The sequence below is a fragment of the Streptomyces sp. NPDC056169 genome (assembly GCF_042268445.1).
Lineage (GTDB): Bacteria > Actinomycetota > Actinomycetes > Streptomycetales > Streptomycetaceae > Streptomyces.
The window spans coordinates 57,672-115,342 of record NZ_JBHJUO010000020.1; the positions used below are offsets into that span (position 1 = coordinate 57,672).

The following is a 57,671-nucleotide window of genomic DNA, read 5'->3' on the forward strand; positions in this document are numbered from 1 at the left end:
CTTCCCGCACGTGCGGCGCGAGTTGACCGACGCGTACGTCCGGCTCGTCGGCATGAAGCTGTTCAGCGACCGCGCCGTCGACTACTTCCGCACCGCGGGTCCCGACGACCGCCGCTACCTCCTCTTCAACCCGATGACGAAGATGAAGGTGACCACGGAGGGCGAGAAGGTCATCGACCTGATGTGGGACGTCATCGCGGCCAAGGGCTTCGAGAAGGACAACTACTTCGCCCAGGCGGCCGTGGAGATCCGCGGTCTGCCGAAGCTGGAGGGCACGGTCCACGTCAACCTGGCGCTGATCCTGAAGTTCATGCGCAACCACCTCCTCGACCCGGTCGCGTACGAGCCCGTGCCGAGCCGTCTGGACGCGGCCGACGACACGTTCCTCTTCCGCCAGGGGCCGGCCCGCGGCCTCGGCTCGGTACGGTTCCACGACTGGCGCGCGGCCTACGACGCGTACGCCCACCTGTCCAACGTGGCTCGCTTCCGCGAACAGGCCGACGCCCTCTGCGAGTTCGTGCTCAAGGCCGCACCCGACGAGAAGCAGAGCCGCGACCTCGACCTCCTCCTCGCCGTCGGCCAGCTCTTCGCCCTCGTCGTCCACGGGCAGCTGGTCCTGGAGCAGGCCGCCCTGACCGGTCTCGACGAGGACGTGCTGGACGAGTTGTTCGCCGTCCTCGTCCGCGACTTCTCCGCGCACGCGGTCGAGCTGCACGGCAAGGACTCGGCGACCGAGCCGCAGCAGCTCTGGGCGCTCGGCGCCGTCCGGCGCCCCGTCGTCGACGAGACGCGCTCGGAGCGCGTCTGGCAGCGCGTCGAGGCGCTGTCGGGTGCGTACGAGATGACGCCCTGATCTCGGTGTCGTGAGGGCTGTCTCCCGGGGCCTGCGCCCAGGCCCCGGAGGCGGCCTGGGCCCGGGGTCGTTCGGGCGGCGAAGCCGGTGGACATCCGGACATCGCACCCGGTCACGGATCAGCGGGCGGAGGCGTCCGTCGCGATCTCCGCTCCGGTGAGACCGGCGCGTTCCGCGAGGGCGCCGCCCTGGAATCGGCTCTCCGCCCCCAACTCCTCCAGGAGATCGGCGATGTGACGGCGGCAGGTGCGGAGCGACATCCCCATGCGCCTGGCGATCACCTCGTCCTTGGCGCCCTCCGCGAGCAGCCCCACCAGCGCCCGCCGCAAGCTGTGGCCGACCTCCTTGTAGGCGGCCTCGCTGGTGCCCCGGAACGGGGCCGCCCCGGACCAGTGCTGCTCGAAGACCCTGCAGAGGTACGCCACCACGTCAGGGTCCCGGACGAGCACCGCCCCCTCGCCCGTACCGCCGTCGGCGCGCCGGGGCAGAAAGGCCACGGACCGGTCGAAGACCACGGCCCGGTCGGGCAGTTCGGCGGCGGTGCGGTACTCGGCGCCGGCCTCGGTGAGCCTCTCCACGTACCCCTGGGTGGACAGGCTGGCCCGTGCCGAGTGCTGGTACAGGGTGCGCATGCGCACACCCCGGCCGAGCATCGCCACATCCCGCTCGACGGCGTCCCCGAGGCGGTGCGGTGCCCGGCCGCCACCGGGCTGGATGCTGAACACCTCCTCCCGGCAGCGGGCCGATTCCTCGGTGAGCATCGCGGAGGCGGAGGCCATGTCGGGCAGCACGTCGAAGCCCTCCCGGCGGCCCTGCTCGCGCCGCGCGGCGCGGTAGTGCGGCATCAGGGAGTGCAGTTCGTCGCGGAGCGACTGGGCCCGCACGGCGGCCCGCGCGAGCTCCGCCTCCAGCGGGCCGACCACCTCCGCCGCCGCGGCGTCCGGGCTGACCGGAATCAGTTCCTCGGGCCTGCCGGGAGCCGGTCTGAGGAGGCGTAGCCGTTGCAGGGTGCCGCAGGCCGCCTCCACCTCCTCCTGGCTCAGACCGAGAGCCGGAAGCACGTCCGGTGTCCGGCGCGCGAGGCTGCCGCGCTCCAGTACGTACGCGAAGACGGCGACGGCTCTCGCGTCCAGCCGAGGCATTCCGTCCACATCCATCCCAGTAGTCACGTGTTTCCCCCGTGATGCGGCCCTGCTACTTCCGTGCCATGCAGGGTATTGCCAGGTCATGGCGCTGGACCAAGCGGGCCCGCCGGGATGAACTGGAGGTGTCCGGCCGAGGGAAACCCCATCAGGCCGACATTCGACGTGAACCCGCCAGACGCGGATGTTCCCGCCTGCCAGCTCACCTCCCGAACCAGGAGTCGCACCATGTCCGTTGCCGTCCGCTGCCTCCTTCTCCTCACGGTCCTGCTCGCCGGCGGTGCCACCGCCGCCACGGCGGACGGCGGACCGGGGACGGCGCGGACGGTCGCCGGGAGCCCCCTGGACACCAGTTGGGGCGACGACTACGTCCGGCCCGTCCTCTAAGGCCTGTCGACCCTGATCCGCGGACAGGCCCCAGGGGCTCGTCGAGTGCTCGTTCCCATGCGAAAGGCGAGGACGAAGAGCGTGTCGTCACCCACTGTGAGCCCTTCCCCGTCCGGCCCCGGGCCCCGGCGGTCGCGCGCGGAGAGCCCGTCGGACCTCGCGCTGCTTCCCGACATCGTGCGTGCCGTGATCGCCCGGAGCGCACCGGGGACGGAGAGCGGTGGGCGCGGAAGGGCGGCAGCCGGGCCGGTGGACTGGAGCGTCGAGCAGGGTGAGTTCTGGTGCCATGTCGTACCCGGCGAGTCGGTCGGGCGTGCCCAGGGCTGGAAGATCCACGTCCCGGCCACCCCGCTCTCGGCAGCTCTGGTCCTGGCCCGTTCCGCCGAGGTGCTCGTCGCCCACGGCGCGGCCTTCAAGTTCGCGGGGAGTCCCGCCAGGGTCGCCGCGCTGGTGTCCGGGCGCTTCGCGCGGGGCGGCGGCGGCAAGTTCCTGACCGTGTACCCGGCCGACGACGACCGGTTCAGGCTGCTCGCCGAGGAACTGCACCGGGCCACCGAGGGGCTGCCCGGCCCCGCGGTCCTCTCCGACCGGCGCTACCGGCCCGACAGCCAGGTCTTCTACCGGTACGGCGTGTTCAGGGGAGTCCGTGAGCTGACGGCCGACGGTGCCTTCGCCGCCCGCCTCACCGACCCCGAGGGCCGGCCGGTCGCCGACGAGCGCAACGCCTGGTTCACCCCGCCGGCCTGGGCCGGAGACCCGTTCCCCGACCGTCCGGCCGCCCCGGCCCGCAGCACGGCCACGGCCAAGCCCGTCCTCCTGAACGACCGCTTCCTGGTACGGGGCGCGATCCAGCACTCCAACAAGGGCGGGGTGTTCCGCGCCGAGGACACCCGGACCGGCGAGCAGGTCGTCGTCAAGCAGGCACGGCCCCACGTGGGAGCCGGCCTCGAAGGGCTCGACGTCCGGGACCTGCTGCGCCGCGAGGCCGCGCTGCTCGAACGGTTCGGCGGCGCGCGCCCCGACCGTGTCCCCGGGCTCGTCGAGGTGTTCGAGCAGCAGGGCAGCGTGTTCCTGGCCACCGCGTCGGTACCGGGGGCGACGCTGCGGCGCACCGTCGCCGAGCGACTGGCCAGGGACGGCAGTGGATGCCCCGACGACCGTACCGCCGACTCCCTGGTCCGGCAGCTCGTCGAGCTCGTCGCCACCGCCCACGAACTGGGCGTCACCCTGCACGACTTCAACCCCAACAACGTCATGGTCACCCCGGACGGACGACTCGTCCTGATCGACCTGGAGATGGCGGCCCGGGAGGGGGAGCGATGGGTTCTCGGCGCCACCCCCGGCTACACCGCCCCCGAGCTGCGCACCGTCGACCAGGTGGCACCCGCGTTGCCGCCGACCGCCGACCTGTACGCCCTCGGCGCGACCGTCCTGCACGCCGTCAGCGGCGCCGATCCCCTCTTCGCCGAGGACCTGCCGCGGGACACGGCCCGGCCGGACGAGCGGCGCCTGGCGTGCCTCGTGGAACTGCTGGCCCGCGACCACGCGCTCGTACGCCGCTTCTCGCCGCTGATCCGGGGGTTGATGCGGGACGAACCCGACGACCGCTGGACCCTGGAGCGGGCGCGGGAGTTCCTCACGGGCGGCCAGGGGGCGTCGACGTCGCCGGAGCGGGTGGACGATCAGGCGAGGTCGGTCGATCAGGCGAGGTCGGTTGATCAGGCGAGGTCGGTCGCTCAGGCCAACGAGGTCGAGCCGAACCGGACCCCTGGTCCGGCGACGCGGGAGAAGCACCCGGACGACGCCGCGACCACACGCGCACGGCTCCTGCACGACGGCATCGCCCACCTTCTGGCCACGATGCGTCCGAACGACCCCGAACGGCTGTGGGCCTCGGACACCTTCGGCGAGACCTGCGATCCGGTGGCCGTGCAGCACGGCTCGGCGGGCGGCGTCGCCCTGCTTGCCCGGGCCCTGGACCAATGGGCCGCCGGCACGACCGGGCCGTTCAACACCCCGGCGACCGGGGCGACACCGCCCGTGACCCGCGAGGCGCTCGCCGAGGGCCTCCGCTCCGCAGCCCGCTGGACGGCGGGACGGCATGACGCTCTGCCGGGCAACCTGCCGGGTCTGCACTTCGGCCGCTCAGGTACGGCCTGGGCCCTGCTCGACGCCGCGCGGGCGCTGGACGACACCGCTCTGGCGGACCGCGCCGTCGCACTGGCGCTCGCCCTCCCCGTCGACTGGCCCAACCCGGACGTCTGCCACGGAGCGGCCGGCTCCGGTCTGACTCAGCTCCACTTCTGGCGCACCACCGGGGATCCGCGGTTCCTGGACCGTGCCGCACAGGTCGCGGACGGGCTCCTGGACGCCGCTCGGCGTACCCCCGAGGGGCTGTTCTGGCCGGTGCCGGAGGACTTCGGGTCGGCTCTCGCGGGTGCCTGGCACTACGGCTTCGCGCACGGCGTGGCCGGGGTCGGCACCTTCCTCCTGCTCGCGGCGGAGGCCACCGGGAACGCACGCCTCCTCGACGCGGCCACCGAAGCGGGAGCCACCCTCGTGGCCGCCGCCCGCAGCGGACCAGCCGGTGCGCTCTGGCCCGTCGACCGCGCCCGCCACCTCTCCGACTCCCCGGAGCTCGCCCGCCACTGGTGCAGCGGCTCGTCCGGCGTCGGGACCTTCCTGGTCCGGCTCTGGGCGGCCACCGGCGCGTCCGACAAGGTCCTGCGCGACCTGGTGGACGGCGCGGCCCTCGCGGTACGGGCCGGCCGGGTGACCGACTCGCCGGCCACCTGCCACGGGCTCGCGGGCAACGCCGAGTTCCTGCTCGACGCCGCCGTACGGACGGGCGACGAGAGCCACGCTGCCGCCGCCGAACTGCTGGTCGAGCACCTCGCCGCCCAGGCCGTGCTGCGCGACGGGCGCCTCCTGGTGCCCGACGAGAACCGCAGGACCGTCCTCGCCGAGTACGCCACCGGCCTCGCAGGAAGCCTCTCCCTGCTGCTGCGCATGCGGTGCGGAGGCCCCCGAGCCTGGCTGCCCGAGGGCGGTCCGGCCCACCCCTGAGTGTCCGGTGGCCGCCGGCCACCGGCATCCCGTCGAAGCAACCGAAGAAGGAGACCGTCATGACGGAGTTCGACATCGATGCCCTGCAGGTTCTGCCCGAGGAGGTCCGCACCGAGGACGCCCGCGGTGAGGAGCACGCCGCCGCGCTGATCACGGCCTGCCGCTGGCTCACCAGCGGCTGCTGACCCACCCCGTGACCGGGCGGCGCACCTCCATGGCCGCCCGGGTGGGGACCGGCGTGCGGCCGGTCCCCACCCGCCGGGGAGGACCCGACACGCCACCGGCCGCCATGATCTCCCCGTGATCCGTCCTACGGTTCGGGCAGTGCTCCAGGACTCCGTGGATCTGGACTTTCGGGCCAGTTCATGGATCTTCGTGGCTTCTCCTTGAGAGAGCCCGCCCAGGTCGTCAGGGTGGGCGTCATGACCTTGGAAGCCACTCTGGCGAACGCTCGGTACTGGGCAGAGCCCCCGGCCGCCCTCGAACTCGACGACGACGTGCTGACCGTGGAGGCGGGTGCCAGGACGGACGTCTTCACCAACCCGCTGACCGGTGAGGTCAGGAACGACGCGGCACGTGCCCTCCTGGTCCCACCCTCCGGCGACTGGCAGTTCTCGGCCCGTCTCCGTGTGGACTTCCGAGCGCCGTGGGACGCCGGCGCCGTGGTCGTCTGGTCGGCACCGGACGTCTGGGCCAAGCTCAACTTCGAGCAGTCGCCCGACGGCCCGCCCACGGTGTACTCGGTCGTCACACGGGGGCTCTCGGACGACGCCGTGGGATGGCCCCTCCACCACGGTCCGGTCTGGCTGAGGATCAGCCGCGTCGACGGCGGCTTCGCCTTCCACACATCGCTCGACGGCGAATCCTGGCGCCTGGCGCGCCAGTTCGGTCTGGACAGCGCGCCCGACGTGCGGGTCGGGATCGAAGTCCAGTCCCCGGTCGGAGACGGCTGTGTCGTCCGATTCGACCGCATGACGCTGACGCCGTCGCGGCTGCCCCACCTCTTCGACGGGCGCTGACCGGTACCGCTACCCGAGGGGCGGGGGCGGGGCATTCTCAACCTGTCGGGCGGTGGTCCGGGCGGTGGTCCGGGCGGTGAGGTCGATGCTGACGACTGACCTCACCGCCCGGACCGGATCCCGATGGTGTCCCGGTCCGCCGGTGGGCGGACTACCGGGACGTCGGGCTCAGGCGAGGTCGAACCGGTCGAGGTTCATCACCTTGTCCCACGCCGCCGCGAAATCACGCACGAACTTCCCTCCCGCGTCCCCGGCGGCGTAGACCTCCGCGAGCGCTCGGAGCTGGGAGTGCGAACCGAAGACGAGGTCGACGGCCGTCGCCGTCCACTTGGTCTCGCCCGTGGCGCGGTCCCGGCCCTCGTACACGTTCTCCTGCGAGGTCGAGGGCTTCCACTCCGTTCCCATGTCCAGCAGGTTGACGAAGAAGTCGTTGGTCAGCGCCTCCGGCCTGTCGGTGAGGACACCGTGCGGGGACCGCCCGAAGCCCGTGTTCAGCGCCCGCATGCCGCCGGTCAGCACGGTCATCTCGGGAGCGGTCAGTGTCAACATGCCGGCGCGGTCCAGCAGGAGGGTCTCCGGCGACAACTTCTCGCCCGCCCGGAGGTAGTTGCGGAACCCGTCCGCCCGGGGTTCGAGCACCGAGAACGACTCCACGTCCGTCTGCTCCTGCGAAGCGTCCGTGCGCCCCGGTGCGAACGGGACCGTGATGTCGTGCCCGGCGTTCTTCGCGGCTTGCTCGACGGCCGCGCAGCCGCCCAGGACGATCAGGTCGGCGAGCGAGATCTTCGTACCGCCGGAGGGCGAGTCGTTGAAGTCCTGCTGGAGCCGCTCAAGGGTCTGCAACACCTCGGCCACTTGCGGCAGGTCGTTGACCTCCCAGTCCCGCTGCGGTGCGAGCCGGATCCGCGCCCCGTTGGCCCCGCCGCGCTTGTCGGTGCCGCGGAAGCTCGCCGCCGATGCCCAGGCGGTGGTGACCAGCTGGGAGACGGACAGCCCCGAGGCGAGGATCCTCGCCTTGAGGGCAGCGATGTCCTCGTCCCCGACCAGCTGGTGATCGACCTGGGGCACGGGGTCCTGCCACAGCTGAGGCTCGGGAATCCACGGGCCGAGGTAGCGCGAGAGGGGTCCCATGTCGCGGTGCAGCAGCTTGTACCACGCCTTGGCGAACGCGTCCGCGAGCTTCTCCGGGTTCTCGTGGAAGCTCTTCGCGATCGGTGCGTAGACCGGATCCAGCTTCAACGAGAGGTCCGTCGTCAGCATCATGGGAGCGTGCCGCTTCGACGGGTCATGAGCGTCGGGCACCGTGCCCTTCGCCGCGGGATCCGTGGGAGTCCACTGCTGAGCACCGGCCGGGCTGGTCGTCAGCTCCCACTCGTACCGGAACAGGTTGTCCAGGTACCCGTTGTCCCACGTCGTCGGCTTGGAGGTCCATGCGCCCTCGAGCCCGCTGGTGACTGTGTCCGCGCCGTTGCCGCTGCCGTACGTGTTCCGCCAGCCGAGGCCCTGCTGTTCGACGGGACAGGCCTCGGGTTCCGGACCGATGTACGCGGGATCGACCGCGCCATGGCATTTTCCGAACGTGTGGCCGCCGATGATGAGCGCGGCCGTCTCCTCGTCGTTCATCGCCATGCGCGCGAACGTCTCGCGGATGTCCTTCGCGGCCGCGATCGGATCGGGGGTGCCGTTGGGCCCCTCCGGATTGACGTAGATCAGTCCCATCTGTACGGCGCCGAAAGGCCCGGTGAGTTCCCTGTCGCCGCTGTAGCGTTCGTCTCCCAGCCAGGTGTCCTCGGGCCCCCAGAAGATCTCCTCGGGTTCCCAGATGTCCTCTCGGCCGAAGCCGAATCCGAACGTCTTGAATCCCATCGATTCCATGGCGCAGTTGCCGGCGAAGACGAGAAGATCGGCCCAGGAGATTTTCCGGCCGTATTTCTGCTTGACCGGCCAGAGGAGACGGCGCGCCTTGTCGAGGCTCGCGTTGTCCGGCCAACTGTTGAGAGGGGCGAAGCGTTGGGCGCCGGAGCCGCCACCACCTCGTCCGTCGGCGATGCGGTACGTGCCCGCGGCGTGCCAGCTCATCCGGATGAAGAGCGGCCCGTAGTGTCCGTAGTCGGCCGGCCACCAGTCCTGCGACGCCGTCATCACCTCGATGACGTCGCGCTTCAGCGCGTCGACGTCGAGGGTCGCGAACTCTTCCGCGTAGTCGAAGTCCTCGTCCATCGGATTCGACTGGGGCGAATGCTGGTGGAGAACCTGAAGGTCCAGTTGCTCGGGCCACCAGTCCCGGTTCGTCCTCGGCCGGGTCGGCGTGGGAGTGGGGGTGGGGATTACCGGATTCTCGCTTTCGCTGCCGGACACGTCCGTCCTTCTTCCTGTCTTGGTGTTCCGTCCGCTGTCTGTTTGCTCCGGACGGCGTACGCATTTCTCTGCTGCCGAGCGTCGTGCCCCGCGCCCGTCCGTGTCATGACGCCGGGACCGCGTCGGCGTCCGTATGGTCGCGCACCGTGGACCGCACCGGCACGGAAACACGCAGAGCGCCCCCGCATAACAACGTCGAATTCCGAGGAGAGGTGGCATTTTCTGATCATCGTGATCGCGTCGCCGGAATCCGCTCGGATCCGGGAAGTCGCCCCATCCGCTTCCTGCCGGAACCTGGACCTCTGCCGGTAAACTCCCGTCACCCCACTGAGCCTGAACAAGGTGAACCCACATGAGCGACCTGCTGGAGCGCATGCGAGGGCGTGGCTGGCGGATGACGCCCCAGCGACGTGTCGTCACCGAGGTCCTCGACGGCGAACACGTCCATCTCACGGCCGACGAGGTGCACGCGCGCGCCGTACAGCGGCTGCCCGAGATCTCCCGAGCGACCGTCTACAACACCCTGGGCGAACTGGTCTTGCTCGGTGAGGTGGTGGAAGTCTCCGCCCAGGGCCGCGCGAAACGCTACGACCCCAACGCGCACCACCCGCACCAGCACCTGGTGTGCTCCCGCTGCGGCACCATCCGCGACGTCCACCCGACCGGCGATCCCCTGGCCGCTCTCCCGGAGCAGGAGCGCTTCGGCTTCACGGTGTCCGAGGTCGAGGTCACCTACCACGGACTGTGCCCCCGGTGCGCGTCCGATCCGCCGCACGTGTGATCCGCTCCGGTCCGCTACGCCGCGCCCGCGTCGCTAGGCCGTCCGCGTCGAGACCAGCATGCCGATCTTGTCTATGCGGTGCTCGGGGTTGTTCTGGGCGTCTCGCCAGAAGTTGCCTGCCGCGTCGTCCTCCGGCGTCGCGCAGGTGGAAAGCGTGAGCATGGCCCGGGTGGGCTTCCCGTCCGGCTCACCCGGCACCGCGGCCCGCTGTTCGGCGAGTGAGCGGGCGGAGCGGAAGGACGTGGTCCGGGTCTCGACGATCTCGTAGGTGTAGACGGTGCCCTCAGCGGTGATGTGCACCAGGTCCCCGACCTCGACCGAGGGCAGGTCGCGCAGGGGTCCGCCGGCCGAGAGCCGGTGGGCGGTCACCAGGTAGTTGCCGATCTCGCCCGGCCCCACACCTCCGCGCTCCCCGTACGGGCTCGCCGCCACGCCACGATCCTGGATGCGGGTGCCCTCGCGGTCGTCGGTCGTACCCTCGTACGGCGTGACGTGCAGGTTCTCGATGCCGATCGACGGTATGGACATCTCGGCGGTGACAGGCTCCTGCGGCGAGGGAGCCGGCGGCGTGGCCGGAGCGGCCGAGGCCGTGAGGGGAGGGGCCGTGGCCGTGGAGTCCGGTGACGAGGTCGAGAGGACCACCGACGTCGGGCCGTGCACGCCTGTGCCCGTACCGCTACCGCCGCTTCCGCCCGCGCAGCCGGCCGGCGCGGCGACGACCGCCACCACTGTGGCGACCCCGGCGACGGCGGCGAGCAGAGCCCAGCGGGGGCCGCGGCCTCCGTGCCGGCCCTGACGCGGGGACCCACCACACTCGGCACCCATACCCCCAGGATGGCCCACACCCCACTCCCCACGCCAGGGCACCCGCGCCGGCCGCGACAAGCCGCGCTGCCCGGGCGTGGCAGGCCGCAGCGCCCCGACGGGCATCGCCCCGCCGGTACCTCTCAGGCCGGGCCAGGCGGTGTCTGGGCCGGACGGAGCATCGGGCAGGCGAGTCCCGGCGGTGCGTCCGATGCTGGGACGGACCCTCTTCAACCGGGTGCGCGTCCGCCCGGCGTCATCGTGAAGGAGCTCCTGTGGCGGCACGTACTCACCACCGTTCCCGCTCGCGCGCACGGCTGCGGCTGTCCGTCGCCGGCCTGGCCGCGTCCGCGGTGCTCGGCGCCCTGGTCCAGCCCGTACAGGCCACAGGCACACCGGCCCCCCACGACAAGGACCTGCAGAAGCAACTGAACGACCTCGTCCGTACGTCGGGAGGACCGCCCGGAGTGATCGCGCTGCTGCGGCAGGGCGACCGGACGGCCGTCTACCGGGCGGGCGTCGCCGACACGGGGACCGGCCGTCCGCCCCGAACGACCGACCACATGCGGATCGCGAGCGTTGCCAAGGCCTTCAGCGGTGCGGTCGCCCTGCGCCTGGTGGACCGGAAGGCGCTGGACCTCGACGACACGATCGGCGAGCGCCTGCCGTCACTGCCCGCCGCATGGCACAAGGTGTCGCTCGGCCAGTTGCTCGACCACACCAGCGGGCTGCCCGACTTCTCGGCGGCGCCGGCGTTCCTCGCGATCCTGCGGGAAGACCCCAGGCATCACTTCGACTCGCGCCGGCTGCTCGACTTCGTCGCCGAAAAGGACCTGCTGTTCCCGGCGGGATCGAAGTACTCGTACTCGAACTCCGACAACATCGCCGTCGCGCTGATGGCCGAAGCGGCCACGGGACAGCGGTACGAGCGGCTGCTCGAGCAGCTCGTGTACCGGCCCCTGGGCCTGCGTCAGACCAGCCTGCCCCAGGGCTACCGGATGCCGAGGCCGTACCTGCACGGCTACGACGTGACGCCACCCGCCCCGCCGGAGGACATCAGCGAGGTCCTCAGCGCGTCGGGCGTCTGGGCCTCCGGCGGTATCGTCTCGACGCCGAAGGACCTCAACGCCTTCGTCCGCGCCTGGGCCGGTGGACGCGGCTTCCTGACGGAGGAGACGCGCCGCCGGCAGCGGACCTTCATCCCCGGTGCCGCCTCGGAGCCCGCGGGCCCCGGCGTCAACGCGGGCGGACTGGCGATCTTCCGCTACACGACGCGGTGCGGCACCGTCTACGGCCATACCGGCAACTTCCCGGGCTACACCCAGCTGGCGGTCGGCACGGCGGACGGCAAGCGGTCCCTCACGTTCTCGATCACCACCCAGACCAGCAAGAGCGTCAAGCCGGAACTGCTGGCCAAGGTCCGCGCCGTCCAGGAGGACTTCGTCTGCGCCCTGCTGAGGCGCTGACGGTCGGTCAGGCCCGCGGGGTGCGTGGCTCCAGCCGGAACTCGAAGCCGAGGGTGCCCGGGTCGAGTGCGGTCGCGCCGCCGTCGACGGTGAGCGTCGCACCGTTCACGAACGAGGCGGCGGGCGACAGCAGCCAGGCGATGGCCTCCGCGACCTCGTGCGGCTCACCGGGACGCCCGGCGGGCAGGACCCGGGTCACCTCCTCGTACGCCGCTTCCAGGCCGTTCCCGTCCAGGCCCGCCTCTTCGGCGAACCGGTTCATTCGGCGGTCGGCCATGTCGGTGCGCACCCAGCTCGGGCACACGGTGTTGGCGCGCAGCCCCACGCCCCCGTAGTCGACCGCGAGCGAGCGGCACAGCTGGAGCAGCGCCGCTTTGGAGGTGGCGTAGGCGGCGTTGCCGACGCCGTTGCGCAGGGCGGACACCGAGGCCACGGCGACCACCGCGCCGCGGGCGGCGAGCAGGTGGGGGAGCGCGGCGCGCAGCAGCAGGAACGGACCGGTGAGGTTGGTCCGCATGACCTCGTCCCAGTCCTCCAGGGTCACCTCGCCCACCCCGCCGCCCCGCCCGATGCCGGCGTTGAGCACCAGTCCGTCGAGCCGCCCGTACGTGCCGACCACTGTCTCGACCAGCGAAACCACCGCGGCGGGGTCCCCGATGTCCGACGGTACGGGCAGGGCGCCGGTCTCCTCGGCGACCAGCCGCAGCGGCTCGGGGCGGCGCCCGGACACCGCCACCTTGTGCCCCGCCCGGGCCAACGACTGCGCGGTCGCCGCCCCGATCCCCGTTCCGCCCCCGGTCACCAGGTACACGCGCTCGTCCGCCATGTCCGCCACCTCAACCGTGCTCGTCCGCCGTCCCCGTCCCGGCGATCTTAGGCGCGCGCCGCCCCGGGGCCGGGCCGGCCGGCGAACCGGCGCCGGAGGCGGTGTGCGTTTCCCGGCCCGTCCAACGTGGGGGCCACACCTCTAGGCGTCGTGCGTCATGGGGTAGGTGTCCCCGTCGATCCACAGCTTGTTGCTGTCGGTGACGAAAAGGAAAAGCCCTACTGAGGGCGGGGGGTTACGCAGGTAGGCAACGGCGGACTCGGTGAGTCGGACCCTGCCGGCTCCGAGGTGAGTGATCCCCGCCGGTTCCGTACGGTCGGCGAGCCACTCCGCCCGCGCCACGCCCATGACCACGGTGTACCCCCGCGTTCGGCCCGACGGTTCCGAAAGGCGTACGAGGTCGTCGTACCGGGCGAAGGTCAGGACGGTGTCCAGAGCCTCCTCGAAGGTCTGTGGCCCCAGGAACTCCTTGTTCCTGAAGGTGCCGCCGTGCGGGACCCGGGCATAGGAGACCCACGTCGAACCCGAAGACACGACGTGGCCGACCGGGAACCCGTCCGGACTGCCGTGATTCAGGCGAACGGACACGGCCTGCTCACCGGGCCCTCCCATGGAGGGCTCCCGGTAGAGGAAGAGATTGCGCACCTCCAGCCGCTCCCTGAGGGCCGGCGTGATGCGGTTGATGTCCACCGGCTTCGCCTTCACGGCTGCCTGCGGCCTCGCAGATCGAACGAAGTCGATTTCCACGGATGCGAGGAACGGGGCGACCCTCGCGCAGTCCCAGCCGATGGGCTCTATTCGAGCGACGATCAGGTCGATCTCCTTGCGGATCTTCCGCATGGACAACCTGGCGCGGGTGTCGATGTCGAAGACGGCGCTGAAGGTCTCGTCACCCCGGTCGAACGCCGCCTTGGCGTCCGAGACCAGTTTGTTCATCCGTAACGCGTGCATCAAACCCATGTTTCCCCCTGATCCGCTTCCGACGGCTCGGAGCCGCCCGACCACCGGGTGGAACTGCATGATTCGCGAGAGCAGGGGACCATGGTCTCGCACGGATCCCGGGGGCGGTAGACCGGCCATGAGGGCCGGTGTGCGGTTCGGATCTTGCTTGGTACGGCGAGCGGACGCCCGAGGACCGGAGGTCCCGTTCCCGTAGGCGCGCCTGCCTCCCGAGCACCGCTTCCTCCCCCTCCGCGCCGTACCGGCCCGGTTCCCGGCCGGAAGTCGGCCGATCGGCCGAAAAAGGGTGCATGCTGAGCACCAACAGTGGTCGAGTTCCTGTTCCGGAGGTCGAAAGAATGAACGGCGGCGAGGGAAGACGGCGCCTGGCCGCCCGGGCTTCGGCCGGAAAGGGTGCCGCGGCGCACCGCTCGGCCGGAGCCCGCAGACGACTCGCCCGGGGTGGCGGCGAGGTCCCGCTCGACCGGCTCACCACGCGAGGTCGGCTCGCCTGGCTGAACTCCGCCGCTTCCAGGATCGGCACCACCCTCGACCTGGAACGCACGGCCCAAGAGCTGGCCGAGTTCACCGTGCCCCGCTTCGCCGACGGTGCCGCCGTCGACATCCTGGAGCGTGTCCTGCGGGGCGACGAGGGCGCACAGTGGACGGGTACGGGTGTCCCGCTCATGCGGGCCACCGCCCTGTGCGCCGTCGAGGAGCTGTCCTCTCTGGAGCCCACTCCGGTGGGCGAGACCACCGCCCGCGTCGAGGAGACGCACGAGACGCTGCTGCACCGCTACTGTCTGCGACAGGGCAAGCCCGTGCTGGTCAGCCGCATGAGGAACGACGACTTCATCAAGGTCGCGCCGACGGAGAGCGCCGCGGCGAAGATGCGAGCCGCCGGAGTGCACAGCTATCTCGCCGTGCCGCTGATCGCCCGCGGGCTGCTGCTCGGCAGCGCGGACTTCGTCCGCGGCCCCGGAACACCACCGTTCTCCACCACCGACCTCGCACTGGTGCAACAGCTGGCCTCGCAGGCCGCCGTCTACATCGACAACGCACGGTTGTACGGGCGCGAGCACGAGCACGTCGTCTCGTTGCAACGCGCACTGCTGCCGCGCGCGACCCCGGTGACGCCCGGGCTCCGCGTGCACTCCGAGTACGCGCCCTCGACGGCCCACCACGGCGTGGGTGGCGACTGGTACGACATCATGGCCCTGCCCGGCGGACGTACGGCCCTCATGGTGGGCGACGTCATGGGCCACGGGCTGCCCGCGGCCGCCACGATGGGGCGGCTGCGGACGGTGGCCCGCACCCTGATGACGCTGGACATGGCTCCGGAGCGCGTCCTGGCCCGGCTGGACCTCGCCACGCGTGACCTGGAGGACGAGCAGGTCGCCACCTTCCTCTGCGCCGTTTTCGACCCGGCCGACTCCACCTACACGCTGGCCAGCGCCGGGCACCTGCCGCCGCTGTTCCTCGACGGACACGGCTCCGCCGAGTTCGTGGACGTACCCGTCGGCGCGCCGCTCGGGGCCGGAGTGATCCCGTACGACCCGATCCGTGTCAAAGTGCCGAGGGGCGGCAACCTGGTCATGTACACGGACGGGCTCGTCAAGTCCCGGCGCGCGGACATCGACCACCAGCTGGAGTCCCTGCGCTCCACGGCGTGCGGCCTGGCATCCGAGGCTCTCGAAGCCGGCGGCTTGATCGAGCGCGCCCCGGCCGACCCCACCCGTTTCGACGAGGCCGTACTCATCGTCGCGACGGCCGTCTCGGAGGCCCCGGCCGACCTGCGCGAGTGGCAGTTGCCGCAGGAAGGGCGAGCGGCGTCCGTGGCCCGGGGCCTGGTCACGGACCAGCTCGCCGAGTGGGATCTGACGGAGCTCACCGACGTCTTCGAACTCGTCGTCTCCGAACTCGTCGGCAACGCCCTGCGCTATGGCAACGGGCCCGGCAGACTCCGGCTGCTGCGCGGCGACCGACTTGTCGTGGAGGTCTCGGACACGGGCCCCGACCTGCCCCAGATCCAGCACGCGGATCTCAGTGACGAGGGCGGCCGAGGTCTCCAGCTCATCAACATGCTGTGCCGCCGATGGGGCTCCTGCCGCACCGTGACCGGCAAGGTGGTGTGGGCGGAACAGAACCTGCCCTCCTGAGGACGGCCGGAACGCCGGCACACCTCACTGAGTCTGCGACACCGCCGCCGGACCGCTCCCCGAGGCCTTCGAACCCCCGGGGAGCCCCCCGGGAGCCGCCTCGCTCCCGGAGGTCGCCGCGTGCAACACGCGCAGGGCGATCAGGAGGACGCCGATGTCATCCAGATAGACCGGGTCCGGGATCAGGTCGATCGGCGAGATCGTGTAGGCCACCGCTGCCCAGAACAGGGCCTTGGACCGCAACGGGACACCGGCGGCCAGCAGCAGCCTCCGAGCCTGGAAGACGCGGACGAGCAGAACAGCCGCGAATCCCGCCACCACGAGCACGAGAACCACGGCCACGATGAGCCAGAGGGAGCTGTCCATGCTGCTCTCCTGCCCCGTAGTGGTCCAGGCCGTGCGGTCGTGCGCGGCTGCTACAAGGCTACGACGTCGGGACCGCCGATCGGCGTGACTCTGCGTTGCGGCGCCGGTCGGGTGTGAGGAGGTAGGCGATGCCATGTCGCTGAGCTCGTCGGCGTACCGGCGTCCGGCCGCCTCGCCGGTGGCGGCATCGGGGCGTACGGAGTTGTGGAAGCAGGCGCCGAGGAGGGCGCGGGCCGCGGTGTCGACCGTTGCGGCCGGACCCGCCGGCGCCGGGAGCATCGACGACTTCGAGCTCTTCTACGCCCGCCGCGCAGTCGACCGCTTCCGGACACTGCTGGGCCGCCAAGGGCTCCTCGACCTCCTGGCCGCGGACATCGAGGAGGGCAACGCCTTTCTGCGCGAGAGCGCCCGCACCTCCGACGGCGCCTTCAAGGGGGGCACCACCGTGCTCGCGGCGAAGGGGCTGACCTCGGGCGAGTTCCTGGCCTGGATGGACAAGGCCTTCGCCGGCGACGAGAAGCCGCTCCTCGCGGCGCACCCCGAGCACTACGTGATGGGCACCGATGAGATCGGCGCGCGCGTGGTGGAGAACATCGGCCCGCACGTCGCCGACTTCTCCATGGGCGGCTGGGGCACCGACGCGCTGGACTGGGCCAAGGACGCGGCCGAGCTCCTCCCGGAGTCGGAGTTCCCGCGCAATATGTCCTCGAACCTCTTCCTGGCCGATGGCACCGTCGTCGGGCGGGCCTTGATCCAGTTCGGCGACACCGCCGACGGCTTCACCGCGAATCTGACGGTCTACTTCCCCGTCACCTGCCCGGACGAGGTCCTGGAGCACCACCTGCGGCACTACGCCGTCGAGTTCAGGAACTGGATCGTCGCCGCGGCGGCCGCCCGCGCCTGAGACCCCTGCCGGACGGCCGCGCGAGCCTGCTGAGTGCCGCCACCGCCAGGGCGGTGACGGCGGGCTGCAAGGCCGTGCGCGGGTCGGGGGCGAAGAGAGGGGAGTGGTTGGGCGGGAGCCGGCCCGCCGAGGCCGTCCACTGACGGGGGCTCGCGGTGCCGACCATCCAGTAGACGAGGGGGACGTCCTTCTCGCCGTGGAGCGCGGCGCCCGCGCCGCCGTACAGCGGGAAGTCCTCCGAGGCCAGCGACGGCGGCCAGTCGGCGACCCGGGCGGAACCGAAGAGCCCCGTGTGGGCGGCGCGGACCGCCCGGGTCGCGGCGGGATCGCCCCACAGCGCCGGGGCGCGCGAGACGGCCGTCACCTCGGGCTCGCGCGGGCAGGCGGAGGCGGCGCACTCGGCCCGGACGATGCGCTCGACCGCCGCGAGCGCGCGGTCCAGGGACGAGTCCGTGAGCGCCCGCAGGCCGATCCCCAACTCCGCCGTGTCCGGCACCACGTTCACCGCCGTGCCCGCACGCAGGGTGCCGACCGTGAGCGTGACCTGGTCGGCGGGGGCGCTCTCGCGGGAGACGATCGTCTGCAGCCGGGTGATCACGGCCGCTGCCGTCACCACCGGGTCCACGGCCAGGTGGGGCGTCCCGGCGTGTCCTCCGAGCCCGTGCAGCACGACGTCGAGCGCGATGCTCGCCGCGGTCACCGGAGCGTGCGGGGTGCCGTGCGCGACCATACCCGCGGGCAGCGGCGCCGCGTGCTGGGCGAGGACGGCGTCCGGTCTGCCGAACCGCTCGTACAGACCGTCCTCCAGCATCGCGCGCGCACCCGTCAGCGTCTCCTCGGCCGGCTGGCCGAGGACCACGAGGGTCCCCCGCCAGTGCGCGGCCGCGCGGACCAGGACGTCCGCCGCCCCGGCCGCGGCGGCGAGGTGCAGGTCGTGGCCGCAGGCGTGCATGGCGCCGTTCCCGCTCGCGTACGGCAGCCCGGTCCGCTCCTCCAGGGGAAGGGCGTCGAGTTCGGCCCGCAGGTACACCCGTGGGCCCTCGCCGTTGCGCAGGACGCCGACCACACCGTGACCGCCGATGCCCCGGGTGACGTCGAGGCCCAGGGCGTCAAGGCGGTCCGCGAAGAGCCCGGCCGTGCGGCGCTCCTCGCCGGACAGCTCCGGGACCCGGTGAACGTCCAGGTACAGAGTGAGAGCGGGACGCAGTGCCTCCCCGGCCGAGGCGAGGACGGGGCCGAGGGGTTCGGGCTGGTTCACGAGGCTCCAGAGGGGAGGAGGCACGCCGCTGGCGTCACGTGCCAGCGATGTGCGTGCGGGAGACATGCCGAACGGTGAGCGGGTGGCGGTGGAATGAGAGACGTACACACCCCCCGGACGGTCCCGTTCGGACCGTGGTCAAGAGGAGGCGCCATGAACAAGGACCTGGGCACGCTCGCCGACGAGATCCTCGAACTCGAGGCCGAGACGTTCGAGATCTCCGACTACTCGGACGCCAGCGAGGTCGTGCTGGCCGGTTCCACCAGCACCAGCTCGACCTCGACCTGCAGCTCCACCACCAGCACCACCTCCTGCTCGGCCTGATCGACGTCCCACCGGCCGGATCACGGCCGGAGGCGCGCCCGGTGTCCGTTCCTCGGACACCGGGCGCCTTCCGTTCCGCCGATTCCGGGGCTCTTCGGCTACGGGAACGGGTGCGGGACCCTGCGGATCTCGGCTTCGGTCAGGTCCGTCGCACGATGGCCGCCCCGGCGCAGGGCCGTCCGCAGCCGGGGCAGCAGCGGCGCCCGCTGCCGGTTCCAGCCGAAGTCGAGCGGCAGCAGACCCGGTACGAGGGTGCTCACCGTGCACAGCCCCATCCGCTCCTGTTCGGGGGTGGTCTGGTCGACGACGACCACGTCGTGTCCGGCCTCCGCGAGCATGTCGGTCACGGCCCGGACGTCGTCCTGGAGATCGTCCGTCCGGGGCCGGCCGGTCGACTCCCAGTCCCGGTAGACCTCGTCGAAGCGACGTACCGCCAGGGGCTCCAGATATCCCCGGGCATGCATCGCCATCCGCGGCAGCCCATACAGCTGCGCGTGGTCCTTCAGATGGCGGACGAGGCCGAAGTCATCGGCCATGGCCTCCAGTTCGCCCCTCCGCTCCTGCGTCTGGCGGGAGAGGTGCGGGATGTAGGTGAGCACCTCCGACAGCGCGCCCTCCACCGCGGACCGGGGGTCGAGCGAGGCCGCCGCCGCGAACGAGAGGGTGCCGGGGCCGCCGTCGCGGCGTACGGCCACCGCGGTGACCACGGGGACCGGCAGGTCGATGCGGTTGTCCAGGACGTGGACGTCGTACCCCTGGAGCGCCGCACGTTCCGCCATGGCCGCGGACGACCCGCCGCCGACGGTGACCAGGTCGATCTCGGCGAGCCGGGCGTCGCCGTACCAGGCGTTCAGGAAGGCGTCCCGCTCGACGAGTTCGAGCAGCCCGCCGAGGACCGCCTCTTCGAGGCTGCCGCCGATGGCGCAGCCGTTGGAGCACTCGAAGACGAAGTTGTCGGCGGCGAGACCCGCGCTGTAGTACACGAGCCGGGAGGGGACCAGGACCGGACGCTCGTCGCGGAGCGACCAGCCCCACTCCCAGGGGATCGCACGGTCCGGGTCGAACGGGTCGACCAGCGGATCGTCGCGATAGGTGCGCGGATCGTAGAAGCCGCACGTGGCGGGGTCGACGGCGTCGTCCCGGAGTTCGTTCCAGGAGCCGGTGACGGGGGTGTGCCGGCCGCGCCGGTGGGTTCCCGCGTACCGTTCGAGGCCCTCAAGGAAGGCCAGGGTGCGGCTGGTGGAGAAGGTGTTCTCCTGGCCGCTCCATGTGACGTCGTTGAGACCGGCGTAACCGCGGACGAAGACGCTCCCGGCGACCGGCGCCGTCGTCGGCGAGGTGACGCTGATCCACGTGCCGCCGCCCAGCGCGCCGCAGACCGGGTTGGCGAGCGCCTCGCGCGGCAGGGGGTACGAGGACGCGGCACGCAGCCGGTACGTGCCCGGGTCCGGCTTCCGCCGCTCGGCGAAGGCCATCGGACGCGGCCCTGCCGGGGCGCGGTCCGGAGCGCAGTCGGGGCAGAGCGGGTCGGCGAGGAGCGGGTACGTGCGGACGGCGAGCGTCGGCAGGTCGATGCGGGACACCTGCGGCAGCGCCCGGTCGGCGGCATCCGGCGAGGCGGGCTCGGCCCCGGGTCGGCCGTCGAGCACCGCCTGATGGAGGGCCGCGACCGCGTCGTACACATGGTCGGTGAGCAGCGGCCACACCCCGGCCGGGCGCGGTCCGTCCGGACCGCCGGTCTCCAGCGCGTCGCGCTCGCTGCGGCTGCGCAACCGCTGCCAGCGCAGGGCGAGGCAGCGTCCGCAGGCGGGCGCGGTGCCGTCGCCGCCCCAGGGGCCGACGAGCACCGCGGAGGCGGTGAGGTGGACGCGGGCGTCGGCGCGCTCGGCCGCCCAGGGGTCGGGGGCTCTTCGGCCGCCGAGCGGTGTGCCGGCGTCCGTGACCCCGACCGGGACGACGGGTACGTCGCGTCCGAGACGCACGGCGAGCGCGGCCCGTAGACCGGCCCGCGCCTCGTCGAGGGGCAGGGGCAGGGGCGGCGCGGTCCCGCCCAGGGTCTTCCCGGCGGCGCTCACGACGACTTGGTCCAGCGGAAGGTCCTCACCGCGACCGCGCCGAAGACCAGGGCGAACACGAGCAGTCCGACGCATCCCACCCATACGTCGGAGGAGTCGCCGCGGCCGGCGAGCGCGTGGGACACGGCGTCGTTGAGATAGCGCAGCGGCATGGCAAGCGAGACGTTCTGCAGCCAGGACGGCATCGAGTCGAGCGGGAAGAAGGACCCGGACAGGAACGCCATGGGCAGCATCAGGAAGTTGGCGACGGCCGCGACCGACTCGGGCGTGTCGGCCAACGACCCGATGATCACCCCGAGCAGCAGGAAGGTGGTGATGCCCAGGATCAGGACCGGGATCAACAGAGGCCAGCCGGAGGCCGGTTCGAGGCCGAACACCGGCAGCATCGCGACCCCGACGAAGAGCAGCGACTGGACGGCGCCGACGACCAGCGCGATCGCGTAGCGGGAGCCGATGACGGCGGAGAGCGGGGCCGGGGACATCCGGATCAGCCGCAGGATGTCGTCGGTCCGCCACTGCATGAGGGTGAAGGCGATGCCGAACACGGCGGCGTTCGCCACGCCCCAGGACAGCACCCCGGACGCGGTGTACGAGAGGTAGGACAGGCCGCTCTCCTCCACGGCCTGGCCGCGGAAGATCAGCCCGAAGACGACGAGGAAGAGGAGGGGGAAGGCGAACGTGAAGAAGAGGGTGGTCTTGTCGCGGACCTGGGCCCGGTAGCCCGCCCCGGTCAGTGCGGCGTAGGCGCTCATGGTCAGGACTCCGTGGTCTCGGCGTGCGGGTGGCCGGACCGTCCGGCACCGGTGAGGCGGGCGGTCAGGTCGAGGTAGACGTCCTCCAGGCTGGCGGAGCGGGTCTGGACGCCGTCGAGTCCGACGAGCTTGTCGACGGCGGAGAGGACACGACCGGACGCGTGGGTCTCCAGGACGAGCGAGCCGCCTTCGACGCTGACCCGTTCGACGCCCTCGATCGCCGCGGCCCGTCCCTCGTCGAGGCGGCCCAGGGGAAGCAGCAGACGGCTCGGGGCCCGCGAGGCGCCGACCAGGTTGTGCGGGGAGTCGGTCACGGCGATCCGGCCGTCCACCAGGATGGCGATCCGGTCGCAGAGGGCCTCCGCCTCGTCGAGGTGGTGGGTGGTGTGCACGATGGTGCGTCCCTCCGCCTTCAGCCCGCGGAGCACCTCCCACAGGGCGCGGCGCGCCTGCGGGTCGAGGGCGGCGGTCGGCTCGTCGAGGAAGATCAGCTCGGGACCGTGGACGAGCGCGGAGGCGATCGCCAGCCGCTGCCGCTGACCACCCGAGAGGTTCTCGACCTGGACGCCCCGCTGCTCGGTGAGGCCCACGGAGTCGAGGGTGGCGTCGACGGCGCTCCGGGGCGCCCCGTAGAGAGCGGCGACGGTCCGCAGGTGCTCGTGGGCGGTCTGCCGGACGAAGAACGCCGAGCTCTGGGTCTGCACGCCGAGCCGGGGGAGCAGCGCGGTGTTGCGGGGCCAGGGGGACTCGCCGAAGACGGAGACCGTGCCGGTGTCGGCCCGGCGCAGTCCCTCCATGATCTCGATCAGGGTGGACTTGCCCGCACCGTTGGGGCCGAGGAGCCCGAAGAACTCGCCCCGGTGGATCTGCAGGGAGACGTCGTCCACGGCCTGGCGGTCCCCGTACCGCTTGGAGACTCCCCGGACCTGGACGGCGGCGGTCGGCGAACCGCCCGCGGCGGATGTGGTTGACATGGCCTGTACCTCACTCATGTGGTGCGCGGTTCCTTCGGGTCAGCCGAGCAGGTGGAGTACGAACGTGATCGTGGCCGCCGCGGCGAGCAGGACCACGCCGGTGGAGCCGAGCGCGTACGCCGTGTAGATCCGCCGGGCCCGAACCGAATAGTCGGCAAGGGCCTCGGCCCCCGCGGCCCCGCGGCGACGCAGCGCCAGATAGGTCCGGGTCTCGGGGGCGAGGTGATCGGCTCCGAGGGCGTGTCCGAGCATCCGGTACCCGTCGAGCGGCGGCAGCGGTACGAGATTGCTCAGCGCCTGGATCGTGCCGAACACCAGGAGGCCGGCGAGCGGGGAACGCTCCGGCGCGTCGGCGGGGAGCAGGAACCACCAGACGCCGAAGGGCAGCAGGAGCAGCATGTTGAGATGCGCGCCGGCCCCGGCGATGACCAGCTTGGCCCTCCGGCCCGGCAGGAAGAGGTAGTTGTCCACCGTGCAGTAGAGGAGGGCGGCGGGGAACCGCCAGCGCAGGCCGATCTCGGCGACGTGCCCCCCGTAGTGCTGGGCGGCGACGCCGTGCGCCAGCTCGTGCAGCGTGATGCTCGCCCAGAGGAACAGGGCGACGCCCATCAGCGCGAACGGCTGCCGGACCAGTTCGGCGGTGCCGTCGAGCAGTTCCCCCGACCGCCATGCGAGCGCGCCGATGAGGGCGAAGACAGCCGCGAGGAGCGGTATTTGGACGGCCGGGTGGAGGAGGGGACGCAGGAGGCGGTGGAGTCGGGCGGTGGTCGCGTCGGCGTCCGCGACCATCGGACGGGTGCCACGCCAGAGGGAGTTGGGGCGCTGAGGGGCGGCGGTCGGAGCGGCCGGATCGGGCGCGCCGACGAGGAGGCCCCGGGTGCCGAGGAGGCCGAGGAGCCGGTTCCAGTGCTCCTCGCCGAGCCGGCGGCCGAACCGTTCCGCGTACGCGGGCGCGAGGTCGTCAAGGGTGCGCGTGCCGTCGAGGCGCGACATGAGGAAGTGCTCCTTGATCCCGACCTCGAACGCCGCCCCGGTGACCGGGTGTCGGACGAGGTGCACGGTCCGGGGGCCGCGCAGGAGGGGCGGGCCGAGGAGCACCCCCGGCCGGAGGGCGGGGCGATACGCCCGCGCCGCGGTGGCCGTCATGCGTCCGCCGCCGCGACGTGCGGGTCTCTGAGGACCTGGCCGAGGACGAAGGACAGGTAGGCCTCGTCGCGGATCGTCACATGCAGCCGGTTGTTGGTCATGTGCATGTACGGGGAGAGGAGTCGGGGGAGGACCGACGGCAGATGGGTGAGCGGCGCCGCCGGGACGGCGTCCGCCGGTTCCGTGCGCATCTGCCCGGTGTCCTCGCGGGCGGGGCCCTCATGGAGCGGGAAAAGGAGCTCGCCCCGGCCCGTCAACTCCTCGATGCGACTCCGCAGTTCCAGGCAGTGTTCCGCCCAGCCCCGCAGGAAGGACGGCAGCCGCTCCAGCTCGCCGCTCGCGATCGCGTCCCGGACGGCGGCGAACCGGCGGCTCAGGACGGGCGCCATCTCGGCGTAGTTCCGCTCGTACTCCTTCGAGCCGATGAACCCGGTCCCGGGGAAGGCCCGGTGCCAGAACGCGTAGTAGCCGTCCAGGTAGTCGGCGAGCCGGTCCTCCTCCGGCAGGAAGCAGCTCGCCATCACCATCATCAGCTGTGCGGAGGTGCCGAGCAGCACGGTGCGGAGGTGGAGGTTCATGGTGCGGAAGGCGTCGACGACCAGCTCGCTGGAGTGGCGGAAGTGCCACTCCGCGAGCTCGACACCGGCCGGGCCGCCGTACTTGGCGTACTCGGGGGCGTACGGCTCCTCGCTGAGGCTGTTGTTCGGGCGCAGCCTCATCCGGCCGTCGTCGCCCATGTATCGACCCCGGTCCTCCCCGGGGAACTCGATGTCGAACAGTTCGTTGTAGAAGTCCTTGAGGAAGCCGGAGTCGACCTCGTACAGCGCGGGGCGGCTCTTCAGGAAGGCGGTGAGCGACTCCTCGGCCCGCCGTCTCACCTCGGGAGCCGCGGCCGGGCTCGCGGGGCGCAGCCGCAGTCGCACGTGCGGGCCCTCCAGCCAGTAGTTGATGAAGAAGTGACCCGCGAGCAGCCCCTCCGCGGTGAGCCCGGCGACGAGCGGCCGGACGCAGTCCACCAGCATCGGCCGTGGGCTGGCGGCGTAGAAGACGTGCAGGGCGATCCACTCTCCCGGTTCCTGGACCGGGGAGCCGGGAGCACCCATGCCGGGGCCGGGGCCGGGCGTGACGCGGGGGACGGGGACGGGGGCGGGTACGGGGTGCGGGGGGATCAGTTCGGTCATGTCGGGCAGTCCTCGGTGCGGTGGCGGTAAGTGAAGGTCTCCACGGCCAGTTCGGCCACGTGCCGGCCCTGGGCGGACGTCAGATGCAGCGCGTCCTCGGCCGGGCACATCTCGCGCAGCGCCACCCCGGTGCCCGGCTCGCGGTCCACCAGGGCGTCGAACGAGGTCAGCGACAGCGGACTCGCGAAGTCCACGTACACGGGCTTGGCGCCCAGGGCCCTGCGGCCCTCGCGGAGCACCGTGGCGAAGACCTGGTCGGGCAGGCCGTGCCGGTGCTGCCAGCGCCGCCACTCCAGGTACCACGACGCCTCGTCCGCGCCGGGGCGGCGGACCGGCAGCACGGCGGCGTCCGCCGTCCAGCTGCGACGGCTCAGCACGATGTCGCCGTGGACCACCCGCGGCCGGCGCGTGACGCCGTCGACGGCCGGACCCTCGGGGACGCCGCCCCAGACATCGGTCGGTGTCATGGAGCTCGGCGAGAGCAGCAGCAGGGTGCGGGGGATCTCCGGCAGGGCCACCGGAACGAGGTACCCGAGATAGACCGGGACGACCTCGCGGTCGAGCCGGTGCGAACGCAGGACGAGACGGTCGGTCCGCTCGTCGTGCTCCAACGAGAGGTCGCTCAGGTCGAGTCGGGCATCCTCCGGAACCGTGGACGTCTCGCCGGGGCACACGATCTGGTAGTCCGTCAGCCTGCCGTGCAGATTGAGGTTGCTGGTGACGGGACCACCGGTCAGCTCGGCGAAGACGGCCCCCCGGGGCTGACGGTCGCGCAGCTCGGCGCGCAACCGCTCCGAGAGTCCGGCCCCGCCGGTCGGGACGGCCCCCGGCATCCGGTCGTAGACGTGGGTGAAGCGGCTGAAGGGGAAGGCGAGTCCGCCGTACGAGCGGTTGAGGACCACACGGGGGCGCGCCTCGCCGTCCGGGGCGGGCAGGGTCACCTGGAGGTGATGGCTCTGGGGGACGAAGTCGTCGACGAGCGGCTCCAGCGCACCCGACACGGCGGCGAGGAGGTCGGCGGGCAGCCGCAGTTCGTCGTCGGTCCCGTTCCGCTCCCACGCCTCCCACAACTCCCGCATTCCCGCGACGAACTGGCGGCGGGCGCCGTCCAGGCCGCGCAGCGCGGGCTGGCCGAGCCAGTTCTCCTCGGGGACGTACTCCCCGTTCGCGTCGAACGTCGTGCGCTTCGCGGCGAAGGAGACGTACTGGTCGAAGAAGTCCTCGTGGAAGTCGTGCACGAGGCCGAGCAGGTCGTCGCAGCGGCCGCCGCGCCCGAAGCGGGCCAGGAAGAAGCCGTGCAGGGTGATGCGGTGGGGCAGCGTGAGGTCGAACATCGGCAGCACGCCCTCGACCGCCCGCAGGGCCTGCCCTGTCGCACCCGTCAGAAGTCCCGTTCCGCAAGGCAGGTCGGAGCCCGCGCTGACGTCCTCGTAGAGAAGCGTGCGCGGCAGTGTGGGCTCCTCCGCTCCCAGCTCCCTCTGGACGTCGAGGAGTTGCTCGCGCAGGGTCCGCAGGATCGCGCGCCGTCCGGCGAGATCCGCGGCGGGGTACGCAGCCAGGCAGGCGGCCGGTCCGTCCAGGGCGTCGGCCACCGAATCGGCCCACGAGGCCGCCAGGTCACGCAGGGCGAGCTGGAACGAACGCAGCGGGTCGGGGCTGTGCACATCGGTGCGCAGGCACGGCACTTGGACCATGCCGAGCTGGAGCAGCGCGGCCGCGTACCGCTCGCACTCGCCCGGGTCGGCACCGTGCTCGGTCCTGAGCCACTCGACCAGGTCGCGGTGGCGCAGTCCCGCACGCTCGTCGAGGAACGCGAGCAGACGCTCCAGGGTTCCGCTGCCCCGGAGGTAGAACAGCCGGTCGCGGACGGAGTCGAAGGTGACGGACGCGTCGTCGTCGCCGCTCGTCACCCACTGCCGTACGTAGCGGATCCGGTCCTCGTCACGGCCCCAGCCCGGGGACAGTACGACGGGGAGGTCCTGGCGGCGCACGGGATCGGCGAGGATCAGCTCGGCGAGTCGCCCCAGGGCGACCACATTGAGCCGTACGTGACCCTTCCAGGCCTCGGGCCCGCCGACGCGCAGGTCGGCGCCTTCGCCGGGCCCGGCGTCGAAGATCCCGGTCGCGACCGGGGTGAGGGTGCTGAACGGGCTGGTCTTGCACGCCGTGCGGTAGAGGTACGCGAGCGCCGACCGTTCGATCTTGCGCATCCGCTTGCCCGGGTCGGCACGGGTGTCGCCCAGGTAGGCGTCGAGCCGGCTGTCGAGCACCGGTGACGCCAGGAGCAGTCCCCGGCGCAGCGGCTCGCCGGCGAGCGCGGTCCGCAACGCGACGCGGGCGGTGCGCAGTTCCTCCGCGAGGAGGGCCGGGCCCACGCCGAGGAGGCCGCCGTACGCGACGCGGTCGTCCAGCCAGGCTGAGACGTGTGCGCCGGCCGTCCCGTCGAGTCCGGTCACCAGCCGTACGGCCGCGGCCGGGTCGGCTGGCAGTCGGTTGTTGAAGATCTGGCGGCGCAGGGCGAGGAGCGCCCGCCGGGCGTCGTCGCCGACGGCGTCGGCCGCCTCGACCAGGGCATGGAGCTCCTCGCTGAGGGCGGCGCCGCCGGCGGCGAGACGTTCCTCACGGGTCAGGACCTCGTCGGCCCAGGCGCGGGTTCGCGGGCAGCGCAGCCCGTGCACGGTCTCCACGGGCAGACCGGCGGCGCGGAGCAGGAAGCGCGGGCCCACCTCCCATGTGACGGGACGGGGGAGCGGGGTGTCGGCGTTCGAGCCCGCATCGGTACTGTTCCCGGTCCCGGTCCCGGTCCCGGTCCCGGTGCTGGTGCTGGTGCTGGTCAGCAGTGTCATCGCGGGTCCCCCTCAGGCGATCTCGTGGCGGAAGTCGGCGGGGCCCGGGCGTTCGTTGCCGAGCGGCATGATCAGCAGCGGCGCCTCCGCGGTGCCCTCCAGGCCGAGCCTCTCGACGAACGACACGTTGTCGAAGCCCAGGGCCACTCCCGCGCCGAGCGACAGGGCGGACGCCGCCAGATAGAACGTCTGGGCCACGGCGCCCGCCGTGCCGACCGCAAGCCGGTAGCCGCGGTCCCCGACCGCGTCCAGGACGGCCGTCGTCCGCACCGTCGGCACGAGGACGACGCCGGCCCGCTCCAGGTTGTAGTTGGCCAGGAAGTAGTTCTCCTGGAGGAACGCTCCCTGCGGGCCCGGGACCACGAGCGCGAGATCGCCCCTGTCGGGGTCGTAGACGTACGCGCCGGGCGCGATGTCCCGGACGTGGTTGATGAAGGCGTACAGACGGACCTGCCGGAGCGTGCCGTCCGGATCGGCCTCCCCGCCGAGGGACGTCGCCGCGCAGGCCGCGAGCACGGACGACAGCTGGCCGGGCGTGACGGGGTCGGCCGCGTCGAAGCGCCCGAAACTGCTGCGCCGGCTCCGCAGGACGCGGCGCACCGACACCTCGGGGAAGGCGGGTGCGGGCAGAGGGACCCGGGTGCCGCCCGTGGGGACGGGCCGGGCCGCCGCCGGGGCGAGCGCGCCGGGCGCGGGCCGGTCGGCGGCGCCGGCCACGGTCGTCGCGTGCATCGCGAGCACCGTGGGGAACTCGATGACGGTACGGGAGCGCTCGACGTCCCGGTGCCGCACCGCCGGGTCGGGGCCGTCGGCCACCGCCGCACGCGGCACGGTGCGGTCGCCGTCCCAGCGCAGGGGCACGACGGCGAACACACCCTCCTCCTCGCCGGCCGTGCCGAGCAGGCCGTTCAGCCGGGGCTCGTCGAACCACAGGAGGGGCGCGGTTCGCAGCCCGTGAGCGGCGGCCCAGATGCGCCAGGTCTGCACGAGCGTCCCGACATCGGTGCAGACCACATGGAAGCCGAAGCTGTTGTACTTGAAGGCCGTCTGCCAGTACTTCACGCCGAGGATCAGGTACTGGTCCGTCTCCAGGGCCTCGGCGGGGGCGTCCTGCCCCAGCGCCTCGCGCACCCGGGCCGTCACGTCCCCCGTCGACAGCCGCTGTACGGCGTGCCGCTGGACGTCGTAGTAGTGGATGCCGGGCGTGAGCGGGCCGGAGGGACCCGAGGCCCAGTAGACGCCGACCGGGTAGAGACCGCCGCCGCCCGCCGTGCCGCGGGACCAGTTGGCGTGGGTGTAGAGCGGCAGCCCGGACAGGTCGCTGTTGGCCTGGATGCCGAGCCGACGGCCGGTCAGCCCGTACGAGTCCTTGAGCATCGCGGACAGCAGGGGGAGGGTGAAGCCCCCGGGCGCCTCGGGAGCCCCAGGCGCCCCGGGCGCCCCGGCCGGACCGGCCGGTGCGGCGGCCGCGAGCCTGTCGCCGGACCGGGGGAGAAGGCCGGCCCACGCGGGCGCGTCGGCCAGGTCGTCCCCGTCGGGCAGGGCGTAGGACTCCACGCCCGGGTAGAACTTCCCCCTGCGCGGCCCGTCGGGCCAGTCGGGGACGAAGTCGGCGGGTTCCATCGGAACGCGGCCGCGATGCAGGACGGCATCGGCGTACTCATGGGCGTACCCCATGGGGTCGGCCTCCTTTCGGACGGCGTGCGGGACGGGCGCCGCTAGGGGAAGGGATGGGGGGCGGGGTGGAGTCCGGCGGGGCCCAGGGCCGCGCGCATCCGGGGCATGTGGCGGGCCCGCTGCCGGGACCAGCCGAAGTCGATGGGCAGGAGGCCGGGCACCAGGACCTTGACGGTGTGCAGACCGAGCGCGCGCTGCTCCGGCAGGGTCTGGTCGACCACCACCACGTCGAAGCCGGCGGCCGTCACCGCGCCCACGGCGCGCAGCAGGTCCTCACGCAGGTCTGTGGCGACGGTGGCTCCGTCGGCGTCCGGCCACGCGAGGTCGGCCACCGCGAGGGGAGGCCGGCGGTCCGGCTGCCGCAGCAGGAAGTCGGCGTGCCGACCCATCTTCGGGACGCCGTAGACCAGCGGATGGTCGTGGAGGGTGGTAACCCGGTCGAAGTCGGCGGCCATCGCCCGCAGCCGCGCCTCGTCGCGCCGGGTCCGGCCGACGAGGTTGACGGCGTCGGTGGCGATCTCGCAGAGCGCCGAATCGAGCGCGGACTCGGGATCGAGTCCCGCGCCCGCGCCGAAGCACATGCGGCCCACGCCCCCGTCGAACCGCTCGGCGCACGCGGTGACCACCGGGACCGGGAGGTCGGCCCGGGTGTCGAAGAACCGCGCCCGGTAGCCGTACATGGCCAGCCGGTCGACCATGTGCCGGGTGCTCGCCCGGGAGCTGGTCGACGGGTCGATCTCGCGCAGCGGCACCTGCCCGTACCAGGCGCGCAGGAAGGCGTCCCGCTCGATGACCTCCATCAGGCCGAAGTAGACGGCCTCCTCCGTACTGCCGCCGGACGCGCACCCGTTGGAGCTCTCCTGCACGAACCGGTTCTCCAGGCCCGGGGCGTGGTAGTACGCCAGGACCTCCGGCACCGCGCGCGGCGCCGCGTCCCGCAGCGACCAGCCCCACACCCAGGGGATCTCCCGGTCCGGGGCGAAGGGCCGCACCCGGGGGTTGTCGCGGTGGAACTCTTCCGCGTACAGCCCGGTCTCGCGCGGGTCCACGGCAACCGGGCCGAGGTCGTCCAGCGACGCGCGGAGACGCGCCGTCCGGGTCCGGGCGCGCATCCCCGCGTAGCGCTCAAGGCCTTCGAGGACCCCGACGCACACGCTGCGCGCGTAGGTGTCGGCATGGCCGCCCCAGAATGTCTCGCGCAGGTACTCCCCTGAGCGGGACGAGAAGCAGCCGACGGTGGCCGAAGTGGTGGCCGAGGCGACGTCGCAGACGACGGACGGGCCGATCGCGCCCCAGTGGGGGTTGGCGAACGCGTCCAAGGGCAGCCGGTAGTCCTCGATCCGGCGGACCCGGAAGACGCCTGGCCGGTACTTGGGTGCCGGACGCAGCGTCAGCGTGGCGGCCTCGGCGGTGTCCTCCTCGGGCGTCCCGCAGGAGGGACACTCCGGGTCGGGCACGAGCGGATGGCTCCGCACGGACAGGGTGTCGAGGTCGATCAGATGGACACGGGGGTACGGGCCGGGCTCCGGCCCCCGTTCCGCCAGCCCCGCGATCAGGGCGGCGACGGTGGCGGCGGCGAAGGGGACGGCGTACGGCCAGTCGCCCGCGGAGCGGGTCTCCGACCCGAGCTCGAGCCCCTCCCGCAGGGGCACGGAGCGGACTCCCTGCCAGCGGCGGCGGAGGCAGGTCGCGCAGCCGGCGCGGTCCGCGTTCCCGGCGGTCCCGGGCGACACGGGCCACGGGCCGACGAAGACCTGACGCCCGTAGAGATGCACGGGGACCGGGCGGCCGGCGACGGCGGAGTCGTGGCGGGGGCCGTGCCCGTCGGCGGTGTCCGCGTACGCGTCCCGTACACCGAGGGCGGCGACCGTCACGGCCGGCAGGGGGCTGCCCGATACGGCCCCGATCGCGTCGAGCTCCGTGCGCAGGGCGACGGCGAACCGGGACGAGGACCCGGCGCGCGCGGGCGCGGCGGGGGCACCGGAGGTGTTCGTGTGCGGCAGGGGCGCGGTCCGGGCCTCCGGCGGGGCCACGGCCTCGGCTCGGGCCACGGTCTCGGCTCTCATCGGGCTTCCCGGGTGAGCAGGACACGTACGGTGTGGATGCCCGCCGTCGGCAGGTCGCCGGCGTGCGTCGGGACGACGAAGGCGTCCCGGCCCGTGGCGGCGAGACGTTCCAGGACGTGGGGCCACTCCACGGGGTCGCCCGGTGCCTGCGCGGGCCCGTCGCCGGTGACCGGCACGAGGCCAGGGGCCAGGTCCCGCAGCAGCGGGTCGCCCTCGTCGGTGGTCCGCTCCTCCCCGGCGAGCTGGACCACTCCCAGGAGGTCCCGGATCGCGTCGACGGCGGCCGAGGCCAGGTCGAGGGCGGCGCCGACGGCCCAGCGGCCGGGGGCCGCGTCACCGGGCGCCGTCCGCGCCATGACGACCGACGCGCCGGAGTGCGCCCGCTCGCCGAGGTCGAGCAGCTCGACGGTGAGGCCGAGCAGTGCGGCCGACCGGAGCAGGAACGTCGTCTCCGGGTCCGCGCCGAAGACCTCGGGTGCGATCAGGGCGGTGTCACCGGAGCCCGCGACGGCCCGGCACAGCGCGTCGTGGGCGAGTGCCGACAGCAGCCCCGCGGCCGCCGCGTCCGGGAGGTCCGAACCCGCCCCGGCTCCGGCCCGGGTGGGCTCGAAGCGGCGGTCGGCGTTGTCCGGGCCGAAGGGACGCACGGCGCCGGTGGGCACCCGTACGACTTCCTTGGTGAGGAGCGAGGTGGCCGGTGTCCAGCTCGTCGTACCGCCCGCCCCGCCCGTTCCCGATGCGATGGTCAGGGTGTCGGGGGCCACCGGCGGCAGGGCGTCCAGCGGCTCCGCGAACGCGGCGGACGGGACCACGTGTTCGGCGTAGACCACCGCCGCCGCGTTCAGCGCCCGTAGCCGGGCACCGGCGGTGTGGTGCACGTCGAAGGCCGTGATCGTACGGGTGCCCCGCGGCCCCAGACCGAGGACGACCGAGCCCACCTTGAGGGGGGTCTGCGTCAGCGGCTCGTCGGCGTACGACCTGAAGACCCCCGTGAAGGGGCGGACGAGCGCCGAGCGCCGCTCCAGTTCGGCGAGCGGCCCCTGGGCGGCGTCGTCGTCGGGGGCGGTGGCGACCGTCGGCAGGAAGGCGGGACGCGCCGGCGCCGACGTCACGTCGACCGGCTCGGGCAGGCCCGCGACGGACGAGCAGAACGGACAGCGCGGGTGGGCGAGCAGCGGCTCCGACGCGACGTCGAGGCTGGCCATGGACTGGACGAGCACCCGGTCCCGGGTCTCGGCCGGCAGGGCCTCGGTGACCAGCCGGAACACCTCGTACCCGAGGAGGTTCCCGAGCATCGCCGCGAGCGGCCCGGCTGGCTGGGTGCCCGGTGTGCCGGTGCCGAGGGCGAGACCGCTCCACAGCTCGGCGGCGTCCGACGCGGCGGTACCACCGGCCGCGCCGAGCCGGAGCGCGGCGCAGGACCAGCAGGACGCCGAGTCCGCGGTCGTCACGGGGCCGACGACGGCCGAACCGCCGAACGTCCAGGCGGGCAGCAGCGTACGACCCCGGGGCACGCCCTCCCGCAGCAGCGGCAGCATGAGGCCCGGGACGTCGGCCCCGGCGGCGGCCACCACCACGTCGTACCCCTCGTACGAGGACCAGGCTTCCCGGCCGCGGACCGTGTCCCGCCCCGGCAGCAGCGGCAGTTCGACGGGGCAGCCCTCCTCGGCGAGGGCGGCGGCCTCCTCGCGGACGGCCGCGAACTCCTCCCGTGTGACACCGGCGTCGCTCTCGGCCAGGGAGCGCTCGACGCCCACGGCGGCGCAGCCGTTCCGGACGAGGGAGAGCACGCACCAGCGGGCCACCGGACCGTCCCCGACGACCGCGACCCGGGTCTCCCGGAAGCGCGCGAAGCGGCTTGCGGCGGCGTCGGCGTAGTGGTCGATGTACGCGATCTGCGGGGCGAAGCGGGCCGCGGCCTCCGGAGAGGGCGCGGGCGCGGCGGGCGTCCCGTCCGGCGCCGGCACGGGGCGGGCGAAGTCCCGCCCGTAGAGCGCCTGCACCAGCTCGCCCACCATGGCCTTCTGCGCGTCACCGAACCCCGCGCATATCTCCTCGACCGCTCGGCTGCCGTCCAGGTACGGCATGAGGAGCGTGGCGAAGCGGTAGCCGGACTTCGCGGTGAGCTGGAAACCGCCGTCGGCGTTGTGGAAGATCACGCCGTTGGGGGTCTGCGTGAACAGGACATCTCGACGGACTCGGGGCCGGGTTCCGGCGATCTCCGCGTACGACGTAAGGGTCATGCGTGCGTCACACCTCTCGTTACGGGGCGGCGAGACGGAGCCCGGGGTGGTGGGCCGACTGCTCTGCTCGGGATGCTGCGGGGGACGGACTGCGGGGCGTGTGGGTGTACGGGGTGTGCGGGGCGTGCGGGGTGTACGGGGTGGTCTCGGGTACGTGGGGCCCCCGGGTCTGTCCGGCGTCCAGGGACCGGCGTCCTGGCTTCGGCGGACGGGCCGGGGAGGGGCCCCGTCGTCACCTCATGGCGGCCGGCCTGCTCCCGTCCAGCTGCGGGAACTCCCCGTGCCGGGGCGGGCGCAGCAACGCGGGGGCGTGGCCGGCGGAGGAACCCGCCGCACGGCGGGCGTGCGCCCGCAGCAGATCGTGCGTCCAGAAGGCGCCGGGCTGCCCCTCCTCAAGGAGGCCCGCGTCGAGGAGGTCCTCGATCACCTGCTCCGCCGCGTCCTCCGGAAGGCCGAGGAGCCCGGCCGCCCTGGCGGTGGTGAGCGGGTCGTGGGGCGACGAGGCGAGGCGCAGATGGGCCTCGGCGAGCGCGGGAGGGAGCCGTCTCAGGGCCTCGTCGAGCCGCTGCGGCACCGACATGCGGGGGTCGTCGGCGAGGCTGAGCCGGCCGACGGGGTCGTGCCGGAGCCAGTCGGCGTAGTCGGCGAGGCGCAGCCGGGGCCGGGTGAGCAGCCGGGCGGCGGCGATGCGGAGGGCGAGCGGATGGTGGCCGCAGGCGGTCGCGAGGGGGATCGCCGCGGTGGGCTCGGCGGCCATCCGGTCCCGGCCGAGGACGGCGGTGAGCAGCGCCTGCGACTGCTCCGGATCGAGGGCTCCGAGCCGGTGCACGGTGCCGCCGTGGGTGGCGACGAGCGCGGCGAGCCCCATCCGGCTGGTGACGATCGCCGCGCCGCAGGCGTACGCGGTCAACAGAGGGCGGACCTGATCGGGGTGGACGACGTCGTCCAGGACGAGCAGGACACGGCCCCGGCCCGCTCCGGGCCGTACACGCAGTGCGTGACGGAGCTCGGCGGCGGCCTCCTCCGCCGGGCGGGGACTGCCGTCCGGACGGGTCAGCGGCACCAGGAGGCAACCGTCCGGGAAGTGACCGCTCACCAGGTGGGCGACGTGCAGCGCGAGGGCTGTCTTGCCGATACCGGGCGCTCCGGAGAGGACGGCGAGCGGAGCCCGCTCGGGGCCCGCGCCGGGTCTCTCGGTCGTCAACAGGCTTACCAGGGAGTCGACTTCGTGCTCCCGTCCGGTGAAACCGGGGACGGTGGGAATCGGCGGGTGCGGCGGCGGGGCGCCGTGGACGCCGGGCTCTGCGGAGTCCGAAGGGCCCTGCGGGCGCCGGGAGTCGCGAGGGCCGCGGCGGCTGTGAGGGTCCCGAGGGCCGCGCATGTCCTGAGCGGGCGGGGTCGCGTCCTGTTCCGCCGGTGCGGAACCGCTGCCGGCGGAGGCGGGTGGGGGCGGGGACAAGGAGGGAACGGCCGCGCTCGGCGCCGTCGTCAGCGCCTCCGGCCTTCGCGCCGCCTCGACGCGGCCGAGGTCCTCGCCCCGCAGGATCGCCAGTTCCAGACGCTGGAGTTCGGCCCGCGGATCGACGCCGAGCCGTTCGCGCAGGTGACCCTTGATCCTTCGGTACTCCGCGAGGGCCTCGGTCTGCCGGCCCGTCCGGTACAGGGCCACGATCAGCTGCTCGGCGAACCGCTCGTGCGCCGGGTATACGCGCGTAACCTCCCAAAGATCAACGAGTGCTTCGCGACATCGGTCGTGCTCCAGTTCTATGTCGCAGACTCGCTCCAGCACCCTCAGCCGCTCCTCGGCGAGGCGGGGCACCTCGTCCCGGTGCAGCAGGTCGGAGGGGACGTTGGAGAGCAGGCCCCCCTGCCACAGGGCGAGCGCGCTGCGGAGTGTGTACAGCTCGGAGCCGGTCCCGGACGACGCGGCCCGCTCGACGAGCCGGCGGAAGTGGAGCAGGTCGAGCGTCTCGGCGTCGGCGTCGATGCGGTAGCCGCCGGCCACCGCGACGACGGCCTGGTCCTCGATGCCGTACTTGGCGAACAGCCGCCGCAGGCGCAGGACGCAGCTCTGCAGGGCGGTCTTGGCCGTCGTGGGGTGTTCCTCGCCCCAGACGATGTCGCGCAGCCGGTCGGTGGAGACGACGGAACCCGGCCGGACGAGCAGCGCGGCGAGCAGCGCCGTCGGTTTGGAGGGCGGGAGCATCACGACGTCCCGCCCGTCGGTGACGCTCAAGGGCCCGAGTAATTGGAATCGCACCGTCGTGTTCGCCTTCCTCGTCCGCTGGTACCAGGTGGGTCCCCAGGCCCTGTCCGGTGGATCAGGGTCGGACAGGCCCTAGGGATGGCCGGAGCCGTGCGGCCTGGGGCGGGAGGTCGGGGGCCGGGCGGGTGCAGCGGGCATGACGAACCACCGGGGAAGGCAGGGGGGAGGCACGGGGGAACTGCGGTGCGCTGGGCTGCTGCGGTCGCCGGAGCGACCTGGTGGGAGCGGGGGATGACCCCCTGGTCGGCGTCAAGGTCAGCAGGGTGCAGGAGGAAAGTACAGCGGCGGTGCCACGGAAGGGACGGGGCCTGAGCCCTTCTGGACATCCCCCGGGGAGTGGTTGACGGTGCGGTGCGGAGCGTGCAGCGGGGCCGGGGGCGAGGGGCCAGGAAGCTGGCTGAAGAGGTCATGACAGTCTCTGTCCGATATTCGGACGACCGTCGGGAGCGGGTCGATGCCCTCGGGAGATCGTTGGCCGGGTACGCCCGAGGTAAAGAATGGCCACTTTCCGACCGTCCGACATCGGTGCCTGTGGCCATGAACGGTGGCGGCCCCGGGGGTTCCTGGGGCGGGGGCCGCGCCGCCCCCGCCAGGCGGCTCACCCCGCGGCCCGTGGCCGTCGTGAACGACGCATCTCGACGGAGCGTCCTGTACGCGAACAGTGGATGAGCCGGGCCCCGCCACCGCCGGAGGCCACCCGGAAGGTCACGGACCGCGGGGCACGTCTGGTGACTTCAGGCCAACTGGTGACTTCAGGTCAACAGGCCGTGGGCATCCGCCGGGCCCGGCCGCGGGGCCTTGCGGGCGTGCAGGACGTGGGCCTCCAGGGGCAGGGGGGTGCGGTCGACGAGTTCCAGCCCGGCGTCGCCGAGCAGCCGGGCGTAGTGCTCGGCACTCCGCTCGCGGCCTCCGACGTTGCACATCATGTGGAGGTCCCAGGCGGTGGCCAGCGAGGGGGAGCCGTCGGTGGGGAGGAGCCGTTCGACGATCAGCAGGTCGGCGTGGGCGGGCATCGCGCGGGCGCAGTGACGCAGGATCTCGCGGCACCGGTCGTCGTCCCAGTCGTGCAGGATGCGGGAGAGGACGTAGACGTCCCCGCCGTGCGGCACATCGGCGAAGTCGCCGCTGCGGTAGTCGCAACGGGCGCCGCACTCCATCGAGCCGAGCGAACGGCGGGCGGCTTCGACCGCGTGGGGGCGTTCGAGGAGCGTGCCGCGCAGGGACGGGTGTGCGGTGAGGACGTGCCCGAGCAGCTCCCCGTTGCCGCCGGCCACGTCGACGACGGTTCGGGGTGTGGGGGCCTGGGCCGCCGCGGTGATCACCGGGTGGGCGGGGAGCGGCTGGAACATCCGGGAACTCGCGGCCATGGAGCGGTCGAAGAGGTCGGCCAGTTCGGGGTCGCGGGCGAAGTGGTCGAAGTGGTTCTCGCCGAAGAGGTGGTCGAAGCCGGGCTGTCCCGTTCGTACGGAGTGGTCGAGTGCGGCGAAGGAGCGGTAGAAGGGGCCTCCGTACATCAGCGCCAGGGGGCGCATCGAGTCCGGACGGTCCGCGAGGAGCAGGCGGCCGAGCGGGGTGAGGCGGAACGCGCTCTGTCCGAGGGGGGCTTCGGTGACTTCGACGTCCTCGGCCACGACGCCGAGCATGGTGAGGTAGCGCAGGAGCGTGCCGAGGCCGTCGGGGTGGGTGGCGGTGCGCCGGGCGAGTTCCCGGAGGCCGGTGGCGCCGGCGGTGTCCATGGCCTCGGGCAGGCGCAGGCGGGCGAACGCGGCGAGGGCCTGTGTGGTCCACGCTCCGGTGAGCAGGTGGAGGAGCGTTTCGGCGGGTCGCTTCGTGCCGGGGCGTTCCCCCAAGTGGGCGGCGAGGACCGTGCGGTGGTCGCCGGGAGCATAGAGCTCGAGGCGGCGATAGCCGCACGTCGAGTCCGGGGTGGTGAAGTAGAGGACGGTTCCGTTCTCGTGCGGGTTGTACCCGCCGCCGTCCGGGCGAGCGCCGTGCCTGCTGAGCACCGCGCACAGACCGCGCAGCACGAGCGGCTCGGGGTGCTCCAGTTCGAAGGCCAGGTGGGTCTCATGGCCGAGGGCACGCTCGTGCGCCGCGATCGGTTCCAGACCGGATCCCGTGGGTACGGCGAGGGCGAACACCTCCACCGCGCGGGGTTCGTTCGTTGGGCCGTGGACGCGGGGACGCAGGATCCGCACGTCGAGATCTGCCATGTCGTGGCGGTGGCGCCGGGCCAGACGTTCCCGTACGACGACGCTGGGGTGCGACGGGGTGTCGGCGGCGAGCCCGCTCACGGCGAGGAGGTCCCGCAGGTGCTGCGGGTCCCGGGGAAAGAGCAGGATGCCGACGTGGGCGAACCGGCAGTACGCGGCCACGGAATCGAGTTCGGGACCGTGCAGGCCGGGCAGGAGGAGGGGCAGCAGCGTCGCGCTCTCGTGGTGCCGTACGAAGGCCGCTGCCGCGCGCAGGCGCGCGGCGTCATCGAGAAGCATCGTTTCACCGGGCAGCGGAGCCGCGCCGGGGAGGTGGGCTTCCGCGGGGAGTGTCGTTGTCATGACGGGGGTGTCCTCAGGTGGGAGCTGGGGTGGAGGGCATGGTGCGGCCGGGGTGCGGCCCGGTGAGAGGGGAACGGCGCTCGGGAACGGCGCTCGGGAACGGGACCTGGGACGGCGCCCTGGACAGCGCCAGGGATGGCACCAGGGGAAGTGGGACCCGGGGCGGCACTCAGGAAGACGGGATCAGGGCGGCGCCCGGGGCGCGCCACCGCCTCAAACGCCGACGTAGTTCTCGGCGAACCAGTCCTGGTGCGCCCGGGAGGTGCGCAGGGAGTCGAGGCGGGCACGTCGCACGGCGGCCTGGAAGAACGATCCTCCTGACCGGTCCTGCCCCGGCAGTGCGTGGAGCAGCCCGGTCATCCACTGGGTGAACTCCTGCGCCCGCCAGATGTACGCCAGGGACTGCGCCGAGTAGCGGTCCAGGGCTCCACCGTCCTCTCGGTGGAGGGCCTCGGCCAGGGCTCCGGCCAGGAGCTCCGCCTCCAGCACCGCGAGGTTCGCCCCCTTCGCGGCGGCCGGGGCGGTCAGGCTCGCCGCGTCGCCGGCGAGCAGGAGCGAGCCGTGGCGCAGGGGTTCGACCACGTCGCACGCCAGGTCGACGACGCCGCGCTCGATGATCGGTCCCCTGCGCAGCGGGCCGTGCTCCTCGGCGCGCATCCTCAGGTCGAGTTCGTCCCAGATCCGCTCCTCGGACCAGGCGTCGGCAGGGGTGCCGCGTCGACACTCCAGGTAGTAGCGCGTGACCTGGGGGCTGCGGGCCATGTGCCCGGCGAAGCCGCGGTCGTGGACGGCGTAACCGACGGCGTCGAGGCTGGGCGGGGCCTGGGCGAGCAGGCCGAGCCAGCTCACGCCGTGGTCGTGGTGGTGACGGACGGCGTCCGGCGGCAGCGAGCGGCGGGCGGCGCCGTGGCGTCCGTCGCAGCCGGCGACGTAGCGCGCGTCCCACCGGACGGGGCGCCCGTCGGGTTCCCGAGTGGAGACGTGGGGGTGGGTGCCGTCGGCGTCGTGGACGGCCAGTGCTTCGGTGCTGAAACGGATCTGCCCGCCGGCTTCGACGTAGCGCTCCAGGAGGTCGGTCACCAGGTTCTGTTGCGGGTAGACGGTGTGCCGCTCGCCACGGCCGAGGGTGCCGTAGTCGAGGCGGAATCCGCCGTCGACGGTCCGGAACTCGCATGTGCCGTGGGAGCGTCCGTCGCGGTGCAGTCCGTCGGCGAGGCCGTGGCGGTCCAGGATCCGTACGGTGTTCGGCGCGAGGAATCCGGCCCTGGCCCGGGTCCGGATGTGGGAGCGCGTGGCCCGTTCGAGAACGACGCAGTCGATCCCCGCGGCCACCAGGAGGTTGCCGAGCACCAGGCCGGCGGGGCCGGCGCCGAGGACGACCACATCCGCGAATGCGCGTGACGCCAGGCCATTCTGATCTTCTGTCATAGCCTGGGAATGATAAGCACGGAGAATCCCGTGGATGATCATGAGTAATTCGAATGCCGTAATAGGGAGAAAATCAGAAGAGATCGGAAGAGTAATTCTCCGCGTCGTGAAAATGCGGGGCCGGCGGCCCTGTTCGGCCCTGTTCGGCCCTGTTCGGCCCGGACCGGCGGCGCCGGCGGACGCGGACGCGGAGGCGGCGCAGGCCGGACGCCAGGGGGCGGACGGGGAAGCGGCACGTCGCGTTCTCCACCTCGGGAACCATTCCGCCGGGCGGTCTCCTCCTGTGGTCGGACGCGATGCCGTCCGGGGGAGGGATGCGCACAACTGCCCGCTGCACAAGGGTGCATGAGACGGATCATCCACCTCCCGCAAGGATCTGACTCACTGTGCGAAGCAGACGAATAGCACCCCTCGTGGCCATCAGCGCGGTCGCGACCCTCGTCCCCGCTCTCACGCCCGCTGTCGCGTTCGCGGACGCCCCGGCACCCCGACGGGTGGTGTCCGCCGACCCCGACCTGTTGAAGCAGTACACCCAGCAGACTCCGCACTGGAAGCGCTGCGAGGTCGAGGCACCGGCGAACTACCAGTGCGCGACGCTCAAGGTGCCGCTCGACTACTCCCGGCCGGGCGGCAAGAAGCTCGACGTCGCCGTGTCCCGGATCAAGGCGACCAGTCCCCAGAAGCGCCGCGGTGTCCTCCTGCTCAACCCCGGCGGCCCCGGCGGCCCGGGTCTTGACATGCCCCTGTGGATGGGCCCGGAGCTGCCGATCGAGGTGAAGGAGCGGTACGACCTGATCGGCTTCGATCCCCGGGGCGTCGGTCAGAGCTCACCCGTGAGCTGCGGTCTGAACGGCGACGAGCTGAACTGGCAGCGCCCGTACAAGGCCGCGACGTTCGCCAAGGACGTCCGGTGGGCGCGGACCGTGGCCGACAAGTGCCGAGCGAAGGGTGGTGACGTCCTGCCCCACCTCACCACGCGCAACACCGCGCGGGACATGGACGTCATCCGCGCCGTGCTCGGCGAGAAGAAGATCTCGTACCTGGGGTACTCCTACGGCACGTACCTGGGCGCCGTCTACACGCAGATGTTCCCCAAGCGGACGGACCGGTTCGTGCTGGACAGCGCGGTCGACCCGCAGCGCATCTGGCGCGGCATGATCCAGGTGTGGGCCGAGGGCGCGGAGCCGGCGTTCAAGCGCTGGACCACGTGGACCGCCGAGCGCCACGCCACCTACGGGCTCGGCGACACCCCGGCCAAGGTCGGCAGGACCTTCTGGGACCTGGTCGCCCAGGCGGACCGCAAGCCGATCGACTTCCAGGGCACGCTCCTGACCGGCGACGACATCCGCGCCGGCAGGGCCGTGTTCTTCGACGTCAAGGGGGCAGCCGAGGCGATCGCCGAGCTGAAGAAGGCCGCCGAGGGTACTCCGTCCGCGGCGCCGTCGAAGCGGAGCACGTCGCCCCGACCCGTGCCGCCGTCGTTCGCCCGCGCCGTCCCCTCCGACAACTCGGACGCGGCCTTCTGGGCCGTGGCCTGTGCCGACACCCGCTCATGGCCGCGCGACCCGGAGCAGTACCGCCGCGACGCGATCCGCGACAAGGCGCGGTACCCGCTGTACGGCGACTTCGCGTCGAACATCAAGCCGTGCGCGTTCTGGACGAACGGGTCCGAGCCCGCCACCACGGTGAACAACTCCGTCGGAGCGCTCATCCTCCAGAACGAGTGGGACTCCCAGACCCCGCTGGTCAGCGGACAGGGGCTGCACCGGAGCATGAAGGGCTCCCGGATGGTCACCGTCCTCGACGGCCAGGGCCACGGCATCTACGGTTCCAAGTCCTGTGCCGACAAGACCGCCACCGCCTACCTGACGACAGGCAGGCTGCCGGCCGCGGACCTGGCCTGCCGGGCCACGCCCGCCCAGGCGCAGAACCGTCCGGACCTCCCGCTGCCGACGCCTCCGGGCCTCCCCGGGCGGCAGGACCGCTTCTGACCGACGCGGCTCACCGCACGTGACACGGGGCCCCCGCAGCGCTGCGGGGGCCCCACTGTCGTCACCGGTGCGACGGCGGCACCGCCGGTCTCCGGCCCGCCGTCCCTCAGGTCCTCCGGGACTGGCGGAAGACGGTCAGGGCGTAGCAGCCGAGCAGGACCACGGTGAAGGTGAGCCCGACGCCCGCCGCCTGGCGCATGTCAGGGACCTCGATCGCGGTGGCGGCGACGGCCAGCACGCCGGCCCCGGCCACGAGGGCGAGCCTGCTCCCTCCGGGGATGCTGAACCCCGTGAACTCTTCGGGATGCGCGTCCCGGTGGCGCCGGAAGGCGACGTACGAGGCGAGGATCAGCAGCCAGACGAGCAGCACGGCGAAGAGCGCGATCGACATCAGGATGCCGAAGACGCCGGCGACGTCGTAGAAGGCGAGCAGCGCGGCGGCTGCGATGCCCAGGGTGGAGGCGGCGAGGGCGTTGGCCGGGACGCCGCGCGAGGTGAGGCGGGCCAGGGGCGCCGGGGCGAGACCGTCGTCGCCGAGGGAGTGCAGGAGCCGGGAGGCGCCGTACAGGTGGGCGTTCGCGGCGGAGACGGCCGCGATGAGCACGACGAGGTTGGTGAGTGTCGCGGCGGCGGGCACGCCGATGTCGGAGAAGACCCTGACGAACGGGCTCGCCTCGACACTGCCGTCACCGGCGGCCAGCCGCTGCCACGGGATCAGGGCCACGACCAGGGTGATCGCCAGGACGTAGAAGACGCTGAGCCGCCAGGCGAGCTGGCGCATCGCGGTGCGGATGGAGCGCTGCGGGTCGGTGGCCTCGGCCGACGCGATGGCGACGACCTCGAATCCGGCGTACGCGAACATCACCACGGACATGGCGATCCAGACGGACTTGGGACCGTGCGGCACGAACCCGCCGTCGTCGGTGAGGTGCGCGAAGCCGGTGGCCTCGTGGTCCGGCAGGCCGAAGAACACGAGGAAGGCGGCACACAGGATGAACGCTCCGAGCGCGGTCACCTTGATGGCGGAGAGCCAGAACTCGGTGGTGCCGAAGGACTTCACGTTGATGATGTTGACCGCGAGCACCAGCGCCGCGATCGCGAGGATGGCCGCCGACATCGGCACGCCGGGCCACCACCAGCGGATGTAGAGCGCGGAGGCGACGACCTCCGTACCGATGACCACGACCGCGCTGAACCAGTACGTCCAGCGGGTGACGAAGCCGGCCCAGGGGCCCAGGTACCGGTGTGCGACGGCGCCGAACGAGCCCTGCACCGGATGCGCGGCGGACATCTCGCCGAGCAGGACCGCGATGACGGCGACCAGGACGGCGCCGATCGCGTACGAGATGATCACCGCGGGTCCCGCGGCGGATATCGCCGACCCGGAGCCGAGGAACAGGCCCGTCCCGAGCGCGGAGCCCAGGCCGATCATCGTCGTCTGACGAGGGGTGAGGGAGCGGACGAGGCCCGTGTCCTTCACGGGCTCGCCGTGCGCGCCGACGGATGAGGCGGGAGGGGGAGGCGAGGCGGGAGCCTGAGAGGACGTGGGGGCCTGGGCGGGTCTTTCCGGAGCGGCCATGACGGGTGTCCTTCCGTACGGGTGCGGGGCGGCGGTGCTGCGGGGGCGGGGGCGGGAGCGGACGGGCGGGTCCGCGGATCAGAACTCGCTGGTGCGGAAAGGCCTCTCGGGCCGGTTGAGGTCGGGCTTGCCCAGCACCTTCGGCGAGGACAGTGCGTAGATGCCGTGGTTGGTGAGCACCCAGGCGATGTTGCGGTCCCACTCCACGTACACGCCGTGCGTCTGGTTGCCGTACGCGTAGTCCGGCGTCCCGGTGCCGTACGCCTTCGGCACGAAGTAGGCGTCGATCTTCGGTGCGGCCGGGTCGGAGACGTCGAAGAACTGGACGCCCGCGTTGTAGAAGCCGTACCCGAGCACGCCGGGGGTGTGCCGGCCGGGGTTGGTGTAGGAGCCGGTCCGCTTGGGGCCGAAGCTGCCGCGGCGCTGGCAGAAGTCGGTGAAGCCGGCCGACGGCGGCGGGGTCGGGCGGGGCAGGACGCCGACGACGCGGGGGTTCTTCGGGTCCTTGGCGTCGATCTGGTAGACGTCCTTGTACGGCTCGTAACAGTCCTCGGTGAGGGGGTAGCCGGAGTAGTAGACGATTCCGGTCCTCTCGTACTGCGAGACGTCGATGTTGTCGCCCTCGGTGCCCGAGACGGACGGCGGCAGGTCCAGGTGGCTCACGGTCCTCATGTCGGCCGGGTTCGAGATGTCGAGGACGGTCAGGCCGTAGCCGCCCATGGCCGCGAACGCGTAACGCCCGCCCTGTTCCACGGGCTTGGGGACGAACAGCGGCATCCGTGCGCCCATCCAGCTGGTGCGGTTGCCGCAGCGCGGGTTCTTCCGGTACGCCGCGTCCTCACCCGTCCGCTGGCCCGGCAGGTGCCAGGTGTCGAGGAGCTTCGGGTGGGCCGGGTCGGCCATGTCCCAGGACTGGTAGCCCGCCGAGTGCAGGTTGGTGGGGTACTCCGTGCGGGAGTACGTGTCGTCGGGGGCCGTCGCGATGAACATGTACCGCCCGCCGGTCCAGTACGGCGTGTCGAGGGAGCCGGAGCCCTGCTGCGCCGTGTCGGGGTCGCTCCTGAGGGGGTCCTTCTGGGTGGCGTCGGTGGAGACGGTCGCGAGGAGCTTCCAGTCCTTCTTGCGGGGGCCGTCCAGGCGGAAGACCTTGAAGCCCTTGAGCCCCGGCTTCTCCCGCAGCTTCCTGACGCCCTCCGGGTTGTTGTACTTGTCGTGCGCCGGGTCGTCCGTGAGCTCCTGGATCTGCCGCTTGTCCTCGAAGCTCTGCACCATGACGTAGGCGTCGAGCCTCTCGTTCCACTGGACGGTGGAGGCACCCCAGTAGTCGTTGGCCGCCCAGTCGCCGTTGGACCTCGTCTCGTCGCCGTCCACGTCCCCGCGGCTCATCCGCTCGACGACCTTCACCTTCCTCACGTCGGTGATGTCGTAGACGCGACCCTCGGAGCGGTCGTACTGGAACATGTAGCGGCGGCCGTCGAAGTCGACGATGTTCTGCCAGGTGTGGAAGTGGTCGGGGGTGAAGTCCTCGCCCTCGTAAGCGGCTTCGACCTTCATGTTCTTGATGTACGAGCGGGTGTCGTACTCCTCGTTGCGGCCCGGGAAGGAGTGCTCGTGCTCCTCGTCGACCGGGGTGAGGGCCGGGTGGCGGAAGGTGTCGTCCAGCTGCATGCCGTACGCGCCGGGGTCCGCCGGCTCCGGGCGGCGGTCGGCGCAGACCTCGGGGATGTCCGGATCGCGGCCGGCCGCGGTTGCGGTGGTGGCGCCGGAACCGCCCGGCACGAGGAGGGTCGCGGCGGTGGCGGCGGCGACTGCCGCGGCCAGGGTCGTTCGTGTGCGGAGGGATCGCATGGGCTGTCCTCGGGTTCTCGGCGGCGGAGAGTGGACGTGCGAAGGGGGTGCCGGCCGCGCGGAGGCACGGCACGGCTCGCCGGTACGGAGAGACCGATCGGCGTGGACCCGGTCGCGCGGAGGTCACGCGGGTGCGGTGGCCTCGGGGATCGCGCGAGCCGGGTGGTCGTGCGAACCGGTCAGGTGACCGTCGGCCGCCGCTGGAACGCGGCGGCCAGGTGGGCGCCCGAGGACACGATGTCCCGCAGCGCGCACACGGCGTGCAGGACGTCCGCGTGCGAGACGTAGAGGGCGTTGAAGCCGAACCGCAGCAGGTCCGGGGCGCGCATGTCGCCGATGATCCCGCGCGCGGTGAGCGCGGCGACCAGCGGATACGCCTCCGGGTGCCGCAGGGCGACCTGGCTGCCCCGCCGCCCGGGCTCGCGCGGAGTGGCCATGGTGAAGCCCATCCCGTCGAGGAGGGAGTCGGCGCACTGCTGGAAGAACCCGGTCAGCGAGAGGCTCTTGGCCCGCACGGACTCCATGTCCACCCCGTCGTACGCCGTCAGCGCGGCCTCCAGGGCGACCAGCGAGAGGAGGGCCGGCGTTCCGATGCGGGCCCGGGTGATGCCCGCCGCGGGGGCGTACGTACCGGCCATGGCGAACGGCTCCGCGTGCCCGTGCCAGCCGGTGACCGGGTGGTCGAAGGCCCGCTGGTGGCGGTCGGCGACGTAGGCGAACGCCGGGGCGCCGGGACCGCCGGAGAGGTACTTGTAGCCGCAGCCGACCGCGAAGTCCGCGGCCACGGCGTCGAGTGCGATCGGCAGGGCGCCCGCCGCGTGGCACAGGTCCCAGTGCGCGAGGGCTCCCGCGGCGTGCGCGGCGGCGGTGAGCGCGCCCATGTCGTACAGCTCGCCGGTGCGGTAGTCCACCGGGGCGTAGGCGGCGACCGCGACGTCCGTCCCCTCGGCGGCCAGCACCGCGGCGGCCTCGCGTGCGGGCACCCGGCGGACCTCCAGCCCGAGGAGCCGCCCCACCGAGTCGGCGATGTACTGGTCGGTGGGGAAGTGGTCGGGATCGGTCAGCAGCAGCCGCCGGCCGGGGCGCAGCCGGGCGGCGGCCAGCAGGGTGTTGAACAGCTGGACGCTGGTGGAGTCCCCGGCCACCACCTGCCCCGGGGCCGCGCCGATCAGCCGGCCGATGGCGTCGCCGGTCCGTACCGGGGCCTCCCACCAGCCGTTGGCGTTCCAGGAGCGGATCAGGTCGGTGCCCCACTGCCGGTGCACGGCGTCCTCGACCGCCGGGGGGACGGCGGCGGGAAGGGCGCCGAGGGAGTTGCCGTCGAGGTAGACGACCCCCTCGGGGAGGAGGAAGCGGTCGCGGACGTGGGCGAGCGGGTCGGCGGCGTCCAGCGCGGCGGCGCGTTCGGCATGCGCCGTGGTGAGCTGCGCGGTGGGTGTTCCGTTGAGGTTCTCGGACGATGTTCCGGTCGGCACGAAGTCACTCCATCGGTGCGGGAGAAGCGGCGGGGGAGGAGGTACGGGCGGCGGCGGCCACGGCGAGGGCGGGCGCGGCGGCGTCACGGTCGCGGACGAGATCCAGCGCGATGTCCGCCAGCAGGTCCTCCTGCCCGCCGACGAGCCGCCGCCGTCCGGCCGCGACCAGCAGGTCCCGGGTGTCGACACCGTGCCGCTGGGCGGTCGCCTCCGCGTGCCTCAGGAAGCTGGAGTACACCCCGGCGTATCCCAGGGTCAGCGTCTCCCGGTCCACCCGTACGGGCCGGTCCTGCGTCGGCCGTACGAGCTCCTCCGCCGCGTCCATCAGCGGGAACAGGCCGCAGCCGTGCTCCCAGCCCATCAGGTCGAAGACGGCCACCGTCGGCTCCAGCGGCGCGTTCCCCGCGCCGGCGCCCTGGCCCGCGAGCGAGGCGTCCACGCGGTACGCGCCCGCCTCCACCGCCGTGACGCTGTTGGCCACGCCCAGGCCGAGGTTGTGGTGGGCGTGGATGCCGATCTCGGTGGCGGGGTCGAGGACGTCGCGGTACGCGCGGACCCGGTCCCGTACGCCGTCCATGGTCAGCCGGCCGCCGGAGTCCGTGACGTAGACGCAGTGTGCGCCGTACGACTCCATGAGGCGCGCCTGGGCGGCCAGTTCGGCCGGCGGGGCCATGTGGGACATCATCAGGAAGCCCGCCACGTCCATCCCCAGCTCCCGGGCCAGACCGATGTGCTGGGCGGAGATGTCCGCCTCCGTGCAGTGGGTGGCGACGCGCACGGACGTGACCCCGAGGGCGTGGGCGCGGCGCAGATCCCCCGCCGTGCCGACACCGGGCAGCAGCAGGGTGGTGAGCCTGGCCCGGTCGAGCACCTCGGCCGCCGCCTCCAGCCATTCCCAGTCGGTGTGCGCGCCGGGTCCGTAGGTGACGGAGGAGCCGGAGAGGCCGTCGCCGTGGGCGACCTCGACGGCGTCGACGCCGGCGGCCTCCAGAGCGGCCGCTATGGCCCGCACCTGGTCGAGGGTGTAGCGGTGCGACACGGCGTGCATGCCGTCGCGAAGGGTGACGTCCTGGACGTAGACCGAGGTCATCGGGCCGGACTCCGTTCGGCCAGGCGCTCGGCGGTGCGCAGCGCGGCGGAGGTCATGATGTCGAGGTTTCCGGCGTAGGCCGGGAGGTAGTGGGCGGCGCCCTCCACCTCCAGGTAGACGGAGACGAGCAGCCGCCCGCCCCCGGCCAGGCGTGTCAGCGGATCACCGTCCGGCAGCGCGCGGAACTGCGGTTCCTGCTTGAGCCGGTAGCCGGGCACGTACGCGGCGACGGACGCGGCCATCGCGCGCACCGAGGCGGCCACCCGATCCGTGTTGCAGTCGTCGACGACGCAGTGCACGGTGTCGCGCATCAGGAGTGCCGGCTCCGCCGGGTTGAGGACGATGATCGCCTTGCCCCGGGCCGCGCCGCCCACCCGCTCCAGGGCGCGGGCGGTGGTCTCGGTGAACTCGTCGATGTTCGCCCGGGTGCCCGGGCCCGCCGACCGCGAGGCGATCGAGGCGACGATCTCCGCGTAGAGCACCGGTGCCACCGCCGAGACGGCGGCGACGATCGGGACGGTCGCCTGGCCACCGCAGGTGACCATGTTCAGGTTGGGGGCGTCGAGGTGCTCGTCGAGATTGACGGGCGGGACGACGTACGGGCCGAGGGCCGCCGGGGTGAGGTCGACGATCCGCTTGCCGTGCGGCGCGAGCGCGGCGGCGTTCCGGTGGTGGGCGGCTGCCGACGTGGCGTCGAAGACGATGTCGATGTCGTCGAAGTCGTCGAGCGCCAGCAGCCCCGCCACACCGTCCGAGCTGGTCCGCACACCGAGCCGGCGGGCCCGTGCGAGCCCCTCCGAGTCCGGGTCGATGCCGATCATCGCGGCGGCGGTGACGTTCCCCGAGCCCCGGACGATCTTGATGAGGAGATCGGTGCCGATGTTGCCCGATCCGATCACGGCCGCTCTCATCGGACGGCCTCCTTCGACAGCGGGGTGAGACCGAAGAAGCGGACGGCGTTGCCGCCGAGGACGGCCTCGGTCTCGTCCGGGGTGAGCGCGCTGTCCCGGACCAGCCGGCCGATCTCCTCCTCGCCGAGCGGGAAGGGATGGTCGGAGCCGAGCAGGACCCGCTCCGCGCCCATCACGTCCACCAGCAGGCGCAGCGCGCCGGGGTCGAAGACGGCCGAGTCGACGGAGAAGCGCCGGGTGTAGTGCGAGGGCGGGTGGGGGCTGTCGGCGCGGACGAGGTCACGGCGGTGCCACGCGTTGTCGGCCCGGCCCAGGAGGTACGGGAAGCTGCCGCCTCCGTGGGCGAACAGCAGCCGCAGCGAGGCCGGCAGACGCTCGAAGGCGCCGGACAGGATCAGCGACAGGATGGTCAGATGGGTCTCGGCGGCCATGCCCGCCAGCCAGGCCAGCATGTACCGGGAGAAGCGCGGGCCGGCCGGCAGGTCCCAGGGATGGACCAGGACGGCCGCGTCCTCGTCGGCGCAGTGCGTGAGGAACTCCAGGAGCGCCCCGTGGTCGAGGTCGCGGTCGCCGAGGTGGTTGCCGATGTGGACGCCGTGGAACCCCTCGCGCATCGCCTCGCTGAGCAGGGCGCAGGCCGCCTCGGTGTCCTGGAGCGGCACCTGGCACAGCGGGGCCAGCCGGTGCGGGGCGTAGGAACCGTACGCGAGGAGACGGGAGTTGACCGTACGGCACCAGTCGACCGCGCGCCCGGACTCCAGCCCGTAACCGAAGAGCAGCGGGGTGCTGGACAGCACCTGGATGTCCACGCCGAGCCGGTCCAGGTCGGCGACGCGCTCCGCCGGGTCCCACAGGGTGCGGCGGACCGGCCGGTACTCGGCGGATCCGGACATCATCATCCCGGCGTCGGGACCGTCCGTGGTCCGCAGCCAGGGGCCGTCGTCGGAGCCGGTGAGCCGCCGCGACTCGGCACGGCCGATCTCCGGGAAGACGTGGGCGTGGATGTCGACGACGGTCATGCGCCGCCCGCCTCGTCGCGACGGGTGCGCGGCCGCAGCTCCTCGGGCCAGTCCTTGCCCGGGTGCACCGCGCCACAGTTCCCGCACGTGCGTGCGGCCTCGTCGCCGTAGAAGGAGTCGAACACCGGCGGGAGGTCGTCGACGATCGAGGTGAGCTGCACCTCGCTGCGGTGCACCAGGTGGTGGCACTCGGTGCAGTACCACTCGAAGGCGTCGCGCTGACCGTGCGGCCTGGCGAACTCGACGACCAGGCCGATGCTGTCCTCCTCCGGCCGCTGCGGGGAGTGCCGCACGTGCGGCGGGAGGAGGAAGACGTCCCCCTCACGGATGTGGACGTCGCGCGGCGGGCTCCCCTCCTCCTCCATGACGCGGAGCACCATGTCGCCCTTGAGCTGGTAGAAGAACTCCTCGATCGGGTCGTCGTGGAAGTCGGTGCGGCGGTTCGGGCCGCCCACGACCGTCACCATCAGGTCGGCGTCCTGCCAGATCTGGACGTTGCCGACCGGCGGCCTGAGCAGGTGGCGGTGCTCCTCGATCCAGGACTGGAGGTTGAACGGTCTCATGGTCATGGGCGCGGTTCCTTGTTCCGGGAGGGGGACACGGGGGTGTTCTGCGGGATGTGGGCGACGGCGCTGATCTCGATCAGCAGGTGCGGGTGGGGGAGTTGGTGGACGGCGACGGTGGTGCGGGCCGGACCACGCTCGTCGAAGTACTCGGCGTAGACCTCGTTGTAGCCGCCGAAGTCGTTCATGCCGACCAGGTACGTGGTGACGGAGACCAGGTCCTCCAGGCCGCCGCCCGCCGCGGCCAGCAGACGCCCGATGTTGTCGAGCACGGCACGGGTCTGGGCACGGATGTCGAGGTCCGTGACCCCCATCGCGTCGGCGCTCGCTCCGACGAACGTGCCGTCGGGGCGCCGCGCGCTCGTACCGGAGACGAAGACCAGGTCGCCCGCACGCCGGAAGTGGGGGAAACGGCCGCGGGGCGGGGCGGCGCCGGGCACGATCACGCGCCCTCCCCGGTGGTGAACCGGACGCTGCCGAGGCCGGCGACCGTGGCCCGGACGTGCGTCCCGGGCGGCAGTGGTACGGCGGCGGTCGCCGCACCGGCCAGGATCACCGTGCCGGGCTCCAGCGCACCGGCGAGCCGGGCCGCGGCCGCGAGGGCCCGCAGCGGATGCCCGAGGATCGCCGCGGTGGAACCGGCCTCGACCAGGCGCCCGTCGAGCTCCAGCAGGACACCGCGGTTGCCCAGGTCGCCCGGGTCGCTCCAGGGGCCCACGGCGTACCCCGCGGCGGAGGTGTTGTCGGCGATCACCTCGGGAAGCGAGAACCGGAAGCCGTCGTACCGGGAGTCGATGACCTCCAGCGCCGGGGCCACGGCCGCGACCGCAGCCATGGGGTCGGCTCCGGGGCGCAGCGTGTCGCCGAGCAGGAAGGCCACCTCGGGCTCGACCCGGGGATGGATGAGACCGGAGGCGTCGAACCGTCCCCCGTCGGGAATCTCCATCCGGTCCGTCAGCCGCCCGTGGATCAGGTCGGACACGCCCATCTGCCGCATCTTGGCCACGCTGGTGAAGCCCAGCTTGAAGCCGGTCAGCCGCTCGCCGCGGGCCAGCCGCCGGGCGACCAGGGCCTCCTGGACGGCGTACGCCTCCCCGGTGTCCTTCAGGCCGCTTCCGCCGCCGGCCAGCGGACGGCCTTCACGCGCCGCCGAGTCGAGCGCCTCGGCCAGTGCCGTGATGTTCATCGGGTGTCTCCCTCCCGCTTGATGCGCCCGAAGGCCGCGCGCACCGAACCGAGGCCGTCGATGCGGGCTTCGAGCACGTCACCGGGCTCGACGGTGGTCATGGGGCCGAGCGCGCCGGTGAGCACGGTGTCCCCGGCGCGCAGCGGGCGGCCGAGCCGCGCGAGCGTGTCGGCCAGCCACACGGCGGCGTGCAGCGGATTCCCCAGGCACGCGGCACCGGCCCCGGTGGACACGGGCTCACCGCGCCGCTCAAGGACCATGCCGACGGTCCGCAGGTCGAGTTCCCGCAGCGGTACGGGGTGGGTGCCCAGGACGTACACGCCGCTGGAGGCGTTGTCGGCGATCGTGTCCACGGCCGAGATGTCCCAGTCACGGATCCGGCTGCCCACCACCTCGACGGCGGGCAGCGCGAACGCGGTCGCCCGGATCACGTCGGCCACGGTGTGCCGCTCATGGGTGAGGTCGTGTTCGAGAACCAGGGCGACCTCGGCCTCGGCCCGCGCCTGGAGCACCGTGCCCCAGGGGATCTCCGCGCCGTCCGGCACGGCCGTGTCGTCCGTCAGACGGCCGAAGTCCGGCGTGTCGACGCCGAGCTGGGCCTGCACGGCCGCCGAGGTCAGACCGATCTTCCAGCCCGTGACCCGGCGTCCCTCCGCGATCCGGCGCTCGGCGAGGACGGTCTGGACGGCATAGGCGGCCGCCAGGTCCCCCGAGGGCAGCAGATCACGGACGGGCTCGCAGGGAACGCCCGTCAGGCGCGCCGTGTCGAGGCGTTCGGCGGCCCGCGCCACCGCTTCGTCCACCGTGCTCACAGCTTCACGCACACATTCATCGGCTCGGAGAAGAAGTCCAGGGAGTGATCGCCGCCCTCGCGGCCGATCCCGGAGGCCTTCACGCCTCCGAAGGGGGTACGGAGGTCGCGGAGGTTCCAGGTGTTGACCCAGGCGATCCCGACGTCGAGGGCGGGGGCGACCCGGTGCGCCCGGCTGACGTCACCCGTCCACACCGTGGCGGCCAGCCCGTACGGCCCGGCGTTCGCGTACGCCAGAGCCTCTTCCTCGGTGTCGAACGGCGCCAGATGGACGACGGGCCCGAAGATCTCCTCCCGTACCACCGGGTGGTCCTCCGGGAGCCCCGCCAGCACGGTCGGCTCCACCCAGAAGCCACCGTCCCGGTCGTCGGAGAACCGCGGCGCGCCCCCTCCCGCGAGCACCTCGCCGTCGGCCGCGGCCTTGTCGAGGTAGCCCAGGACCTTGTCGCGGTGCGCCGCCGAGACCATCGGCCCGTAGCCGCTCAACGCGCGGGCACCGGCGGCCAGCGCCTCGGCGAACGCGTCGAACACCGACCGCTCCACGTACACCCGCTCGGTGCACAGACACACCTGCCCGCTGTGGGTGAACGACGAGCGGAGGGTGCCCGCCACGGCCTGCTCCAGATCCGCGTCGGCGAAGACGAGCCCGGCGTTCTTGCCGCCCAGCTCGAACGAGACGGGGGCCAGCCGCGCGGCGGCGGCCCGCATGATCGTCCCGCCCGTGCGCGACTCCCCGGTGAAGGCGGTGGCGTCCACCCCGGGATGCTCGGTGAGCCACTGCCCCGCGGCGTCCGCACCGCCGCCGTGGACGACGTTGAAGACGCCCGCCGGCACGTCGGCCTCCGCCATCACCTCCGCCAGCAGGCACGCCGTGCCCGGGGTCAGCTCGGAGGGCTTGGCGACGAGGGTGTTCCCCGTGGCGAGGGCGGGCGCGACCTTCCAGGTGAGCAGCAGCAGCGGCAGGTTCCACGGCGAGATCACCGCGACCACGCCCAGCGGCTTGCGCACCGTGTAGTTCAGCGCGCCACGGCCGTCCGGGGTGGCCGTGTGCCAGGACCGCTCGCCGCGACCGGCCAGAAGGTCCGCGTACGACCGGAAGTTGGCGATCGCACGCGGGATGTCGACCGTCGAGGCGAGGTCGCGGGGCTTCCCCGTGTCCGCGCACTCGGCATCGACGAACTCCTCGAAACGCAGCTCGATGCCGTCCGCGATCCGGTGCAGCAGCCGCGAACGGTCCGCCGGGCTCCAGGACGCCCACGGGCCGCGCAGCGCGTCCCGCGCCGCGCCCACCGCACGGTCGACCAACTCCCGGGAGGCCGACGGCGCTTCGCCGACGACGATCCCACGGGCCGGGTCGAAGAGCGGGAACGGGACGCCCGACGCGTCGAACTCGCCCCCCACGTAATGCCGCACAGGTGAGCGCACCTTGCAGACCTCCGTCGCCAGGCCGGGACCTCGGAACCGGCCCCGGCGTGTGCCGGTATCATGCGCCCAGCGAGCCATACCGAACCAATGCCAAAAAGTGCTGGACCTATACCGATTCGGGTATGAGGAAATCCGGCGGGCCCGACAGCGCGGCGTGGCCGACCGACCGACCGCTCACGGAAACGGAAGGAGCCCCCGGCGATGGATCTCCTGGACGGCCGGCTGAAGTTCCGGCACCTCACCCTCCTCGTCGCGATCGTCGACCACGGCAGCGTGGGGCGGGCGGCCGAGACCCTCCACCTCACCCAGCCAGCCGCCACCCGCACCCTCCGCGAACTGGAGGGCATCGCCGACCTGCCGCTCTTCGTCCGCATGCCGCGCGGCATGCGGGCGACGCTCTACGGAGAGGCACTCGCCGAGCACGCCCGCGCCGTGATCGCCGAGATGCGGCGGGCCGGGGAACACCTCACCGGGCTGCGCCAGGGCCGGGAGGGAACGGTGACCGTCGGCGCGCTCCTCGCCGGCACCAACGTGCTGCTGCCGCGTGCCGTCGCCCAGCTCAAGCGGGAACGGCCCCGGGTCACCGTCGTCGTACGGGAGGGGACACCGGACGTCCTCCATCCGGCACTGCTGGCAGGCGAACTGGACGTCATCGTCGGCCGGGTGGGACCGGCCCCCAAGGAGGGGGACGGACTGCGCCAGCGGCGGCTGTACCGGGAACGCATCCGGCTCGCCGTCCGGTCCGGCCACCCCCTTTCGGAGACCTCCGGCGTCACGCTCACGGACACCCTCGACTTCCCGTGGATCCTCCCGGTCGAACAGACCGCCCTGCGCCAGGAGCTCGGCGCCCTCTTCGCGGACCTGGGCCTCGCCCTGCCCGCGGACCGGGTCGAGTGCACGTCGATCCTGACCATGCGGGCACTGCTGCTGCAGACGGACATGGTCGCGCTGCTTCCCGAGCTGGTCCTGCGCGCCGACGAACACCTCGCCGCTCTGCCGGTCGAACTCCCCTCGGTGGGGCGCACGGTGGGCACCACGGAGGCGGCGCACCGCACCCGCACCCCGGCCCTGCAGGCCCTGCTGCACCACCTCGACCACGAAGCGGCCCTGCTGCGCGAGACCCTCTACGGGCCGCCGGAAGGCCAGGAGGCGCACCTGCCAGGGCCTCTCGCACCGAACGCATGAGGTACGGACGGTTCGGCCTCAGGAGCGGATCTCGTGGTGTGAGTGAGCGGTTCGTCGACGTTCACCCGTCGGCCGCACTGTCAGCTCCGTTCGCTAAGGTCTGCGGTCATGACTGAGAGCACAGCCGAAGCTTGGCCGGAACCTCCGCTCGCCGGCACCGAGGCAGCAGCCGTCCTCGGCGCCCTCGAACGACAGCGGGCCACCCTGGCCTGGAAGTGCTCCGGCCTGGACGCCACCGGCCTTCGCGCCACACTCGGCCCGTCCACCGTCACCCTGGGCGGCCTCCTCAAGCACCTGGCGCACGTGGAAGACAGTCACTTCGCCCGGCTGTGGCTCGGCTCCCCCGTCGGTGCTCCCTGGGACACCGTCGACTGGGACAGCACTCCCGACTGGGACTACCGCTCCGCTGTGGAGGACACCCCCGAGCAACTGCGCGCTCTCTGGCAGGAATCGGTCGCCCGCTCCCGTGTCATCGTGGACGAAGCGCTCAGCACGGGCGGACTGGACCGACTCGGCGCCTTCACCACCCGTAGCGGCGAAAGCCCCAACCTCCGCCGTATTCTCCTTGACCTCATCGAGGAGTACGCCCGCCACGCCGGTCACGCCGACCTCATCCGTGAATCCGTCGACGGGCTCACGGGTGAGGACCCGCCGAGCTGAACCGGGGTCTTCAAGTAGGTTCTGTGCGTTCGGCCTGACAGACGGGTCGTCTGAGCTGAGGGATTCGGCGTAGTGAGCATCTACCTGCACTTTCGTGCCGTGGCTGAGTCCGAGATCCGGGACGACCACACCTGGCTCGCTGCGTTCATGTCCGAGGCTTGGGAAAAGAGCGACGACGAATACGCAGTGGGCATTGCCCACTCGATCTGCAAGAGCTGGGGCGCTGTCAACGACCTCTTCGCCGCAGCCGATGCCCTCTGTGCAGACGCCGAAGAGTCCTGGAATCTGCCGATCTACGGCGGCCGCCCCGTGCCCCACAGCGCTGACGCCGACCCCTCGGATCCCCCGCTGATGCTTCTGGAGCCGGCCGGGGTGTCACAGGCCGCGCGTTTCCTTACGACTGTCTCTTTCGACGAGCTGTGGAACGTTGTCGGTGTCAGGTTCAGTGCCTTCGGCGGGGCCAGGCAGGAGTACCTCGAACATCACCGGGACCTCAAGGAGTTCTACGGGCGGGCGGCTTCGGCAGGTCACGCCGTGGTCAAGGCGGTGTGGGCTTGAGACGTGGCCACGTGCTGGTCACCGCCCTTCGCTTCCGGGAGGCGTACGCCTTGTCAGCCCGCGCAGGCCGGGATGAACTCCAGGCCCTCCGGTGTGCCGAAGCGGATCACCGCGAGGTAGGCCTCGGGGTAGTCGCAGCCGATGTCCTTCCACTGGAGCGCGAGGGCGGTCCAGACGACGAACGCGACCAGGAGGAGCCAGTGCCAGCCTTTTGACATGCACGCCAGGTACCCGGCCGTTCCGCGGAGGAACCGCTTCCGAGCGCGAGGGGTGCCGGGCCTGGCTCGCTGGACCAATCTGGCCGTCCGCACGCATCGTTCCAGGACCCGCCCGCACCGGCTGGATGCACCACACACCGAACCGCGAAATTGGTCTAGTCCAAGTTTGGTCCAGGCCATTGACGTGCCCATGGCCGCGGGGATACTCCGTAACGCGACAGTCGTGCGCGACAAGGACGTTGACGCACCCCCCCCCGCAAACATGGGATTGCCATGAGACGACGCGTACGTTCTCTCCGCTCGGCCCTCACCGTCGCCGTGACCGCCGTGGCCGCCCTCGGCCTCGGCGCCGTCGCCCCCGCCCAGGCGGCGACCCCGCTCCCCGCCCGGGTCTTCGCCCCCTACTTCGAGGCCTGGACCGGGGAGAGCCCGGCCGCCCTCAGCGCGCAGTCGGGCGCCAAGCACCTCACGATGGCGTTCCTCCAGACCGCCGCCAAGGGCTCCTGCACCGTGTACTGGAACGGTGACACCGGGCTGCCCATCGCCCAGTCCTCCTTCGGCGCCGACATCGCGACCATGCGGTCCCGCGGCGGGGACGTCATCCCCTCCTTCGGCGGCTACACCGCCGACACCACCGGCACCGAGATCGCCGACAGCTGCACCGACGTCAACCAGATCGCCGCCGCGTACGAGAAGGTCATCACGACCTACGACGTCACCCGGCTCGACATGGACATCGAGGTCGACTCCCTCGACAACACCGCCGGCATCGACCGCCGCAACAAGGCCATCAAGCTCGTCCAGGACTGGGCCGCCGCCAACGGCCGCCAGATCCAGATCTCGTACACCCTGCCGACGACCACCCACGGCCTCGCCGCCAGTGGGCTGGCGGTCCTCAAGAACGCCGTGACCAACGGCGCGCGCGTCGACGTCGTCAACCTGATGACCTTCGACTACTACGACAACGCCGTCCACGACATGGCCGCCGACACCAAGACGGCCGCCCAGGGCCTCTACGACCAGCTCGCCAAGCTCTACCCGACCAAGACGGCGACCCAGCTCTGGGGCATGGTCGGCATCACCGAGATGATCGGCGTCGACGACTTCGGCCCCGCCGAGACCTTCACCCTCGCCAACGCCCGCACGGTCTACGACTGGGCGGTCTCCAAGGGCATCAACACCCTCTCGTTCTGGGCGCTCCAGCGAGACAACGGCAGCTGTGCCGGCGGTGCCGCCGCCGACGGCTGCTCCGGCATCCAGCAGAACACCTGGGACTTCTCGCACATCTTCG

46 protein-coding genes (2 of these 46 cut by a window edge) are annotated in these 57,671 nt (G+C 72.5%); 15 read left to right on the top strand and 31 right to left on the bottom strand.

Annotated elements, in window-relative coordinates; translation table 11 throughout:
• Positions 1 to 853 carry the final stretch of an acyl-CoA dehydrogenase family protein gene (locus tag ACFC0G_RS30265; protein WP_376409121.1) on the top strand. The gene continues 872 nt to the left of window position 1, outside the view, so the window shows 853 of its 1,725 coding nt (coding positions 873-1,725); its start codon lies off the left edge, out of view; the stop codon is at positions 851 to 853.
• A 119-nt stretch (positions 854 to 972) separates the two neighbouring features.
• Here the strand turns inward: ACFC0G_RS30265 and ACFC0G_RS30270 are convergent, their stop codons facing one another.
• A complete protein-coding gene (locus ACFC0G_RS30270; protein WP_376409124.1) occupies positions 973 to 1,995 on the bottom strand; it encodes a hypothetical protein in 1,023 nt (340 codons plus the stop codon).
• 228 nt (positions 1,996 to 2,223) lie between these two features.
• Here ACFC0G_RS30270 and ACFC0G_RS30275 point away from each other — a divergent pair, with 228 nt between their 5' ends.
• From ACFC0G_RS30275 to ACFC0G_RS30290, 4 genes are all read left to right on the top strand, one after another.
• Complete coding sequence (locus tag ACFC0G_RS30275) at positions 2,224 to 2,382, top strand: hypothetical protein (protein WP_376409127.1); 159 nt, start codon at positions 2,224 to 2,226, stop codon at positions 2,380 to 2,382.
• 186 nt (positions 2,383 to 2,568) lie between these two features.
• Entirely contained in the window at positions 2,569 to 5,448 is a 2,880-nt protein-coding gene (lanL, locus tag ACFC0G_RS30280) for a class IV lanthionine synthetase LanL (protein WP_376409130.1), read from the top strand.
• Positions 5,449 to 5,507: 59 nt separating this feature from the next.
• On the top strand, positions 5,508 to 5,633 hold the full coding sequence (locus tag ACFC0G_RS30285) for an ALQxL family class IV lanthipeptide (protein ID WP_198540420.1): 126 nt from the start codon (positions 5,508 to 5,510) through the stop codon (positions 5,631 to 5,633).
• A 237-nt stretch (positions 5,634 to 5,870) separates the two neighbouring features.
• A complete protein-coding gene (locus ACFC0G_RS30290; RefSeq protein WP_376409133.1) occupies positions 5,871 to 6,467 on the top strand; it encodes a DUF1349 domain-containing protein in 597 nt (198 codons plus the stop codon).
• 168 nt (positions 6,468 to 6,635) lie between these two features.
• Here ACFC0G_RS30290 and katG read toward each other — a convergent pair whose 3' ends face one another.
• A complete protein-coding gene (gene katG / locus ACFC0G_RS30295; protein ID WP_376409135.1) occupies positions 6,636 to 8,825 on the bottom strand; it encodes a catalase/peroxidase HPI in 2,190 nt (729 codons plus the stop codon).
• Between the two features lie 352 nt (positions 8,826 to 9,177).
• On the opposite strand from katG, the gene ACFC0G_RS30300 reads away from it, so the two are divergent.
• Entirely contained in the window at positions 9,178 to 9,606 is a 429-nt protein-coding gene (locus tag ACFC0G_RS30300) for a Fur family transcriptional regulator (protein WP_376409137.1), read from the top strand.
• A gap of 33 nt (positions 9,607 to 9,639) precedes the next feature.
• Here ACFC0G_RS30300 and ACFC0G_RS30305 read toward each other — a convergent pair whose 3' ends face one another.
• Complete coding sequence (locus ACFC0G_RS30305) at positions 9,640 to 10,431, bottom strand: class E sortase (protein ID WP_376409140.1); 792 nt, start codon at positions 10,429 to 10,431, stop codon at positions 9,640 to 9,642.
• Positions 10,432 to 10,685: 254 nt separating this feature from the next.
• Here ACFC0G_RS30305 and ACFC0G_RS30310 point away from each other — a divergent pair, with 254 nt between their 5' ends.
• Positions 10,686 to 11,876, top strand: a complete 1,191-nt coding sequence (locus ACFC0G_RS30310) for a serine hydrolase domain-containing protein (protein WP_376409143.1) — start codon at positions 10,686 to 10,688, stop codon at positions 11,874 to 11,876.
• 7 nt (positions 11,877 to 11,883) lie between these two features.
• On the opposite strand, the gene ACFC0G_RS30315 is transcribed toward ACFC0G_RS30310, so the two are convergent.
• Together ACFC0G_RS30315 and ACFC0G_RS30320 are read right to left on the bottom strand one after the other, a co-directional pair.
• Positions 11,884 to 12,702, bottom strand: coding sequence for an SDR family NAD(P)-dependent oxidoreductase (locus ACFC0G_RS30315; RefSeq protein WP_376409146.1), 819 nt, complete (start codon positions 12,700 to 12,702; stop codon positions 11,884 to 11,886).
• Positions 12,703 to 12,843: 141 nt separating this feature from the next.
• Positions 12,844 to 13,722 (bottom strand): hypothetical protein, encoded by an 879-nt coding sequence (locus ACFC0G_RS30320; protein ID WP_376409149.1) that lies wholly within the window; start codon positions 13,720 to 13,722, stop codon positions 12,844 to 12,846.
• A gap of 278 nt (positions 13,723 to 14,000) precedes the next feature.
• Between ACFC0G_RS30320 and ACFC0G_RS30325 the strand changes: the two genes are divergently transcribed.
• Positions 14,001 to 15,800 (top strand): SpoIIE family protein phosphatase, encoded by a 1,800-nt coding sequence (locus ACFC0G_RS30325; RefSeq protein ID WP_376409151.1) that lies wholly within the window; start codon positions 14,001 to 14,003, stop codon positions 15,798 to 15,800.
• A gap of 24 nt (positions 15,801 to 15,824) precedes the next feature.
• On the opposite strand, the gene ACFC0G_RS30330 is transcribed toward ACFC0G_RS30325, so the two are convergent.
• Positions 15,825 to 16,166 (bottom strand): YkvA family protein, encoded by a 342-nt coding sequence (locus ACFC0G_RS30330; protein WP_376409154.1) that lies wholly within the window; start codon positions 16,164 to 16,166, stop codon positions 15,825 to 15,827.
• A gap of 133 nt (positions 16,167 to 16,299) precedes the next feature.
• On the opposite strand from ACFC0G_RS30330, the gene ACFC0G_RS30335 reads away from it, so the two are divergent.
• Positions 16,300 to 17,070, top strand: a complete 771-nt coding sequence (locus ACFC0G_RS30335; protein WP_376409156.1) for a hypothetical protein — start codon at positions 16,300 to 16,302, stop codon at positions 17,068 to 17,070.
• Here the strand turns inward: ACFC0G_RS30335 and ACFC0G_RS30340 are convergent.
• Positions 17,030 to 18,328 carry an amidohydrolase gene (locus ACFC0G_RS30340; RefSeq protein WP_376409159.1) on the bottom strand — a complete coding sequence of 433 codons (1,299 nt, stop codon included), beginning with the start codon at positions 18,326 to 18,328 and terminating at the stop codon, positions 17,030 to 17,032. The genes ACFC0G_RS30335 and ACFC0G_RS30340 overlap by 41 nt on opposite strands.
• Before the next feature lie 153 nt (positions 18,329 to 18,481).
• On the opposite strand from ACFC0G_RS30340, the gene ACFC0G_RS30345 reads away from it, so the two are divergent.
• Complete coding sequence (locus tag ACFC0G_RS30345; RefSeq protein WP_376409161.1) at positions 18,482 to 18,652, top strand: thiazolylpeptide-type bacteriocin; 171 nt, start codon at positions 18,482 to 18,484, stop codon at positions 18,650 to 18,652.
• A gap of 98 nt (positions 18,653 to 18,750) precedes the next feature.
• On the opposite strand, the gene ACFC0G_RS30350 is transcribed toward ACFC0G_RS30345, so the two are convergent.
• From ACFC0G_RS30350 to ACFC0G_RS30405, 12 genes are all read right to left on the bottom strand, one after another.
• Positions 18,751 to 20,727: a TOMM precursor leader peptide-binding protein gene (locus ACFC0G_RS30350; protein WP_376409164.1), complete on the bottom strand. Its 1,977-nt coding sequence runs from the start codon at positions 20,725 to 20,727 to the stop codon at positions 18,751 to 18,753.
• Positions 20,724 to 21,479, bottom strand: coding sequence for an ABC transporter permease (locus tag ACFC0G_RS30355; protein ID WP_376409167.1), 756 nt, complete (start codon positions 21,477 to 21,479; stop codon positions 20,724 to 20,726). Before ACFC0G_RS30355 ends, ACFC0G_RS30350 begins: the two co-directional genes overlap by 4 nt.
• Before the next feature lie 2 nt (positions 21,480 to 21,481).
• Entirely contained in the window at positions 21,482 to 22,453 is a 972-nt protein-coding gene (locus ACFC0G_RS30360) for an ABC transporter ATP-binding protein (RefSeq protein WP_376409169.1), read from the bottom strand.
• 39 nt (positions 22,454 to 22,492) lie between these two features.
• Positions 22,493 to 23,599 carry a metalloprotease gene (locus ACFC0G_RS30365; protein ID WP_376409172.1) on the bottom strand — a complete coding sequence of 369 codons (1,107 nt, stop codon included), beginning with the start codon at positions 23,597 to 23,599 and terminating at the stop codon, positions 22,493 to 22,495.
• Positions 23,596 to 24,702, bottom strand: coding sequence for a lantibiotic dehydratase C-terminal domain-containing protein (locus ACFC0G_RS30370; protein WP_376409411.1), 1,107 nt, complete (start codon positions 24,700 to 24,702; stop codon positions 23,596 to 23,598). Before ACFC0G_RS30370 ends, ACFC0G_RS30365 begins: the two co-directional genes overlap by 4 nt.
• Positions 24,703 to 24,776: 74 nt before the next feature.
• Positions 24,777 to 27,626, bottom strand: coding sequence for a lantibiotic dehydratase (locus ACFC0G_RS30375; protein ID WP_376409175.1), 2,850 nt, complete (start codon positions 27,624 to 27,626; stop codon positions 24,777 to 24,779).
• Positions 27,627 to 27,638: 12 nt separating this feature from the next.
• Positions 27,639 to 29,303: a nitroreductase family protein gene (locus ACFC0G_RS30380; RefSeq protein WP_376409178.1), complete on the bottom strand. Its 1,665-nt coding sequence runs from the start codon at positions 29,301 to 29,303 to the stop codon at positions 27,639 to 27,641.
• A 41-nt stretch (positions 29,304 to 29,344) separates the two neighbouring features.
• Positions 29,345 to 31,369 (bottom strand): TOMM precursor leader peptide-binding protein, encoded by a 2,025-nt coding sequence (locus ACFC0G_RS30385; protein ID WP_376409181.1) that lies wholly within the window; start codon positions 31,367 to 31,369, stop codon positions 29,345 to 29,347.
• Entirely contained in the window at positions 31,366 to 33,612 is a 2,247-nt protein-coding gene (locus ACFC0G_RS30390; RefSeq protein ID WP_376409184.1) for a TOMM precursor leader peptide-binding protein, read from the bottom strand. The genes ACFC0G_RS30385 and ACFC0G_RS30390 overlap by 4 nt, the downstream gene beginning before the upstream one ends.
• A gap of 232 nt (positions 33,613 to 33,844) precedes the next feature.
• Positions 33,845 to 35,872: a BTAD domain-containing putative transcriptional regulator gene (locus ACFC0G_RS30395; RefSeq protein ID WP_376409187.1), complete on the bottom strand. Its 2,028-nt coding sequence runs from the start codon at positions 35,870 to 35,872 to the stop codon at positions 33,845 to 33,847.
• 758 nt (positions 35,873 to 36,630) lie between these two features.
• On the bottom strand, positions 36,631 to 38,433 hold the full coding sequence (locus ACFC0G_RS30400) for a methyltransferase (protein WP_376409190.1): 1,803 nt from the start codon (positions 38,431 to 38,433) through the stop codon (positions 36,631 to 36,633).
• A gap of 213 nt (positions 38,434 to 38,646) precedes the next feature.
• Complete coding sequence (locus ACFC0G_RS30405; protein ID WP_376409192.1) at positions 38,647 to 39,861, bottom strand: 4-hydroxybenzoate 3-monooxygenase; 1,215 nt, start codon at positions 39,859 to 39,861, stop codon at positions 38,647 to 38,649.
• 386 nt (positions 39,862 to 40,247) lie between these two features.
• On the opposite strand from ACFC0G_RS30405, the gene ACFC0G_RS30410 reads away from it, so the two are divergent.
• A complete protein-coding gene (locus ACFC0G_RS30410; RefSeq protein ID WP_376409194.1) occupies positions 40,248 to 41,852 on the top strand; it encodes an alpha/beta hydrolase in 1,605 nt (534 codons plus the stop codon).
• Positions 41,853 to 41,958: 106 nt separating this feature from the next.
• Here ACFC0G_RS30410 and ACFC0G_RS30415 read toward each other — a convergent pair whose 3' ends face one another.
• From ACFC0G_RS30415 to ACFC0G_RS30465, 11 genes are all read right to left on the bottom strand, one after another.
• On the bottom strand, positions 41,959 to 43,332 hold the full coding sequence (locus tag ACFC0G_RS30415; RefSeq protein WP_376409196.1) for an amino acid permease: 1,374 nt from the start codon (positions 43,330 to 43,332) through the stop codon (positions 41,959 to 41,961).
• A 177-nt stretch (positions 43,333 to 43,509) separates the two neighbouring features.
• Positions 43,510 to 45,279, bottom strand: a complete 1,770-nt coding sequence (locus ACFC0G_RS30420; RefSeq protein ID WP_376409198.1) for a hypothetical protein — start codon at positions 45,277 to 45,279, stop codon at positions 43,510 to 43,512.
• A 179-nt stretch (positions 45,280 to 45,458) separates the two neighbouring features.
• Positions 45,459 to 46,670, bottom strand: a complete 1,212-nt coding sequence (gene kynU / locus ACFC0G_RS30425; protein ID WP_376409413.1) for a kynureninase — start codon at positions 46,668 to 46,670, stop codon at positions 45,459 to 45,461.
• An 88-nt stretch (positions 46,671 to 46,758) separates the two neighbouring features.
• Positions 46,759 to 47,844 (bottom strand): 4-hydroxy-2-oxovalerate aldolase, encoded by a 1,086-nt coding sequence (gene dmpG / locus ACFC0G_RS30430; RefSeq protein WP_376409201.1) that lies wholly within the window; start codon positions 47,842 to 47,844, stop codon positions 46,759 to 46,761.
• Entirely contained in the window at positions 47,841 to 48,755 is a 915-nt protein-coding gene (locus ACFC0G_RS30435) for an acetaldehyde dehydrogenase (acetylating) (protein ID WP_376409204.1), read from the bottom strand. The genes dmpG and ACFC0G_RS30435 overlap by 4 nt, the downstream gene beginning before the upstream one ends.
• A complete protein-coding gene (locus tag ACFC0G_RS30440; protein WP_376409206.1) occupies positions 48,752 to 49,774 on the bottom strand; it encodes an amidohydrolase family protein in 1,023 nt (340 codons plus the stop codon). Before ACFC0G_RS30440 ends, ACFC0G_RS30435 begins: the two co-directional genes overlap by 4 nt.
• Entirely contained in the window at positions 49,771 to 50,343 is a 573-nt protein-coding gene (locus ACFC0G_RS30445) for a 3-hydroxyanthranilate 3,4-dioxygenase (RefSeq protein WP_376409208.1), read from the bottom strand. Before ACFC0G_RS30445 ends, ACFC0G_RS30440 begins: the two co-directional genes overlap by 4 nt.
• Positions 50,340 to 50,783 carry a RidA family protein gene (locus tag ACFC0G_RS30450; protein WP_376409211.1) on the bottom strand — a complete coding sequence of 148 codons (444 nt, stop codon included), beginning with the start codon at positions 50,781 to 50,783 and terminating at the stop codon, positions 50,340 to 50,342. Before ACFC0G_RS30450 ends, ACFC0G_RS30445 begins: the two co-directional genes overlap by 4 nt.
• Complete coding sequence (locus tag ACFC0G_RS30455; protein ID WP_376409214.1) at positions 50,780 to 51,523, bottom strand: 2-keto-4-pentenoate hydratase; 744 nt, start codon at positions 51,521 to 51,523, stop codon at positions 50,780 to 50,782. The genes ACFC0G_RS30450 and ACFC0G_RS30455 overlap by 4 nt, the downstream gene beginning before the upstream one ends.
• On the bottom strand, positions 51,520 to 52,335 hold the full coding sequence (locus ACFC0G_RS30460) for a 2-keto-4-pentenoate hydratase (protein ID WP_376409216.1): 816 nt from the start codon (positions 52,333 to 52,335) through the stop codon (positions 51,520 to 51,522). The genes ACFC0G_RS30455 and ACFC0G_RS30460 overlap by 4 nt, the downstream gene beginning before the upstream one ends.
• Positions 52,332 to 53,747, bottom strand: coding sequence for a 2-hydroxymuconic semialdehyde dehydrogenase (locus ACFC0G_RS30465; protein WP_376409219.1), 1,416 nt, complete (start codon positions 53,745 to 53,747; stop codon positions 52,332 to 52,334). Before ACFC0G_RS30465 ends, ACFC0G_RS30460 begins: the two co-directional genes overlap by 4 nt.
• A gap of 213 nt (positions 53,748 to 53,960) precedes the next feature.
• On the opposite strand from ACFC0G_RS30465, the gene ACFC0G_RS30470 reads away from it, so the two are divergent.
• The 3 genes from ACFC0G_RS30470 (at position 53,961) to ACFC0G_RS30480 (ending at position 56,162) form a co-directional block, all read left to right on the top strand.
• Positions 53,961 to 54,944, top strand: coding sequence for a LysR substrate-binding domain-containing protein (locus ACFC0G_RS30470; RefSeq protein ID WP_376409222.1), 984 nt, complete (start codon positions 53,961 to 53,963; stop codon positions 54,942 to 54,944).
• A 108-nt stretch (positions 54,945 to 55,052) separates the two neighbouring features.
• A complete protein-coding gene (locus ACFC0G_RS30475) occupies positions 55,053 to 55,604 on the top strand; it encodes a DinB family protein (RefSeq protein ID WP_376409225.1) in 552 nt (183 codons plus the stop codon).
• A gap of 72 nt (positions 55,605 to 55,676) precedes the next feature.
• Positions 55,677 to 56,162 carry a DUF1877 family protein gene (locus ACFC0G_RS30480; protein WP_376409228.1) on the top strand — a complete coding sequence of 162 codons (486 nt, stop codon included), beginning with the start codon at positions 55,677 to 55,679 and terminating at the stop codon, positions 56,160 to 56,162.
• Between the two features lie 53 nt (positions 56,163 to 56,215).
• On the opposite strand, the gene ACFC0G_RS30485 is transcribed toward ACFC0G_RS30480, so the two are convergent.
• Positions 56,216 to 56,380 carry a hypothetical protein gene (locus tag ACFC0G_RS30485; protein WP_376409231.1) on the bottom strand — a complete coding sequence of 55 codons (165 nt, stop codon included), beginning with the start codon at positions 56,378 to 56,380 and terminating at the stop codon, positions 56,216 to 56,218.
• A 273-nt stretch (positions 56,381 to 56,653) separates the two neighbouring features.
• Between ACFC0G_RS30485 and ACFC0G_RS30490 the strand changes: the two genes are divergently transcribed.
• Positions 56,654 to 57,671: the 5' portion of a glycosyl hydrolase family 18 protein gene (locus tag ACFC0G_RS30490; RefSeq protein WP_376409233.1), read on the top strand. Its footprint extends 500 nt past the window's final position; 1,018 of the gene's 1,518 nt are visible here — the first part of the coding sequence; its start codon is at positions 56,654 to 56,656; its stop codon lies beyond the right edge, outside the window.

Coding starts and splice junctions, on each gene's coding strand:
- ACFC0G_RS30270 (WP_376409124.1), bottom strand. CDS start 1,995: ATGCCTCGGCTGGACGCGAGAGCCGTCGCCGTCTTCGCGTACGTACTG.
- ACFC0G_RS30275 (WP_376409127.1), top strand. CDS start 2,224: ATGTCCGTTGCCGTCCGCTGCCTCCTTCTCCTCACGGTCCTGCTCGCC.
- ACFC0G_RS30285 (WP_198540420.1), top strand. CDS start 5,508: ATGACGGAGTTCGACATCGATGCCCTGCAGGTTCTGCCCGAGGAGGTC.
- ACFC0G_RS30290 (WP_376409133.1), top strand. CDS start 5,871: ATGACCTTGGAAGCCACTCTGGCGAACGCTCGGTACTGGGCAGAGCCC.
- ACFC0G_RS30300 (WP_376409137.1), top strand. CDS start 9,178: ATGAGCGACCTGCTGGAGCGCATGCGAGGGCGTGGCTGGCGGATGACG.
- ACFC0G_RS30305 (WP_376409140.1), bottom strand. CDS start 10,431: ATGGGTGCCGAGTGTGGTGGGTCCCCGCGTCAGGGCCGGCACGGAGGC.
- ACFC0G_RS30315 (WP_376409146.1), bottom strand. CDS start 12,702: ATGGCGGACGAGCGCGTGTACCTGGTGACCGGGGGCGGAACGGGGATC.
- ACFC0G_RS30320 (WP_376409149.1), bottom strand. CDS start 13,722: ATGCAGTTCCACCCGGTGGTCGGGCGGCTCCGAGCCGTCGGAAGCGGA.
- ACFC0G_RS30325 (WP_376409151.1), top strand. CDS start 14,001: ATGAACGGCGGCGAGGGAAGACGGCGCCTGGCCGCCCGGGCTTCGGCC.
- ACFC0G_RS30330 (WP_376409154.1), bottom strand. CDS start 16,166: ATGGACAGCTCCCTCTGGCTCATCGTGGCCGTGGTTCTCGTGCTCGTG.
- ACFC0G_RS30335 (WP_376409156.1), top strand. CDS start 16,300: ATGTCGCTGAGCTCGTCGGCGTACCGGCGTCCGGCCGCCTCGCCGGTG.
- ACFC0G_RS30345 (WP_376409161.1), top strand. CDS start 18,482: ATGAACAAGGACCTGGGCACGCTCGCCGACGAGATCCTCGAACTCGAG.
- ACFC0G_RS30355 (WP_376409167.1), bottom strand. CDS start 21,479: ATGAGCGCCTACGCCGCACTGACCGGGGCGGGCTACCGGGCCCAGGTC.
- ACFC0G_RS30360 (WP_376409169.1), bottom strand. CDS start 22,453: ATGTCAACCACATCCGCCGCGGGCGGTTCGCCGACCGCCGCCGTCCAG.
- ACFC0G_RS30365 (WP_376409172.1), bottom strand. CDS start 23,599: ATGACGGCCACCGCGGCGCGGGCGTATCGCCCCGCCCTCCGGCCGGGG.
- ACFC0G_RS30370 (WP_376409411.1), bottom strand. CDS start 24,702: ATGGGTGCTCCCGGCTCCCCGGTCCAGGAACCGGGAGAGTGGATCGCC.
- ACFC0G_RS30375 (WP_376409175.1), bottom strand. CDS start 27,626: ATGACACTGCTGACCAGCACCAGCACCAGCACCGGGACCGGGACCGGG.
- ACFC0G_RS30380 (WP_376409178.1), bottom strand. CDS start 29,303: ATGGGGTACGCCCATGAGTACGCCGATGCCGTCCTGCATCGCGGCCGC.
- ACFC0G_RS30385 (WP_376409181.1), bottom strand. CDS start 31,369: ATGAGAGCCGAGACCGTGGCCCGAGCCGAGGCCGTGGCCCCGCCGGAG.
- ACFC0G_RS30390 (WP_376409184.1), bottom strand. CDS start 33,612: ATGACCCTTACGTCGTACGCGGAGATCGCCGGAACCCGGCCCCGAGTC.
- ACFC0G_RS30400 (WP_376409190.1), bottom strand. CDS start 38,433: ATGACAACGACACTCCCCGCGGAAGCCCACCTCCCCGGCGCGGCTCCG.
- ACFC0G_RS30405 (WP_376409192.1), bottom strand. CDS start 39,861: ATGACAGAAGATCAGAATGGCCTGGCGTCACGCGCATTCGCGGATGTG.
- ACFC0G_RS30420 (WP_376409198.1), bottom strand. CDS start 45,279: ATGCGATCCCTCCGCACACGAACGACCCTGGCCGCGGCAGTCGCCGCC.
- dmpG (WP_376409201.1), bottom strand. CDS start 47,844: ATGACCTCGGTCTACGTCCAGGACGTCACCCTTCGCGACGGCATGCAC.
- ACFC0G_RS30435 (WP_376409204.1), bottom strand. CDS start 48,755: ATGAGAGCGGCCGTGATCGGATCGGGCAACATCGGCACCGATCTCCTC.
- ACFC0G_RS30440 (WP_376409206.1), bottom strand. CDS start 49,774: ATGACCGTCGTCGACATCCACGCCCACGTCTTCCCGGAGATCGGCCGT.
- ACFC0G_RS30445 (WP_376409208.1), bottom strand. CDS start 50,343: ATGACCATGAGACCGTTCAACCTCCAGTCCTGGATCGAGGAGCACCGC.
- ACFC0G_RS30455 (WP_376409214.1), bottom strand. CDS start 51,523: ATGAACATCACGGCACTGGCCGAGGCGCTCGACTCGGCGGCGCGTGAA.
- ACFC0G_RS30470 (WP_376409222.1), top strand. CDS start 53,961: ATGGATCTCCTGGACGGCCGGCTGAAGTTCCGGCACCTCACCCTCCTC.
- ACFC0G_RS30475 (WP_376409225.1), top strand. CDS start 55,053: ATGACTGAGAGCACAGCCGAAGCTTGGCCGGAACCTCCGCTCGCCGGC.
- ACFC0G_RS30485 (WP_376409231.1), bottom strand. CDS start 56,380: ATGTCAAAAGGCTGGCACTGGCTCCTCCTGGTCGCGTTCGTCGTCTGG.